Annotated in this window: 60 protein-coding genes and 4 tRNA genes; 33 read left to right on the top strand and 31 right to left on the bottom strand. The window is 53.3% G+C overall.

The features are described from left to right. The first annotated feature begins 14 nt into the window (after positions 1-14). Positions 15-90 (top strand) — tRNA-Arg (locus MVK60_RS09700). Positions 91-486: 396 nt separating this feature from the next. On the opposite strand, the gene MVK60_RS11255 is transcribed toward MVK60_RS09700, so the two are convergent. Beyond that, entirely contained in the window at positions 487-678 is a 192-nt protein-coding gene (locus tag MVK60_RS11255; protein WP_367270886.1) for a hypothetical protein, read from the bottom strand. 54 nt (positions 679-732) lie between these two features. On the opposite strand from MVK60_RS11255, the gene MVK60_RS11250 reads away from it, so the two are divergent. Further along, entirely contained in the window at positions 733-828 is a 96-nt protein-coding gene (locus MVK60_RS11250) for a hypothetical protein (protein ID WP_367270888.1), read from the top strand. Positions 829-917: 89 nt separating this feature from the next. On the opposite strand, the gene rpl12p is transcribed toward MVK60_RS11250, so the two are convergent. From rpl12p to MVK60_RS09650, 9 genes are all read right to left on the bottom strand, one after another. After that, the gene (rpl12p, locus tag MVK60_RS09690) at positions 918-1,223 is read right to left on the bottom strand and encodes a 50S ribosomal protein P1 (RefSeq protein WP_297438840.1); all 306 of its coding nucleotides are present in this window, start codon (positions 1,221-1,223) and stop codon (positions 918-920) included. 77 nt (positions 1,224-1,300) lie between these two features. After that, positions 1,301-2,320, bottom strand: coding sequence for a 50S ribosomal protein L10 (locus MVK60_RS09685; protein ID WP_297438921.1), 1,020 nt, complete (start codon positions 2,318-2,320; stop codon positions 1,301-1,303). A 5-nt stretch (positions 2,321-2,325) separates the two neighbouring features. Then, the gene (locus MVK60_RS09680) at positions 2,326-2,976 is read right to left on the bottom strand and encodes a 50S ribosomal protein L1 (RefSeq protein ID WP_297438839.1); all 651 of its coding nucleotides are present in this window, start codon (positions 2,974-2,976) and stop codon (positions 2,326-2,328) included. Between the two features lie 80 nt (positions 2,977-3,056). Beyond that, positions 3,057-3,548 (bottom strand): 50S ribosomal protein L11, encoded by a 492-nt coding sequence (locus MVK60_RS09675; RefSeq protein WP_297438837.1) that lies wholly within the window; start codon positions 3,546-3,548, stop codon positions 3,057-3,059. Positions 3,549-3,577: 29 nt separating this feature from the next. Next, entirely contained in the window at positions 3,578-4,036 is a 459-nt protein-coding gene (locus MVK60_RS09670; RefSeq protein ID WP_297438835.1) for a transcription elongation factor Spt5, read from the bottom strand. Between the two features lie 19 nt (positions 4,037-4,055). After that, the gene (locus MVK60_RS09665) at positions 4,056-4,229 is read right to left on the bottom strand and encodes a protein translocase SEC61 complex subunit gamma (RefSeq protein ID WP_297438919.1); all 174 of its coding nucleotides are present in this window, start codon (positions 4,227-4,229) and stop codon (positions 4,056-4,058) included. 51 nt (positions 4,230-4,280) lie between these two features. After that, entirely contained in the window at positions 4,281-5,405 is a 1,125-nt protein-coding gene (ftsZ, locus tag MVK60_RS09660) for a cell division protein FtsZ (RefSeq protein ID WP_297438833.1), read from the bottom strand. 118 nt (positions 5,406-5,523) lie between these two features. After that, positions 5,524-6,342, bottom strand: a complete 819-nt coding sequence (locus MVK60_RS09655) for a D-aminoacyl-tRNA deacylase (RefSeq protein ID WP_297438831.1) — start codon at positions 6,340-6,342, stop codon at positions 5,524-5,526. A gap of 370 nt (positions 6,343-6,712) precedes the next feature. After that, positions 6,713-7,921, bottom strand: a complete 1,209-nt coding sequence (locus MVK60_RS09650; protein ID WP_297438829.1) for a hypothetical protein — start codon at positions 7,919-7,921, stop codon at positions 6,713-6,715. A gap of 52 nt (positions 7,922-7,973) precedes the next feature. Between MVK60_RS09650 and MVK60_RS09645 the strand changes: the two genes are divergently transcribed. Then, positions 7,974-8,573, top strand: a complete 600-nt coding sequence (locus MVK60_RS09645; RefSeq protein WP_297438917.1) for an RNA ligase partner protein — start codon at positions 7,974-7,976, stop codon at positions 8,571-8,573. A 26-nt stretch (positions 8,574-8,599) separates the two neighbouring features. Next, positions 8,600-8,676, top strand: a tRNA-Thr gene (locus MVK60_RS09640). Positions 8,677-8,932: 256 nt separating this feature from the next. Here the strand turns inward: MVK60_RS09640 and MVK60_RS09635 are convergent. Continuing rightward, positions 8,933-9,010 (bottom strand) — tRNA-Pro (locus MVK60_RS09635). A 158-nt stretch (positions 9,011-9,168) separates the two neighbouring features. Here MVK60_RS09635 and MVK60_RS09630 point away from each other — a divergent pair. The 3 genes from MVK60_RS09630 to pyrG all read left to right on the top strand — a co-directional run bounded on the left by MVK60_RS09630 (position 9,169) and on the right by pyrG (position 11,628). Further along, the gene (locus MVK60_RS09630) at positions 9,169-9,456 is read left to right on the top strand and encodes a DUF357 domain-containing protein (RefSeq protein WP_297438827.1); all 288 of its coding nucleotides are present in this window, start codon (positions 9,169-9,171) and stop codon (positions 9,454-9,456) included. 12 nt (positions 9,457-9,468) lie between these two features. Beyond that, the gene (locus tag MVK60_RS09625) at positions 9,469-9,849 is read left to right on the top strand and encodes a DUF555 domain-containing protein (RefSeq protein ID WP_297438825.1); all 381 of its coding nucleotides are present in this window, start codon (positions 9,469-9,471) and stop codon (positions 9,847-9,849) included. A 174-nt stretch (positions 9,850-10,023) separates the two neighbouring features. Beyond that, a complete protein-coding gene (gene pyrG / locus MVK60_RS09620; RefSeq protein ID WP_297438823.1) occupies positions 10,024-11,628 on the top strand; it encodes a glutamine hydrolyzing CTP synthase in 1,605 nt (534 codons plus the stop codon). Here the strand turns inward: pyrG and MVK60_RS09615 are convergent. Next, complete coding sequence (locus tag MVK60_RS09615) at positions 11,625-12,518, bottom strand: hypothetical protein (RefSeq protein WP_297438821.1); 894 nt, start codon at positions 12,516-12,518, stop codon at positions 11,625-11,627. The two genes, pyrG and MVK60_RS09615, sit on opposite strands and share 4 nt — an antisense overlap. A 125-nt stretch (positions 12,519-12,643) precedes the next feature. Here MVK60_RS09615 and MVK60_RS09610 point away from each other — a divergent pair, with 125 nt between their 5' ends. Continuing rightward, positions 12,644-13,036: a 30S ribosomal protein S8e gene (locus tag MVK60_RS09610; protein WP_297438819.1), complete on the top strand. Its 393-nt coding sequence runs from the start codon at positions 12,644-12,646 to the stop codon at positions 13,034-13,036. A gap of 111 nt (positions 13,037-13,147) precedes the next feature. Here the strand turns inward: MVK60_RS09610 and MVK60_RS09605 are convergent, their stop codons facing one another. After that, the gene (locus tag MVK60_RS09605; protein WP_297438817.1) at positions 13,148-14,227 is read right to left on the bottom strand and encodes an NOG1 family protein; all 1,080 of its coding nucleotides are present in this window, start codon (positions 14,225-14,227) and stop codon (positions 13,148-13,150) included. Between the two features lie 116 nt (positions 14,228-14,343). Here MVK60_RS09605 and MVK60_RS09600 point away from each other — a divergent pair, with 116 nt between their 5' ends. From MVK60_RS09600 to MVK60_RS09590, 3 genes are read left to right on the top strand one after another with little or no spacing between them, the layout of a single operon-like run. Beyond that, positions 14,344-15,126, top strand: coding sequence for an undecaprenyl-diphosphate phosphatase (locus MVK60_RS09600; protein WP_297438915.1), 783 nt, complete (start codon positions 14,344-14,346; stop codon positions 15,124-15,126). Continuing rightward, positions 15,123-16,388 carry a bifunctional sugar-1-phosphate nucleotidylyltransferase/acetyltransferase gene (gene glmU / locus MVK60_RS09595; RefSeq protein ID WP_297438815.1) on the top strand — a complete coding sequence of 422 codons (1,266 nt, stop codon included), beginning with the start codon at positions 15,123-15,125 and terminating at the stop codon, positions 16,386-16,388. Before MVK60_RS09600 ends, glmU begins: the two co-directional genes overlap by 4 nt. Further along, positions 16,385-17,488 (top strand): DUF835 domain-containing protein, encoded by a 1,104-nt coding sequence (locus MVK60_RS09590; protein WP_297438812.1) that lies wholly within the window; start codon positions 16,385-16,387, stop codon positions 17,486-17,488. Before glmU ends, MVK60_RS09590 begins: the two co-directional genes overlap by 4 nt. Positions 17,489-17,494: 6 nt before the next feature. Here MVK60_RS09590 and MVK60_RS09585 read toward each other — a convergent pair whose 3' ends face one another. After that, complete coding sequence (locus MVK60_RS09585) at positions 17,495-18,670, bottom strand: CBS domain-containing protein (protein ID WP_297438810.1); 1,176 nt, start codon at positions 18,668-18,670, stop codon at positions 17,495-17,497. Between the two features lie 185 nt (positions 18,671-18,855). On the opposite strand from MVK60_RS09585, the gene MVK60_RS09580 reads away from it, so the two are divergent. Further along, positions 18,856-18,941: transfer RNA gene (locus tag MVK60_RS09580), tRNA-Ser, on the top strand. Between the two features lie 114 nt (positions 18,942-19,055). Here MVK60_RS09580 and map read toward each other — a convergent pair. Further along, positions 19,056-19,943, bottom strand: coding sequence for a type II methionyl aminopeptidase (gene map, locus MVK60_RS09575; RefSeq protein ID WP_297438809.1), 888 nt, complete (start codon positions 19,941-19,943; stop codon positions 19,056-19,058). A 97-nt stretch (positions 19,944-20,040) separates the two neighbouring features. On the opposite strand from map, the gene MVK60_RS09570 reads away from it, so the two are divergent. Then, a complete protein-coding gene (locus MVK60_RS09570; RefSeq protein ID WP_297438807.1) occupies positions 20,041-21,522 on the top strand; it encodes a TrkH family potassium uptake protein in 1,482 nt (493 codons plus the stop codon). Then, on the top strand, positions 21,519-22,370 hold the full coding sequence (locus MVK60_RS09565) for an energy-coupling factor ABC transporter ATP-binding protein (protein WP_297438805.1): 852 nt from the start codon (positions 21,519-21,521) through the stop codon (positions 22,368-22,370). Before MVK60_RS09570 ends, MVK60_RS09565 begins: the two co-directional genes overlap by 4 nt. On the opposite strand, the gene MVK60_RS09560 is transcribed toward MVK60_RS09565, so the two are convergent. The 5 genes from MVK60_RS09560 to hjc all read right to left on the bottom strand — a co-directional run bounded on the left by MVK60_RS09560 (position 22,330) and on the right by hjc (position 27,127). After that, positions 22,330-23,142 carry a hypothetical protein gene (locus MVK60_RS09560; protein WP_297438803.1) on the bottom strand — a complete coding sequence of 271 codons (813 nt, stop codon included), beginning with the start codon at positions 23,140-23,142 and terminating at the stop codon, positions 22,330-22,332. The genes MVK60_RS09565 and MVK60_RS09560 overlap by 41 nt on opposite strands. Next, entirely contained in the window at positions 23,126-23,680 is a 555-nt protein-coding gene (gene cyaB / locus MVK60_RS09555) for a class IV adenylate cyclase (protein WP_297438801.1), read from the bottom strand. The genes MVK60_RS09560 and cyaB overlap by 17 nt, the downstream gene beginning before the upstream one ends. A 320-nt stretch (positions 23,681-24,000) precedes the next feature. Continuing rightward, positions 24,001-25,038 (bottom strand): lysyl aminopeptidase, encoded by a 1,038-nt coding sequence (locus MVK60_RS09550; RefSeq protein WP_297438799.1) that lies wholly within the window; start codon positions 25,036-25,038, stop codon positions 24,001-24,003. 126 nt (positions 25,039-25,164) lie between these two features. Beyond that, positions 25,165-26,736, bottom strand: a complete 1,572-nt coding sequence (locus tag MVK60_RS09545; protein WP_297438797.1) for a hypothetical protein — start codon at positions 26,734-26,736, stop codon at positions 25,165-25,167. Continuing rightward, a complete protein-coding gene (hjc, locus tag MVK60_RS09540) occupies positions 26,726-27,127 on the bottom strand; it encodes a Holliday junction resolvase Hjc (RefSeq protein ID WP_297438795.1) in 402 nt (133 codons plus the stop codon). The genes MVK60_RS09545 and hjc overlap by 11 nt, the downstream gene beginning before the upstream one ends. 71 nt (positions 27,128-27,198) lie before the next feature. On the opposite strand from hjc, the gene MVK60_RS09535 reads away from it, so the two are divergent. The 4 genes from MVK60_RS09535 (at position 27,199) to MVK60_RS09520 (ending at position 30,030) form a co-directional block, all read left to right on the top strand. Beyond that, positions 27,199-27,720 carry a gamma carbonic anhydrase family protein gene (locus MVK60_RS09535; RefSeq protein WP_297438913.1) on the top strand — a complete coding sequence of 174 codons (522 nt, stop codon included), beginning with the start codon at positions 27,199-27,201 and terminating at the stop codon, positions 27,718-27,720. Between the two features lie 10 nt (positions 27,721-27,730). After that, entirely contained in the window at positions 27,731-28,525 is a 795-nt protein-coding gene (gene uppS, locus MVK60_RS09530) for a polyprenyl diphosphate synthase (RefSeq protein WP_297438911.1), read from the top strand. Positions 28,526-28,600: 75 nt separating this feature from the next. Continuing rightward, positions 28,601-29,269: a TBP-interacting protein gene (locus MVK60_RS09525; RefSeq protein ID WP_297438793.1), complete on the top strand. Its 669-nt coding sequence runs from the start codon at positions 28,601-28,603 to the stop codon at positions 29,267-29,269. Between the two features lie 29 nt (positions 29,270-29,298). Then, the gene (locus MVK60_RS09520) at positions 29,299-30,030 is read left to right on the top strand and encodes a hypothetical protein (RefSeq protein WP_297438791.1); all 732 of its coding nucleotides are present in this window, start codon (positions 29,299-29,301) and stop codon (positions 30,028-30,030) included. Here the strand turns inward: MVK60_RS09520 and MVK60_RS09515 are convergent. From MVK60_RS09515 to MVK60_RS09505, 3 genes are all read right to left on the bottom strand, one after another. Then, positions 30,020-31,900: a threonine--tRNA ligase gene (locus MVK60_RS09515; protein WP_297438789.1), complete on the bottom strand. Its 1,881-nt coding sequence runs from the start codon at positions 31,898-31,900 to the stop codon at positions 30,020-30,022. The genes MVK60_RS09520 and MVK60_RS09515 overlap by 11 nt on opposite strands. 91 nt (positions 31,901-31,991) lie before the next feature. Beyond that, positions 31,992-33,089 (bottom strand): mechanosensitive ion channel family protein, encoded by a 1,098-nt coding sequence (locus MVK60_RS09510; protein ID WP_297438787.1) that lies wholly within the window; start codon positions 33,087-33,089, stop codon positions 31,992-31,994. Continuing rightward, positions 33,086-33,733 carry a DUF432 domain-containing protein gene (locus tag MVK60_RS09505; protein WP_297438785.1) on the bottom strand — a complete coding sequence of 216 codons (648 nt, stop codon included), beginning with the start codon at positions 33,731-33,733 and terminating at the stop codon, positions 33,086-33,088. Before MVK60_RS09505 ends, MVK60_RS09510 begins: the two co-directional genes overlap by 4 nt. Positions 33,734-33,838: 105 nt before the next feature. On the opposite strand from MVK60_RS09505, the gene MVK60_RS09500 reads away from it, so the two are divergent. Genes MVK60_RS09500 through MVK60_RS09485 form a run of 4 tightly spaced genes read left to right on the top strand, consistent with a single transcriptional unit; the run spans position 33,839 to position 35,783 of the window. Then, positions 33,839-34,429, top strand: coding sequence for an exosome complex RNA-binding protein Csl4 (locus MVK60_RS09500; protein WP_297438783.1), 591 nt, complete (start codon positions 33,839-33,841; stop codon positions 34,427-34,429). A gap of 2 nt (positions 34,430-34,431) precedes the next feature. Then, a complete protein-coding gene (locus MVK60_RS09495; protein WP_297438781.1) occupies positions 34,432-35,073 on the top strand; it encodes a DUF2067 family protein in 642 nt (213 codons plus the stop codon). Further along, positions 35,063-35,350 carry a DNA-directed RNA polymerase subunit L gene (locus tag MVK60_RS09490; RefSeq protein ID WP_297438779.1) on the top strand — a complete coding sequence of 96 codons (288 nt, stop codon included), beginning with the start codon at positions 35,063-35,065 and terminating at the stop codon, positions 35,348-35,350. The genes MVK60_RS09495 and MVK60_RS09490 overlap by 11 nt, the downstream gene beginning before the upstream one ends. 46 nt (positions 35,351-35,396) lie before the next feature. Then, on the top strand, positions 35,397-35,783 hold the full coding sequence (locus MVK60_RS09485; RefSeq protein ID WP_297438909.1) for a ribonuclease III family protein: 387 nt from the start codon (positions 35,397-35,399) through the stop codon (positions 35,781-35,783). Between the two features lie 23 nt (positions 35,784-35,806). Here the strand turns inward: MVK60_RS09485 and MVK60_RS09480 are convergent, their stop codons facing one another. Continuing rightward, entirely contained in the window at positions 35,807-36,613 is an 807-nt protein-coding gene (locus tag MVK60_RS09480) for a sugar phosphate isomerase/epimerase (RefSeq protein WP_297438907.1), read from the bottom strand. Between the two features lie 94 nt (positions 36,614-36,707). On the opposite strand from MVK60_RS09480, the gene sppA reads away from it, so the two are divergent. From sppA to MVK60_RS09465, 3 genes are read left to right on the top strand one after another with little or no spacing between them, the layout of a single operon-like run. Further along, positions 36,708-37,703, top strand: coding sequence for a signal peptide peptidase SppA (gene sppA, locus MVK60_RS09475; RefSeq protein ID WP_297438777.1), 996 nt, complete (start codon positions 36,708-36,710; stop codon positions 37,701-37,703). Positions 37,704-37,707: 4 nt separating this feature from the next. Next, on the top strand, positions 37,708-38,187 hold the full coding sequence (locus MVK60_RS09470) for a PH1570 family protein (protein WP_297438776.1): 480 nt from the start codon (positions 37,708-37,710) through the stop codon (positions 38,185-38,187). After that, positions 38,177-39,184, top strand: coding sequence for an AI-2E family transporter (locus tag MVK60_RS09465; protein ID WP_297438773.1), 1,008 nt, complete (start codon positions 38,177-38,179; stop codon positions 39,182-39,184). The genes MVK60_RS09470 and MVK60_RS09465 overlap by 11 nt, the downstream gene beginning before the upstream one ends. On the opposite strand, the gene folP is transcribed toward MVK60_RS09465, so the two are convergent. Continuing rightward, positions 39,162-39,980 carry a dihydropteroate synthase gene (gene folP / locus MVK60_RS09460; RefSeq protein WP_297438772.1) on the bottom strand — a complete coding sequence of 273 codons (819 nt, stop codon included), beginning with the start codon at positions 39,978-39,980 and terminating at the stop codon, positions 39,162-39,164. The two genes, MVK60_RS09465 and folP, sit on opposite strands and share 23 nt — an antisense overlap. Before the next feature lie 86 nt (positions 39,981-40,066). Between folP and MVK60_RS09455 the strand changes: the two genes are divergently transcribed. The 4 genes from MVK60_RS09455 to MVK60_RS09440 all read left to right on the top strand — a co-directional run bounded on the left by MVK60_RS09455 (position 40,067) and on the right by MVK60_RS09440 (position 43,742). Further along, positions 40,067-41,035: a beta-ribofuranosylaminobenzene 5'-phosphate synthase family protein gene (locus MVK60_RS09455; protein WP_297438770.1), complete on the top strand. Its 969-nt coding sequence runs from the start codon at positions 40,067-40,069 to the stop codon at positions 41,033-41,035. Beyond that, positions 41,032-41,823, top strand: a complete 792-nt coding sequence (locus tag MVK60_RS09450; RefSeq protein ID WP_297438768.1) for an N-glycosylase/DNA lyase — start codon at positions 41,032-41,034, stop codon at positions 41,821-41,823. The genes MVK60_RS09455 and MVK60_RS09450 overlap by 4 nt, the downstream gene beginning before the upstream one ends. Positions 41,824-41,946: 123 nt before the next feature. Continuing rightward, the gene (locus MVK60_RS09445) at positions 41,947-42,792 is read left to right on the top strand and encodes an ABC transporter permease subunit (RefSeq protein WP_297438766.1); all 846 of its coding nucleotides are present in this window, start codon (positions 41,947-41,949) and stop codon (positions 42,790-42,792) included. 8 nt (positions 42,793-42,800) lie between these two features. Then, positions 42,801-43,742, top strand: a complete 942-nt coding sequence (locus tag MVK60_RS09440) for an ABC transporter ATP-binding protein (protein ID WP_297438905.1) — start codon at positions 42,801-42,803, stop codon at positions 43,740-43,742. Here the strand turns inward: MVK60_RS09440 and MVK60_RS09435 are convergent. Beyond that, positions 43,736-45,004: a UbiD family decarboxylase gene (locus tag MVK60_RS09435; RefSeq protein WP_297438903.1), complete on the bottom strand. Its 1,269-nt coding sequence runs from the start codon at positions 45,002-45,004 to the stop codon at positions 43,736-43,738. The two genes, MVK60_RS09440 and MVK60_RS09435, sit on opposite strands and share 7 nt — an antisense overlap. A gap of 75 nt (positions 45,005-45,079) precedes the next feature. Between MVK60_RS09435 and MVK60_RS09430 the strand changes: the two genes are divergently transcribed. Continuing rightward, positions 45,080-46,474 carry a DEAD/DEAH box helicase gene (locus MVK60_RS09430; RefSeq protein ID WP_297438901.1) on the top strand — a complete coding sequence of 465 codons (1,395 nt, stop codon included), beginning with the start codon at positions 45,080-45,082 and terminating at the stop codon, positions 46,472-46,474. On the opposite strand, the gene truA is transcribed toward MVK60_RS09430, so the two are convergent. The 4 genes from truA to tdh all read right to left on the bottom strand — a co-directional run bounded on the left by truA (position 46,421) and on the right by tdh (position 51,812). Beyond that, the gene (truA, locus tag MVK60_RS09425; protein ID WP_297438764.1) at positions 46,421-47,224 is read right to left on the bottom strand and encodes a tRNA pseudouridine(38-40) synthase TruA; all 804 of its coding nucleotides are present in this window, start codon (positions 47,222-47,224) and stop codon (positions 46,421-46,423) included. The two genes, MVK60_RS09430 and truA, sit on opposite strands and share 54 nt — an antisense overlap. A 241-nt stretch (positions 47,225-47,465) precedes the next feature. After that, positions 47,466-49,172 (bottom strand): phenylalanine--tRNA ligase subunit beta, encoded by a 1,707-nt coding sequence (pheT, locus tag MVK60_RS09420; protein ID WP_297438762.1) that lies wholly within the window; start codon positions 49,170-49,172, stop codon positions 47,466-47,468. A gap of 6 nt (positions 49,173-49,178) precedes the next feature. Then, a complete protein-coding gene (locus MVK60_RS09415) occupies positions 49,179-50,681 on the bottom strand; it encodes a phenylalanine--tRNA ligase subunit alpha (protein WP_297438760.1) in 1,503 nt (500 codons plus the stop codon). 78 nt (positions 50,682-50,759) lie between these two features. Then, the gene (gene tdh, locus MVK60_RS09410) at positions 50,760-51,812 is read right to left on the bottom strand and encodes an L-threonine 3-dehydrogenase (protein ID WP_297438899.1); all 1,053 of its coding nucleotides are present in this window, start codon (positions 51,810-51,812) and stop codon (positions 50,760-50,762) included. A gap of 229 nt (positions 51,813-52,041) precedes the next feature. Between tdh and MVK60_RS09405 the strand changes: the two genes are divergently transcribed. The 3 genes from MVK60_RS09405 (at position 52,042) to hmgA (ending at position 54,348) form a co-directional block, all read left to right on the top strand. Continuing rightward, a complete protein-coding gene (locus tag MVK60_RS09405; RefSeq protein ID WP_297438897.1) occupies positions 52,042-52,266 on the top strand; it encodes a TRAM domain-containing protein in 225 nt (74 codons plus the stop codon). Positions 52,267-52,355: 89 nt separating this feature from the next. Further along, positions 52,356-53,099 (top strand): MinD/ParA family protein, encoded by a 744-nt coding sequence (locus MVK60_RS09400; RefSeq protein WP_297438758.1) that lies wholly within the window; start codon positions 52,356-52,358, stop codon positions 53,097-53,099. Positions 53,100-53,115: 16 nt separating this feature from the next. Next, positions 53,116-54,348, top strand: a complete 1,233-nt coding sequence (hmgA, locus tag MVK60_RS09395; protein ID WP_297438756.1) for a hydroxymethylglutaryl-CoA reductase (NADPH) — start codon at positions 53,116-53,118, stop codon at positions 54,346-54,348. Here hmgA and MVK60_RS09390 read toward each other — a convergent pair. Further along, positions 54,345-54,687, bottom strand: a 343-nt coding sequence (locus tag MVK60_RS09390; RefSeq protein ID WP_297438754.1) for a hypothetical protein, incomplete at its 5' end; no start/stop codon positions are given. The two genes, hmgA and MVK60_RS09390, sit on opposite strands and share 4 nt — an antisense overlap.

The following is a 54,687-nucleotide window of genomic DNA, read 5'->3' as shown; positions in this document are numbered from 1 at the left end:
TAAAACATTTCCGAGGGCCCGTGGCCTAGGGGATATGGCGCCGGCCTTCGGAGCCGGTCTCCGCGGGTTCGAATCCCGCCGGGCCCGCCACATAAACTTTGCCTTCGCAAAGTTTCATCAAAGTTGGTAGCTCCTTAGTGAGGACTTAAATTTCGTGTGATTTCCCTATTCAAGGGCCGTTTGACTGTGGGAACTGTTCAAGTTGCTCCGTGAGTGAGGGTTTAACTTTAAATCGACGCCCGAAGGGCGTCAAGAGGAGAATAAATCCGTGTGGGGGTTGCTTAAGTTTACCTTTGTCTGAAAGATGAGGGATTATGAGTGAAATTCCTCCCTTAGACAGTTTAAGAAGAGCTACGAACTTTTGGTGAAGCTTTTCTCAAAAGCTTCAGTGCTGGCGGAAAGATGTGGGTAATCATAGAAGTGCCTCTTTCAGAGTATCCCCCCATGAAAATGAGGTTAAAAGAGGACCATTGGTACAAGGGAACTTTACTCCTGCGTTAGGCCGTGTATCAGGTCGTCCAGAACTTTGTAAGCTTCGCTGGTGGCGTATACCTTTTCCATTGTTTTCATGATCTTGTAATGGGCATCAACGCGGTATGCACTGATGTCTCCTTTAACTCCGTACGACCCCACGAGAACCTCGCTCACCATGCTTACCCATTCCGTGTAGATGGCCATCAGTTCTTCTAAGATTTGCACCTTTGTGGCGAGGGTCGCTCCCTCAAGGGCTTTATCCAGGGGTTTGCCCCCGATCTTCTCAAGGGTTATGGGCATGGTGACCACCGGATAAGTATGGTGGTCAAATTATTTAACCCTATTCTACTCTGAGGTTATGAATGCCTCATGCCCAGAAGATGTTTGAATTGTAAAGAAAATTAAGCGATGCCCGCCAGGGGGCGGACAGAGAGAAAGGGATTTCAGCCGAAGAGGGCGCCGAGACCTGCGAGGGCCTCCTCTTCCTTCTCTTCCTCTTCTTCCTCCTCAACCGGGGCCTCCTCTGAAGCCGGGGTCGGGGCTGCAGCAACGGCCACCGGGGCGGCGACCGGCATGGCGGCCTTCTCTATGACCTCGTCGATGTTGACACCCTCAAGCGCTGCAACGAGGGCCTTGATCCTTGCCTCATCGACGCTAACACCGGCAGCCTCAAGGACCGCCTTTATGTTCTCCTCGGTTATCTCCTTGCCAGCGGCGTGGAGCAGCAGAGCGGCATATACGTACTCCATTTTTCGCACCTCCAATCATCTTCATTTTTCATTCATTTCACACGGATCTGTTCAGGGATACGAGGGAAATGGAAAGTTCAGCCGAAGAGCGCACCCAGTCCTGAGAGTGCTTCCTCTTCGGAGGCTTCCTCTTCTTCCTCCTCTTCCTCAGCCTCCTCAACCTGTTCTTCCTGCTGAGGCTGAGCGGCAACGGCTATTTGTGCCCCTTGGTTTAAAAGCTCTTTGGTCCTCTCGTCGAGCAGCTCCTCAGGTAGCTCCCCTGCTATGAGCAGGACCGCACGCAGGGCCCTGCCAAAGACGTCCTCGATTGTCTCTGGGGTGATGTAACCAGCCTCTACAGCGACGTTCTTTGCTCCGAGGAAGGCTTTCTGGATGATTGCCTCGATGGTCTGGCTCGTCGGGTACGCCGTGTTGACCGACAGGTTGAACGCATGGGTATAGGCCCGCTGAAGCATGTTGATATACTCGCTCTCATCGATGGCAAGGACCTCTGGAGTGTAGACGAGTCCGTCCTCGTAGGCCGCGAGCAGGTTGAGACCGACCTCAAGGGGCTCGATACCGAGGGCGTTAAGTATCCTCGCGAGCTGGTCGGTGATGACCTCGCCGGCCTTAAGGGCGGTGTAGTCCTTCTGTATATTGACCTTGCCTTTCTCGATCCTCGCTGGAATCCCTAGGGACTGCATCTCACCAACAAGCGGACCCGGGGCCAGCGAAGTTGGGCCAGCAGGTATGATAACATCGTGTGGAACTACTGCACCGGCTTTGGCAGGGGCAGGGGTTTTGCTCTCCTCAAGCAATTTGTAGAGCTTAAATGGGTTCATATCAGTTGCCAGGATCCCAGCGCCTCCTTCTATGTGCTCGATGAGCTTTTCGAGTTCTGGTTTTCCGAGCTCCTGGGCAGCCCTCTTGAGGGCAAGCTCTATGAGAGTGTTCCTGGAAACTCTGAGGAGGGCCTTCCCCCTAAGCTTCTCCCTCATTCTGGAGAGTGGGTAGGCCGGAACGCCGGCAACATCCACGAGGGCTATCACTGGATACCCCTTGATGACGTTGGCGAGCTCTTCAACTTCCTTCTTCTTCCACTCAGCGACGTGGGCCATCTTCCTCACCTCTCCACCTTAACGGCTGGACCCATGGTGGTCTTGATGTACACTGACTTCACTTGGTTCTCTCCCCTCTCAAGCTTGCCCAGCACGGCGTTTAGAACCGTCTCAGCGTTCTCGGCGAGCTTCTCCTCGTCCATGTCTTCGGTGCCAACCGGTGCGTGAACTACCGGGTTGTTCTTGAGCTGGACCCTGATCGTCCTCTTGAGCCTGTTGAGTATCGGTTCAAGGTTGGTCATTGTCGGTGGGACTACTTGAGGCATCTTGTTCCTTGGACCTAGGTACCTACCCAAGTACTTACCTATCTTTGGCATCAGTGGTGCTGCGGCAATGAAAGAATCGTACCTCTTCGCAACTTTTCTGGCTTCCCTTGGGTTCTTAGCGAGCTCCTCAAGCTGCTCCCCACTAATCACATCAAGCCCGAGCTTCTTAGCCGCCTCGGCAACGGCACTATCAGCGATGACCGCGATTTTGGGCTCCTTCCCACGACCGTGGGGCAGCACAACCTCAAGCTTGAACCTGTTCTCAGGTTTCTTCAGGTCGATGTCCCTGAGGTTGACTGCCAGTTCGACGGTCTGTGTGAAGTGCCGCGGCTTGGCCCGGGCCTTCGCCTCCTTCACCGCTTCCAAGATTTTCTGCCTGTCAAAGGCCATTTACAGCCCCTCCTTTTCTTTTTTGATTTAAGCCTTAAAAAGTCAAAAATGCTAAAAAGAGAGATTTTTAAAATTTTCCCTCACTCTCCGGCGCCTGCAAAAACTTCGTCGTAGACGCCTTCGTCGATTTCGCGCTGAACCTCACGCGGATCCTTGCCCTCAACGGTTACGCCCATGCTGAGGGCCGTGCCCACGACTTCCTTTGCCGCAGCCTTAAGATCGGCAGAGAGCATCTGCTCGACCTTGGCCTTGGCGATCCTGATGACGCCTTCCATGCTCAGGTCCCCAACTGGGCTGTGTCCGGCCTCACTTGAACCCTTTGTGGCACCGATTTCCTTCTTGATGAGCTGGCTGACCGGGGGAACACCGACCTCAATCTCAAAGGTTTTCTTCTTGGGGTCGGTGACTATGATCTTAACGGGAACCTGCATCCCCTCAAAGTCCTTGGTGGCTTTGTTTATTTCGTCAACTACCTGTTTAACGTTAAGCCCAAGCGGGCCGATTGCCGGTCCGAGTGGAGGGCCTGGAGATGCCTTTCCTCCCTCAACGAGGACTTCAACGACCTGTGGCATTGTTCTCACCTCTCTTTATCTGGTTTCTTTCACTCCTTCTGGCGTTTGCTTATAAGCCTAACGTATTCTCCCCTCACCGTAACGGGGATTGGAACTATTGAGCCTATGAGCTCCACCACGATTTCGTCCTTGCCTTCGTCCACACGGACGACTTTTGCTTTTTCTCCCTTGAACGGGCCTGAAATGAGTTCAATTATATCACCCGGCTCGAAGCCACTGACCGCGGGCTTCTCTTCAAGGAAGTGTTCGATCTCCTCGAATTCAACCTCTCCGGGTAGCGTACCTTTGGCGTGGCGTATCCCTTTGATGGCTTCGTCCACGGCACTCTTGTTGGGTGCTTCTACGAATATGTACCCCTTGACTTTTGACGGTGCGAGCACGGCGTATATTGGCAGGTTGTACGTTTTGACTTTGCTGTATATCAGTTTTGCCGTGGTCTCTTCCTGGCCCACGGTGACCCTTACTGTGAATATTCTGCTATCGCTCATGTTCCTCACCACAGACAGTTCAGGAGCCGGTTGTTAGGTAGCCAATCATACGGATTATGAGCCCGATGGTTCCGATTAAAATCATTCCGATGCCGGTTATTTTGACCGCCATCTTGAATTCCTTCCACCCGGGCTTCTTGGTGACCATCAAAACCCTCCGCGACTCCGTGAAGAAGCTTTTAAGTTTTTCCATGTTTGTTACCACGCTCGTCACCTCGCGTAAATTTGTGGAAAATGAAAGCCTTTAAAGCTCCTCAAGGTCCAGCTTAATAACTTTTCTCTCGCCCTCCTCACCGAGGTATTCGGGAGTTTCCTCTTCGGTAACCGCGTAGGGGGAACTGACTCCTGTGACCACTATGAGGATTCTTATGGTCTTGCCGAGCTCTTCATCTATCTGTATTCCCCAGATTACCTGGGCCTCCGGGTCGAGTTTGCTCGTGACAACTTCAATTATCTGCTGAGCCTCCTCAAGCTTTACGTCGCTGCCGCTGATTGCTATCAGTGCCCCCCTAGCGCCGCTTATGTCCACGTCGAGGAGCGGACTGTTGAGGGCCTGCTGGGCAGCCTCTAAAGCCCTCTTCTCGCTGTCGCTCTCGCCGATGCCTATCATTGCAACGCCGCCGTCCTTCATGACTGCTCTAACGTCGTTGAAGTCAAGGTTAATGAGGCCCGGCCGGGTGATGAGCTCGGTTATACCCTTGACCGCCTGGACGAGTATCTCATCGGCGACCTTGAAGGCCATGTGAATCGGCAGGTTCGGAGCCACTTCCATAAGCTTGTCGTTCGGGATTACTATAACGGTGTCACTGTTCTTCCTGAGCCTTTCCAGGCCGTATTCGGCGTTCTTTATCCTCCTAATGCCTTCAACTGTGAATGGGAGGGTCACCACTGAGACTGTCAGAGCTCCCATCTTCTTGGCCATCTCAGCAACGACCGGAGCGGCACCGGTTCCGGTTCCCCCACCGAGACCACAGGTTATGAAGACCATGTCCGCTCCCTCAAGGGCCTCTCTTATATCTCTCTCATTCTCCTTAGCCGCTTCTTCCCCCATCTTGGGGTTGTTTCCGGCCCCAAGACCCCGCGTAAGCTCCTTACCAATGAGTATCTTCTTGTGAGACCTCACCTTGAGGAGGTCCTGAGCATCAGTGTTCACGGCGATTATCTTAGCACCCTGAATACCAACCTGCATCATCCTGTTAATCGTGTTACAGCCGGCACCACCAACACCAACCACGTATATCTTGGCCTGTATCTGTTCGAGGATCTTCTTAAGTTCCTCATCTACATCGGTTTGGGGAGCCTGAGCCTCCGGGACCTTTTCTATGTCGGAGGAAGTTCTTTCGATGGCATCTTCAATCAGCTTCAGCATTTTCCACCCTCCAGGCAATTTAACATCTGTTTCACTTTGTACTCAAGTGGTATATAAATTTAGCTAAACCGAGTGCTGATTTTAAAATGCCGCTTAACACCTTTAAAGATTTCGATTATCAGTCTTTAATGAACTCCAAGCCCAGCTCATCCGCTACCAGCTTGGCCGTCTCCCGGGTCTCCCTCTTGGTGCCCTTCCAATCAACATAAATGGCCTCAACTTCGCCTTCCGTCCTGTCCAGGGCATGTATTATGATCTCCCTACTGAGGGGATGGGTGTACTTCGGCGCTATGTGACCGAAAGCCAAATCCCATTCAAGGGCCCTCTTGGTCTCTTTGGGGGCGTAGTGCCCTCCGCCTATTCCAAGTGCCGTTTTGAATTTTTTCTTCCCGTAGTTCTTGAGGGTATGGATTATGATTTCTGCGATTATCTCACCCGCCCTCTCGTTCGTCCATTCTTCCCTGCTTGATCCGATCTCTATGAAAAAACTTGGAACGCTTAAAACACTTGGGCCATGGTGCGTGGCCTCGTAGCACACAGTCCACCCGAGGTCGTTCAGCTCGTACATCTTTAGAAGGGCAAGTTTCATTGCGTTTGGCTGAGCTACCGCCAGATCTTCGTCCCTTCCCCCGTACACCGCCTTGCCCCAGTTGCCCGTGACGTGAGTGGTTAGGGCGGGAAGGTTCTGTTTGCTTGAATGGCGCGAGGCAAATGCTATTATCTCTGGCTTTGTTCCAAGTGTCTTCGCGATGGCCTTGTCAAGCCCGTCGTAGTATATCATCTCGTCGTTGGTGGTCAGTATGAGGGTATCCCCACTCTTGAAGACGGGGTTGCCGTCGAAGTGAATTTCAACCTCCCTGAAGCCGAAGTATTCCACGAGCTTGTCCAAAATGTTCATCGATGCCGGGTCAACCTTTGTTGTCATTATTACCTTCATCTCGATCCCCCATGTTACATAAACCCGTCTATTAAAAGAGTTTTCTAGGTTCGAAATATGTATGTTTATCAAGTATGTTCCGATTAAGATCCGGTAAAATGGGCTCTTTCAAAGAAAGTTTTACGAAAAAGTAACGCAAATTATATACACCTAGAGATGTGCAGCAATATCTTAATATGGCAATTTGATTATATTTGAACATTCATATTTGGAGGTGTCTTTGGATGAAAGGGTTTGCTACCGCGGCCCTCGTGGTCGTTATGTTGATCGCCATTATCGCGGCGGGCTGTACAGGTGGCGGGGGATGAATCACCACCCCACCGGTGGTAGAAGCGGCATCAAACTAAAGATGATAGAGAAGTGTGTGGTTTCAGTACAGCATCACCTCAAACCCGAGTTCGCTGAGAAGGTCTGCCAGCTCCTCAGCATCCACGTAGGCGAGCAGGTGATGGTTTCCCATGGTACCGTCGATGAAGTCCATAGCGTCCTCAACGCGGAGCTTTAACTGGGTTCTGCACCGGTTCTCGCTGTGTTCACGTCCTACAACCTCAACGTCCGCCACAACAGCCTTTCTACCCCTTATCTTTAGGAGGGACGCCCTGCCCTTCGGAAGCTTTACCTCAACCCCCACCCCCATACCACTCTCAAAGTGGGTTCTCAGCGTGTAAGGGGCCGTAATCGGGGCCGTACAGTGGGCCAGGATCAGGTAATCCTCACCGTAATCGGCTATGTTGCCCATGAAGGAGGGTTTGTTAAAGAAGCGTCTCACCACCATCATGGCGAGAAGGGAGTTCAGTTCACCCTCACACGCCGCTGGAATGCCCTGGGCGTTGAACATAGCAAGTGCAAGGCACGGCGTCCCCTTGATCTTACCTATCAGGTCAAAGCAGCCTATCGTAAAACCATCCAGGTGGTAGTCCTCAAGGATATGCTTTATAGCCAGGTATATCCTCCCCGCTTTGAGGAGGTCTTCTTTGTCAGGTTCTTTTATGACTTCTGCTTTCTCCACGACCTCCGCAACGGCTTCCCAACCCTCCCCTTCATCAACCTGCTCGTAGTACTCGTAGAACCTCTTCAGGCTTATGTGGGTGTATGGGAGGTCAAACTTCTCGTTTATCAGCCAGGGGGAAACACGTCCTATAAGGCCGATCCTCATACGTAGGAACTTCTCAAGGTTATCCCGCATGTCTTCGTACCCAAGTAGTGCCGCCTTTAACTCGGCGGGATTTTTAACGAGGGTCGCCGGGAGCAACCTTTCCCTGAAGTACTCCCTGAGTTCGATCCCGGCAGCCAGCGAATTGTTGAACTCATCGCCGTACACTATTATGGGTTTCCTGTACATCGCAAACTCCTTAAGCGCACTTTCTGTGCCACCGGTTAGAGGATAGATTACTATTACGTCCACTCTGTTAAAATCAACCTCCCCCTTTGCCCTCTTAAAATCTGCCTTCGTTGATATGAGGAACCCTCCGGAGACCTCAAACTCCCGCACGAGGTTCGTCAGGAACTTTGACGCTTTCTTCTCGAATCCCTTAGGATCTGCAAGTTCACTTACACCAAAAGCCACTCCGACTTTCATGGTTCCACCTAACCGTTTTAAACGGAGAAGCCTAAATAAAGTTGTGGTGGTCATGAGGTTTGTCCTCGATACTAGTATCTTCGTAAACCCAGATATCAGGGATAAATTCGGTGAGAACCCTACCGAGGCAATGAAAACGTTTTTGAAGCATGCGGAAACCCTGTTTGGTCGGGTGGAGTTTTATATGCCGCCGGGTATATACCGGGAAGTGGTGCACTTCGTTGACGTCGAGGAGGTTCTCCCTGACCTTGAGCTTTATATAATCAAGAAGCCCCCCAACGTCCATGATATAAAGATACCTGCGTTCGTCGTCTATGAGCTGGTGGAGGACATAAGACGGCGTATAGATAAGGGGCTGGGGGTGGCGGAGAAGGCCGTTAGGGAGGGGGTAATCGAGACCGACAACATAGACAGGATAATCCAGAAGCTCAGAAGGAACTACCGGAAAGCCCTTCGGGAGGGCATAGTGGATAGCAAAGAGGATTTCGAGCTGATTCTCCTTGCCAAGGAACTGGACGCCACCATAGTATCGGCCGACGTGGGCATACTGACGTGGGCCCAGAAGATGGGGATAAAATGGATCGACGCCGCGAACTTTCGTGAGGTTTTGGAGGGGCTCACCGTCAAACTGGGTGGGGGGAAAAATTTATAAATGCCGACCGGCATGCTATCATCGACGCCCCGGTGGCTCAGCCTGGTGGAGCGGCCGCTTGGTAAGCGGCAGGCCGCGGGTTCAAACCCCGCCCGGGGCTCCACAACAAACTTTTCGCCAGAAAAGTTTGATCAAATCGTTTTTGAATTGCGGCTTAAGCAGGCACTAAATATTGCATGCCTCCTTTTTACTTTCCTTTCAGAGCCTGAAGGGCGTCTCTCTGGAGGCAAAACCCTTCCATTCCAATCATTGAGAAGTGCTCTTCTATATACTCCTATTTGGAATAAAACAACTTATGTGCAGGTGCCTTAGAACAGTTTATCACTTTCCGCCAGCGCTTTCATCAGAAAGGGCTGTTATGGTGGGGCCGCCGAGATTCGAACTCGGGTCACGGGCTCCCAAAGCCCGCAGGATAGGCCAAGCTACCCCACGGCCCCGTCCTGCGGTAGTGCAATGACACCTTCCTTATTAAGCTTTTCGCTTTGAGCAAACAGCCGGCGGCTCATTGGATATCGCATCCCCGTTGAGGATCCTCCCTTCCGAACGGGGCAAGTTTTATAAAAGAAAGGCACAAGCTTAGGCCGAGGCGAGACCGGTGGAGCGAGAGATAACCGAGGAAAAGCTCCAGAGATATTTTAAAATAACTGAAGAAGCTCTTAAGACTCTGGAAATTGCCGTTCATGAGAAGAGCCTCCTAAAGGCGGTCGCCGACGATTTTCTAACAATGGCCAGGAGCTATTTTGAGGATGCAAGGTACTACTATTCCAAGGGGGACTACGTTACTGCGTTTGCTGCGCTCAACTACGCCCACGGTTTCATTGATGCGGGAGTGAGGCTGGGAGTGTTTAACGGAGAAGACGACAGACTGTTTGCCTTCGGATGAGGGGTGAGAACTATGGGTGACTACGTTGTTGTTTTGGAAGCGCCGATAATCGTTAGGGATGTTGAAACCTCTGATGATGCGATAAACGTTGCTGTTTCAAAGGTTGCCAAGGCTCTTAACAAGGAGAAGCTCGACTTCGTGAGGGTTGAGATAGGATATTCTCAGTGTCCTGTTTGCGGTGCTCACTTTGAGAGTGCCTTCGTTATAGGCAACGTGGGTCTCGTCGGAATGTACCTTACAATCAAGGTCTACAACGCTCAGACCGTTGAGCACGCCGAGAGGATAGCCAAGGCAGTCGTGGGTAAGGCCCTTAAGAAAGTGCCATTGAAGATATACGAGATAAGGGAGCTCAGCGAAGAGGAGGAAGGGGACGGAGTGGAGCTGGAGGGTTGATGACGCTTTCCGCCCTCCCCCCAGCCTGTTCTCCTGTCCCCGGACGCGTGATCTCGCTCTGGTTTGCACTTTGGGGTACCGCTAAATTGAGCATTTCGAGCTTTTCATTCCGTACCAACAAAGCTTTTAAGCATCTCCCAATCAACCAACGACATAACATGAGGAGGTTTTATCATGGCAAAGTTCATATTTGTCACCGGTGGTGTTGTCAGTGGTCTTGGAAAGGGCATAACCAGCGCTTCCCTCGGAATGCTCATGAAGGCGCGCGGTTTCAGAACCACCACCATTAAGATAGACCCCTACCTCAACTACGACGCCGGAACCATGAACCCCTACCAGCACGGAGAGGTCTTCGTCCTCGACGACGGCGGTGAGGTTGACCTCGACCTCGGCAACTACGAGCGCTTTCTCGACACCAGCTTAACCTTCGATCACAACATAACCACTGGGAAGGTCTATTCCGCGGTTATAGAGCGGGAGAGGCGAGGCGATTACCTGGGGGCAACCGTCCAGGTCATACCCCACATCACGGATGAGATAAAGTCCCGCATACGGGAAATCGCAAGGGGGCATGATGTCGTTGTCGTGGAGGTCGGTGGAACCGTCGGCGACATAGAGAGCATGCCTTTCCTCGAAGCGGCCCGGCAGATGCAGCTCGAGGAGGGAAGGGAGAACGTCGCCTTCGTTCACGTCACCTACGTGCCGAAGCTTAAGGTCGTTGGCGAGCAGAAGACGAAACCCACCCAGCACAGCGTTAAGGAGCTCCGCTCTCTTGGAATACAGCCTGACGCGATAGTCGCGCGTTCGGAGGAACCACTTGAGGAAGAGGCCAGAAGAAAGATAAGCCTCTTCACAAACGTTCCTGGAGAGGCCGTCATAAGCGCCTACGACGTTGAGGACACCTATGAGGTCCCACTCATGCTCGAAAAGGAAGGCCTGGCCAGGTACATCACCAAGAGGCTCGGCCTCCCCGAGAAAGAGCCAAAACTGGACGCCTGGAAAGGTATGGTCGAAAAGTACAAGTCCCTGAAGGATACCGTTGAGATTGCCGTGGTCGGCAAGTACACAAAGCTCGCGGATTCCTACCTGAGCATAAAGGAGGCCCTCAAACATTCAAGTGTTGCAAACGACGTGAAGGTAAGGATTCGCTGGATTGAGGCTGAGGATGTCGAGAAGCACGGTGTAAAGCTCCTTGAAGGTGTTGACGGCATAATAGTCCCCGGCGGCTTTGGAGCTCGCGGAACAGAGGGCAAGATGCTCGCGGCCCGCTACGCGAGGGAGAACGATGTTCCCTTCCTAGGTATCTGCTTTGGATTTCAGCTTACCGTCGTTGAGTTTGCGCGCAACGTCTTGGGACTGACGGGTGCGCACTCCACCGAGATCGACCCGCAGACACCGTATCCAGTCGTTGACCTTATGCCGGAACAGAGGGGCCTCGACAAGCTCGGCGGAACGATGCGACTTGGTGCCTATCCAGTCAAGATAAAGCCTGGAACCCTAGCTAGGGAACTCTACGGAAGGGAGCTGATTTACGAGCGCCACAGGCACCGCTGGGAGGTCAATCCGGAGTACATAGAGAAGTTTGAGGAGGCCGGCCTGGTATTCAGCGGCATAGCCGGTGACGACGAGAGGAGGATGGAGATACTCGAGCTCCCGGAGAAGAGGTACTTCATAGCCACCCAGTTCCACCCCGAGTTCAAGTCAAGGCCAATGAACCCTGCACCGGTGTTCAAGGGGCTGGTAAGGGCCGCTAAAGAGAGAAAGTTTGGGAGCGGTTAAAACTCCAGACCGAGCTCATCAAGCTCCATGTCCACCTTTTTTAGGTCCTCAAGGCGCCGGAGTTCCCGGTACAACGCCACACCGGCGCTCCACACGAAAAAGTACAGCAGTGCGTCCAGGGGGGCCTGGGCTAGCGCCGATACATACATCGAGACTTCTTTTGAGGCCGTTATCTGGGTTATCATCGATATCGGGGCGGCCGCAACCTCAATCGCCATGAGGATCATGAAGATCAAGAGGCCGAACACCATGGCCGTTTTCATGTTGGAGTATATAAAACCGAGGGCCTCGAAAGCCGGGCCCAGACTCCCTTTCTCAGCGTAGATGGGAACCGGAAGGACTGTGAGGCTCAGGCTCAAGGTTGCTACCAGTATAAGGAGCAGCAAACCTAGTATTACTAGAATCAAGCCCGCTCCACCCAGTATTACCCCAATCCCCACCAGGAGGAGAGGGAGCGCGACGAGCAGGAGGGATATGAGCGTGAATATGAGATTCAAAATGAGCACCCCAGGGAAGTGCTTAATCCCGTCAACTGCCAGCTCAAATAGCGAGTATTCGGAGTCCGTCGAAGACTTCAGAAGGCCTTTGATGACGGAGTACTGAAAAATTGAGGATAGAACCAGAGCAATGACTCCGTATATTGCCAGAATTTTAAGAAACTCGCTCATGTGGGTGGTTTCACCTGCCAGGCTCCCGTGTTCTTCTATTATCACATCCCCGGAGTGAGTTTGGTTGCTCTGAAGGGGGTTGTTTTGAAGGAATGGACTGTTGCCCACCATATACGCCGATAACGGGGCCAGTATCAGGCTCATAACAAGGGGTAAGAGGTATAGCTTTTTATTTTGGATTACGAGGGTGAACGTCCTTGAAAATGCATCCATAGCTCCCATGGAACCACCTAAGAGGGTAAACCCCGGAGAATTTAAAAACTATTCCAGAAAAGCTTATAAACGGCTAGCCGGAAGGGGCGATAGGTTAAGAATTGGTAATACATCGGTGTCATGAGGTGAGATAAATGGCTATCTGGCAGGGAAGGTCACTTAGGAAGCCTTCAGGCGGAAGGATAATCTTCGCGAGGAAAAAGAGGAAGTACGAGCTCGGCAGAGAGCCGGCCTTCACCAAGGTTGGCGAGGAGAGGGAAAAGAAGAAGATCATCAGGACCTACGGTGGAAACAGAAAAGTCCGTCTCATCGAGGCCCTCTACGCCAACGTTTTCGAGGACGGAAAGGGCAAGAAGGTCAAGATCCTCAACGTCCTTAAGAACCCGGCCAACAGGCAGTACGTCAGGAGAAACATCGTCACCAGGGGCGCCATCATCGAGACTGAGGCCGGCAAGGCCATCGTCACCAGCAGGCCCGGCCAGGACGGCATCGTCAATGCGGTCCTAATCAGGGGAGAGAACGCCTGAATTCTTTATCTCCTTTTAAATGTCATCGTTAAGTACAGTTCACCCTAAAAACTTTACGCTACCGTTAACTTCTCTGACTTTACGGGGGTTAACGATATAAAAGAAGAGCTGTCAGAGCTCCAGCTCGTCCCTATACTTCCGCAGCTCTTTCTCCATTATTTTCCTTGCCTGCTCCTCAACCATCGGTTTGACCAGCTCAATGACATGTCTCTTCAGCTCATCCAGACCCTCACCGTTCAGAGCCGAGATTCTGAGGGGTTCGAGCCCCTTGGAGCGGACGAATTCTTCAACGGCCTTAATGTGCCCCTCGTCCGCTATGTCCACCTTGTTGAGGACAACGATGAAGGGGAACTCGCCGAACTCGGCGTAGATTTCCTCGAACAGGTGGGTCTGCTCACTCACGGGGTACCCGCAGTACTCGCTGGGGTCGAAGATGTAGACGATGACCCTGCCGAGGTGTTTCAGGGCAAGAACGGCCTGCCTCTCGACCTCGTTCCTCTCGCTCAGCGGCCTGTCGAGCAAACCCGGTGTGTCTATGACCTGGTATTTCAGGTAGTGCTCCTCGAACTGGCCGACGTTTATGCCTTTGGTGGTGAAGGGATACGTGGCGATCTCCGGCTTAGCGTTCGTTAAGGCACGCAGGAGGGTGCTCTTGCCCACGTTCGGATGGCCCGCTATGACGACCGTAGGAAGTTCCAGGTCAATGACGGGTAGGTTTTTGAGTGCGTTCCTCGCCTGATTGAGGTACTCAAGGTCATCTGCTATGTCCTTGATAATGCTGGCTATCCTCCCGTAGTACGCCCGCCTCAGCTTGGATATCTCCATCGGATCCCTCGAGTACCGGATTTTCTCCACGTACCTCTGTTCAAGGGTTCGGATTGTTTTTATGGCCCAGTTGACCCTTCCCAGCGAGCGGTGAAACTGGCCCCTATTGACGAGGGTATCAACCAACTCACGGTAGAACTCCGGAAGCTCAGAGACGCCTGGTGTCCGGTCTAAGAGCTTTTTCAGGTTGTCGCGCAGCACGTTTGAGACCGTTCTAACCCTTAACTCTTCCCTCCCCCTTGCCTTGGCCTTGGGTCCTCCCTTAGGTGTGAAAGCTGAGGCCGCCTTCTCAGCCCTTCGAAACGCCTTGTCGATGAGCTCATCAGCGGTAAGCACCGTCGGCATCTTCTCGAATGGATTCTTCATCTCTCTCACCTCTTGTTTTCTCGCGGTGATTAGCTTTTCGGGCGAGTATTTAAAGGTTCGCCAGCACCTTCGAAAACTTTATCTTTTCTGGTGTTGAGGTGTCTTTCGTGGTTACTATGGGGTACGGTGCCGCACTGATAGCTGGAATTCTCTGGGGCCTGACACCATGGCTTCCCGTAAGCGACTCTGGTAATTTTGCAACCTCATTACTCTCCGGCTTCACTGGATACGGGGGATATTTTATCCCAGCGTACCTCGGCGCCCTGATGGCTGCCCTGTACCATTTTAGAAACGAGATCTCAGAGGGCTTGCGGAGGCTTCTTTTCAGGGACGTCCGGGTGGAGATGAAGTTCCTGTTCTATTCCTCGATGTTCACCATTCTCGTGGGCTTCGTTCTCTACGCCGGTCTGAAGGCACGGTTATCCCCCGTGATGGCTGACGCCGTTAACGCGGTTGTAGGTCTCCTTATAATGCTCTGTGCCTTCGCTGGTCCCTTGGCGGGCAATATCAACGTTGAAATGAAGGGGCATCCCGATGATCCGTCCCTTATGGACGCCATTGTGTCGGGGATTGCCCAGGGCTTTGCTGCGGTGGGCGGTCTATCAAGGCCTGTCCTGACAGTGGGTTCGCTGTTAGCCGGTGGCCTTCGTGCCAAGAGGGCATTGGAGCTAAGCTTTATGATGGCCCCAGTTTTCATGACTCTCCGCCTTCTGTTCACTGGGAGTCCACCCACTCCTCCCATGCCGGTCGCCTTTTCCGCCTTCCTTACCGCCTTTGTGGTGAGCCTGCTGCTGATGAACGGTCTTCTTATGCTGGCGGAGAAGCTTGGAAATAGGAGGTTTTCCCTGCTGTTTGGTGGAACCGCCGTTTTAGTGTGCGTAGTGGGGGTGATAATTTGAAGGGAGTGATCCTCGCAGCTGGAAGGGGGGAAAGACTTAGACCCCTTACCGATGACAGGCCTAAGGTGGTTTTGAAGGTCGCCAACAGGCCCGTAGTGGAGTACGTCCTTGAGAATCTTGACCCCTTTGTAGATGAATTTGTGATGGTAGTCAGGTACGAGAAGGAAAAGCTTGTGGAAACCCTTGGGGACGAATTCAACGGAAAACCGATAACGTACGTTGAACAGCTCCCGGGTAACGGGACGGCAAAGGCTATAGAATCCGCGGAGGGCCACGTTGGAGATGAAAACTTTATCGTGGTTAACGGGGATATCTACTTTGAGATCGAAGCAATTAAAGAGCTGATATCCGTTTTCAGGAGGGAGAATGCCGATGTGGCCCTCGTTCTGAAGCACTTTGATGATCTCAGCCATTTCGGGGAGGTCAATGTTGAGGGGGATCTCGTTAAAGGTGTCAAGGAGAAACCTGGAAAAGTACCCGGCTACGCCAACCTAGGGATATACGCGTTCAGACCCGCTGTTTTTGAGTTCATTAAAAGAACTGGCTTGAGCGAGCGGGGGGAGTACGAGATAACGGACACCCTTAACCTCATGATAGGGGCGGGTAGAAAGGTTGTCCACGCCCTGTACGGAGGATACTGGAACGACATAGGACGGCCGTGGGACCTCCTGGGGCTTAACGAGTACCTTCTGAAGAACAAACTGGAACACAGAGTCATGGGCACCGTGGAGGAGGGAGTCACAATAGTCCCGCCGGTTGAGATCGGGGAGGGCACGGTTGTCAGGAGCGGAGCATACATCGTGGGTCCTGTTAAGATAGGAAGGAACTCCAAGATTGGACCCAACTGCTTTATCCGCCCGTACACGAGCATCGGGGACAACTGCCACGTGGGCAACGCGGTGGAGGTCAAGAATTCCATCATAATGGACGGTAGCAATGCACCGCACCTGAACTACGTCGGCGACTCAATAGTAGGGGAGAACACCAACCTGGGAGCTGGAACTATAACCGCCAACCTCAGGCACGACAGGGGCAACATTCGGGTTGAGGTGAAGGGCAGACTTGAGGATAGTGGCAGGCACAAGCTGGGGGCAATAATAGGGCATGGCGTCAAAGTTGGGATAAACGTTACGATTTACCCCGGCAGGAAGATAGGGAGCGGCTCCTTTATCGGGCCGGGTGTGATCGTTGATGAGAACGTGCCCTCAGGCACGCTCGTCGTTGTGAAACAGGAAAAGATCTTGAGGGGGATGAAGGGTTGAATCCAATTTCCCTCCTTAACCTGGTCTCCAGATGGATTCTCTTCATGGCCGTTGCATACAAGGCCGCAAAAACCCACGAGAAGAGCTGGGCTCTCCTCTCAATGGCGTTCTTTATTGACGGTCTGAACATTGAAAGCTACATCCTTAACCCTCTGGGGATCCATATCGTGAAGGGGGCCTACGATGTGGCCTCCAAGATACCAAACTTCGCCATAGCCCTCCTCCTGTCATGGGGTGCGCTTCACCTGAAGTACAAGAAGAGTGAGTTTCGGCACGTGGTGCTGTTTGGGGTTCTTGCGGTTGCCTCTTACGTATGGCTGTTCCTCCTTGCTGCCAACGCCTTTGGTGAGGACAACTTTGCCATTAAGTCCTCCTTCCCGTCTCTGGCCCTGGGGCTCTCGCTCATATATCTTGGGTTTGTCCTCCGCGACTATGTGGTGCCCAGGCACCATATCGAGGAGCTGTTCCCCTGGGGTTTGATGCTCCTGGGTGCACTCAACCTCACCTACCCTGTGGGCCGTTCAGTACAGTGGTACTCCACCATGGCGTTCTTCGCGGCGGCTCTCTTCAGGCTGGCGGCGGCCCTTGGAGCTTTAAAGTTCATATTCTATCCCATCGGGGAACCGGAGAGCGCACGTATCGTGGACATAACACCCGGTGCGTACATGTTTCCGAGCAGGGAGGGGATCAGAAAGCGCCTTGGAAGCCTGATGGTGGACCCTGCCCTTGTGATGGTAACCAGGGAGGATCCAGAGGTTTTGAAAGCCCAGCTCCACCCTGATGCTCTCGTTTTCTGGGTTACGAGGGCTAGAGAGGGGCTTATAAACGAGAAACCGGCTATTTATGCCGTGAGCCCGACGAACATCGGGATACTGCTTGATCTGGTCGCCAAGGCAGTAAACAAGGGGTACAGGATACTGTGCGTTGATGCATTCGAGTACATGGCGGTGGAAAACGGGTTTGACTCCGCCTTTAAATTTCTGACCACCCTGAAGGATTTGCTCATGGCGCGGGGTGGAAGTGTGATACTGACGATAAACCCGGATTCACTGGATCCCAGGCAGGAAAAACTCCTAGAAAGGGAGTTCATAAGGGGCTGAGCCCCCTCACCCGAGCTCCATCCTCTCAAGGAACCGCTTGTAGTACCTTTTGTCCTTTTCCAGCTCCACCTTCTGGAGTATCTGCCTCTCTATTGCCCGTAGACCGTCATGAACAGCCTGTATGGCCCCCCACGTTTCTCCCGTGGCTATGTAGATTCCCTTATCTGTAACCACGCGCATCCTTGCTTGGTACAGGTGCACGCCACGGAACTTTTCGTTGAAGCGCCGTATGTAAAGGTAGATGATCCCCTCGTTTCCCAGCATGTCCTCGTACCCCTTCACGAAACGTTTAACATCCTCTATAATCCGCTCCCGCGTGAAATCGCTCAGGATCGCCGCATCTCCTCCGAGCTGCAGGTAGAACTTCGCCTCCTTCTCGACCATCCTTGATATCGGGAGCAGGAGGTCCTTAACGGTTAGCACACCCTTAACGCGGTCACTCTCATCTACCACCACTAAGCCGTCTATGTCGTTATCCCTCATTACCTCTATGGCTTCCCTAACCGTGGAGTCCGGGCGGGCGGTTATTACCCCCCGTATCATGACGTCCCTCAGGGGCGTGCTGAAGGGGGGAACCTTTTCCCCGACGACTTCTCCGAGCTGGGCTTTGAAGCGTGGCCTGATGAACCGTATTATGAGGTCGTGTAGCGTAACGAGTCCTTCAAGCCGTCCCTCCCCGTTGACCACTGGTATCCTGGATATTGCGTGGTCCCTCATCGTTGCAAATGCCTTCGCCACTGTGTCGCCGGGTCCGAGGGTTATGACGTCCTGCGTCATGTACTCGGATATGCTCTTCTTTCCAAACTCCTTCTCGGCCGCTTTTGCCAGGAGGGCCACATCGCTTATAACTCCCCTTATTTTATTCCTGTCCGGGCCAACCGGCAGGGATCTGAGGTCAACCTCCATCATCAGTTTGGCCGCCTTGCTAACGTCTTCTTCCGGCCCGATAACGGGGGCTGGCTTGTAAACGTCTTTAACCTTGGCTTTGGTCGGGTCCCACTTCAGGTGGGAGCGAATTATGAGGTCCTGGGTCAGGACACCTTTGTAGTTTTTCCCTTCAAACACAAGAATCAGGTCAGGGTCTTCCTTCTCGAAGATTCCTATCGCCTCAGAAAGCGGTGCCTCGATGTCCACTTTTCTGTAGCCTTCGGTCATAACCTCCTGCACCGGAATACCGACCATTCCTGCCACCTCCTTCGTTAGTATACTACGGCACTGGTGGATTTAAACCTTTGCAGTGGTCTTTATAATGTGGTTGTTGGACACTTGGGCTGTACGCGGGTTCTATGTAGCCTGTATACTCGACATGTTAAATATAAATGCTTAACAAAAAGGATATAAAGCCCGCGAGGTACTGCCCTTGACGTGCCGGGGTAGCCTAGCTTGGGAAGGCGCTGGACTCGAGATCCAGTGGGCTCTGCCCACCAGGGTTCAAATCCCTGCCCCGGCGCCACTCAAAGTTTGCGTCTTCCCTGCAACCTGCCGAGCCCGGAAGGGTTGTCCAATTCCCTCCCTTCCACCCCACGTTTACGCGCCCTTCAGAGGGATATCAATAGAAGAAGAGGGGTTATGTGGTGATGTACGCTCCTTCCTTCTCCACGATGACCGTGTGCTCGAACTGTGCGACCATTCCGCCGCGGACCTCCCGGAGGATTGGATAGCTGTATATCGCGCCGGCCCTGTCGAGCTGGGCGAGGGCGAGCTTGAGCTGATTGTCGCCCATGAATCCCTGCAGCCAACGGTACGCGAAGGGTAACGTCTTGTACTCCCTCTTAATGTGCATCAGGAGCCTTCTTGCGTGGATATTCCTGAGCGGTCTGTCTTTTACATACATGAAGATGAGTGCGGGCGGAACCTCGGCCACATGCCCGGCGCCCGTCGTTGCGAAGGGTTCTATCGCTATCACGTCACCCTCCTTGAGTTCGTACGTGTCCCCCTCCCTGTACACGTTGGGGATGCTTATTCCCGCGTGGAGTTTGTAGCGTTCTATCTTGTGTCCGCTGAGGTTCACTATCGGATTGAAACCCTTTCCCCTTATCGTCTCTTCTACGGCCTTGCCTATCTCCCTTATCTTGACCCCGGCCCTCACTGTTGCTATCGCGTTCTCCAGGGCTTCCCTTGAGGCTTCCATGAGCTCATCCTCTTCCCGCCCCACCCTGATCGTTATCGCAGTGTCCGCGATATATCCGTCTACATGAACCCCCAGGTCAATCTTTAGGTAATCTCCCTCATGAAGGACACTCTCGTCTCCCCTGTAGGGGGTGTAATGGGCCGCCTGCTCATTTATCGAAAGGTTGCACGGAAAGGCTGGCTTTCCCCCAAACTCCGCTATGCGTCTCTCGACGAACTCCGCGATCTCGTAGAGCTTTGCACCTGGGGTTATCATATTGAGTACTTCCTTTTTTATCTGCCTCGTTATTTCGCCAGCTTTTATGAGAGATTCCCTTTCGTCCACGTCCTATCACCAAAGGGGGATTTTCCAGAACCCCTTAAACCTTTCCATGGGAGAAAACCTTTATATTACGGTGAGACCCTTAACCTACGGTGGGTCCATGCGGGAGCTTGGAAAGTACATCAACATAGCGGACGACCTGTTTGTCGTGAAGAACCTGATAGGTGTCATACTTCAAGGTGTTGGCATCGCTTACCTGTTCCCGGTGCTCCTCACGTGGTTCTACCCCGATGAAATCAGGTACTCCGTTTACTTTGCGGTACCCGGTGTCCTAAGCATACTCTTCGGGGCGTGGCTCTCAAGACACATGGGCAAGGTGGAGGACGTCAACCTCCGACAGGCGATGATATCCGCGGCCTTCGTATGGCTCACCGCATCCGCCGTAAGCGTCGTTCCCTTCATGAAGATAGCCAAGATGTCATTTATAGACTCGTATTTTGAGAGCATGAGTGCATGGACCGGAACCGGTTTGACAATGATGAGCCATCTTGAGAGCTATCCCCATATCCTGCTGTTTTGGAGGGCGTGGATGCAGTGGCTTGGTGGGGTCGGCATCGTGCTTGTGGCACTCACGATACTCATCCGGCCAGGGGTGGCGGCCGCCAGACTTTACAAGGCAGAGGCGAGAACCGAGCGGATCCTCCCGAACCTTGTGAACACCGCCAAGGCCATATTTGCGATATACGCCGTCCTCACGGTGCTTGGTGTGTACCTCTACTACATAAACGGTATGAACCTCTTCGATGCCGTGGTCCACTCAATGACGGGTCTTGGGACCGGTGGTATGAGCAGTCACGACCAGAGTATCGGCTATTTCCACAGCACCGCCATTGAGGCCGTGACAATATTCCTTATGATAATGGGCGCCGTCAACTTCACGGTTCACTACCGTGTTTTCAGGGACAAACACCTGAAGCCTTTCTTCGATGACATCCAGGTCAGGTACATGTTCCTCTTCCTGATCCCGACCATTGCTATAATCTCCTTCTCCCTCTTTCAGTCCGGTGATACGGTGTCCCAGGCGCTGAGACAGGCGGTGTTCCATTCGGTATCGGCTATAACGTGTACCGGTTTTGGAATCGCGAACCTCTCCCACTACCCGGAGCTCGCGAAGTTCATGCTGGGTATCCTGATGGTCATAGGAGGGGGTGCTGGAAGCACCGCAGGCGGTATAAAGCTCATCCGCATCACCCTTATGTATGAGAGTCTTAAATGGACCTTGGAGCAGGCGATACTTCCCAAGGGTGCGGTCATCAAAAGAAAGGTCGGCAACTACGTCTTCACGGAGTCGGACGTCCAGGAGGTCATGGGCTTTACGATGACGTACCTCGCGATCCTCCTCCTTGGAACCGTTTACACGATGCTCCGTCTGCACGTTAAACTGGTGGATGCCTTCTTTGAGATCGCCTCCGCTCAAGGCAACGTTGGATTGAGCGTTGGAATCACTTCTCCTTCCCTTCCTCTGGACATGAAGCTGCTCCTGATAATGCACATGTGGGTCGGGAGGCTTGAGGTATTCTCTACACTGGTTTTCATACTCAGCGTCTTCTTCCTGGCCCCACGGGTGGTGAAGAGGAGATGAACGTTATCTCCGTGGAGAACCTGAGCTTCAAATACCGGCGAGCCAGCGATTACGCCCTCAGAGACGTGAGCTTTAATGTTAAGAAGGGCGAGTTTCTGGGTGTGATCGGTCCAAGCGGTAGCGGTAAATCGACCCTCTGTCTGACCCTCAACGGTATTATCCCGAACTCCATAAAAGGAGAATTCGAGGGACGCGTGGTCGTTAGGGGCATCAATGGGGAAGAGCTGGACACCAGGGAGGCCCCCGTTTCAAGAATCTCCTCACTAGTGGGGCTTGTACTCCAAAACCCGGACAGTCAGCTGTTCAACATGACCGTTGAGGAGGAGGTTGCTTTCGGCCTAGAGAACCTGGGTCTTGATCCCAATGAAATATGGCGACGGGTCAGGTGGGCACTGAAGGTCTCGGGGCTTGAAGGGCTTGAAAATGAATTCCCTCCGAACCTGAGTGGGGGCCAGAAACAGAGGCTTGCAATAGCCGCGGCCTTCGCCATGAGGCCGCAGGTACTTGTTCTGGATGAACCAACCTCACAACTTGACCCTCTGGGCAAGAATGAAGTGCTGGGCCTTCTCTCGCTTTTGAGGAGGGAGCACGGGATAACCATCGTCCTTGTGGAGCACCACACCGATTACATCCTTAGACACGCCGACCGGGTTCTTGTGATGGACGCGGGCAGGGTGGTCCTTGAAGGAACCCCCGCTGAAGTCATGGAGGAGGTCGAACTCTTGGAGAGGCTCGGTGTCAGGATTCCAGCAAGCCTGGAGGTGTCCCATGAGCTCAGGAAAAGGGGAAAGCTCAGAAGGCTTTTCATCAATCCGGAGGAGCTCCTTTCCGAGCTAAGATCCTCCTGAGACTGAAACCGCTCCCCTCTACCTCCTGTCGGAGTGAGTACAGCTTCATCCCAAGCTCAACACGGGTTTCATCATCATCGATGCCCTCGGCCAGTTTCATGGCTGCATCCAGGAGTTCAAGTGCCTTTTCCCTGTTACGACTGGCTTCAAGCTCGGCTATGTTTGCCAGTGCCATCGCCCTGTGGAACGGGCTTGATATGTGTTTGATTATCGTCGTGGCCCTCCTAACATCGCCCGCCCTGTAGAACATCTCCGCCAGCTCCGAGAGAATGACATCGAGCTTGCGCCCCTCTCTCACCATCTTCATGGCGTAGCCCGCCTTGTCCAGCAGGCCGCTGTGTATCAACCCCCTGAGGATGTCCCTCAGAAGGTCACCTTCCTCTCCGGCGAGGTTGATCGCCGTGCGCAGTGCTATGTCAGCGTTGAGTTCGTCGTCTAGTGAGTAGAGTATTATCGCCAGGTCGGCCAGTAAAATGGCCTTAAACCTGCCGTTGAATATGCCGTTTATAAGTGGTATCACTTCCTTGACGATCGCCTGGAGATCCTTGGCTTCTTCCGGGGATAGCCCCGTATTTAACCTCTTTCTGATCGCCCCAAGCACCATCCTCAGTGCGAGGTACACGTTGGCTTCCTTTTCCAGGTCGTTGATAGCATCAATGGCGGAGGTGATGTCCCCTGAACGCAGGTATCCCTCTATGTCCTCAAGTACCTCTATCTCCGATTTTTCCCTTTCACGTTTCAGTGGTTTGAAGAACTCATCCAGTTTTCCCATGGTTCCCATCCTTTTCGAGCAGGAGTTCCAGGTACGACCTCCTCTCAAACTGCTTGACCCCTAGATCACTCAGCACCTCCTTGAGGAACGATACCTTCCGGGGCACTTCTTCCTCCCTCTCGGTGAACGTCTCGATCTCCACGAACTTCCCGATGCCGGAGACCTCGTCGAGCGCTATCACAACACCTTTGTCGACGTAGTACTTCTCTCTGACTTTGTCGAGGGTCAGGACTTCGCTGAACCCCAGGTTCCTGAGTATCTCAGCGTGCTTATCCGGGTCGTTTACTGGGACCTCTATCTCCACACGGCTCTTGGAATGCTGATCGATCTTCGGTCCCTTGTAAGTGAGGAATGCTTCGAAATGGCCGTCGAAACGTCGGATTCTTATCCTAAGGGCCTCGTCCGTGCTTGAGAAGTCCCTGCAGGGGTGGGAGTAGTACGTGTCCTCATGATACTCTTTTCTTATCAGCTGGAAATTCTTTCTGACCTTTTCAAACACCTCATCATCTGCGTACCCTTTTATCTCCACTTCGATCACATGAGCACACCTCCATATTTCGTTTTAACCTTCTAAAACAACTCTCGCGGTAGTGAAGGCCCTTTCATGCCGGTATTGAGGACTGAGTTTGAGAAGTGCATCACGCAACGAGCGTTCGAACAATATGGCAACCCAAATCTGTGGAAGATCCCCTCAGAACGTAGTGTTGCTATATCCCGGAGTTTGGTACTTTCGTTGATGTACCCAGCGTCCACGGCCTGCACCGAACATAAGCTGGGAGCAAAACAAAATAAAGTTTTCGCGAAAAAGGGGAAAGTAGGGACGTGTTGTGTGGATTGAACCTATGGTTGGGACGTGACTCACGGGGTGAGATCCATCGGGCGGAGCTCTTCGAGGAAGCGTCTGGCGAACTCAATGGTCTTCTCGACGTCCCTAAGGTCTGCCGTCTCGACTTGGCTGTGCATGTAGCGTATCGGGACGCTCAGGACGGCGGTCGCGACTCCCTCGCGGTTTATCTGCATGATATTGGCGTCGGTTCCAGTCGGTCTCGGACTGGCCTCGACCTGAAGCTCTATGCCGTACTTCCCAGCAACTTCGTCGGCGAAGGAGCGAACCTTAGGGTTGATGTTCGGGCCGACGTCCATGACTGGTCCGCCGCCGAGCTTCGGAACTATCTTGCCCTTGTCGCCGACCTGCTTGGCGAAGGTGACGTCCATGGCTATCCCTATCTCCGGTTCTATAGCGTAGCTCGCGACCCTCGCACCGCGGAGGCCCACTTCCTCCTGAACGCTCGCGACAAAGTATATGTCCGCTTCATGGTCTTCAACGCGCCTGGCGGCCTCTATCAGGGTGTAAAGGCAGATACGGTCGTCCAGATATGGGCTGGCAATGCGGTTCTCGTTGAGCTGGACAAAGGCCGGGGCGAACTCTCCGACGGTTCCAACGCGGAAGCCCATTCCTTCGGCTTCCTCCTTGCTGTCGGCGCCAACGTCAACGACTATAGTATCCCAGTCCGCGGCCTTCTTCCTGTCCTCTGGCTTCTGAATGTGTGGGGGTATATGGCCAACGACACCGTAGCGCTCGCCCTTCTCCGTGAAAAACCGCACTTTCTGGGCTACGAGGGTTCTTGGGTCAACACCGCCGATGGGGACGAGGTGGAGGTAACCCTCCTTGTCTATGTGGTTTACCATGACACCTATTTTGTCCATGTGGGCGGCTATCATTATCTTCGGTCCGTTGCCCTTTTTGTGGGCTATGACGTTGCCGAGCTTGTCAACATAAACCTCGTCCACGTAGTCCTTTAAGGCCTCGATAACGACGTCCCGTATTCCAAGGAACTCGTACCCAGAAACGCCTGGGGCTTCAACGACTTTTTTGAGCAGTTCTATATCCACCATGGCTCTCGCCTCCTTTAGATTTCAGTCTCAATGTACAGTCACACCCTTAAAAGGTTTGCTGGGTCACAGCCTTCATCGAAACGGCCTAAAAAGTTGAACGAGGACGTTCTGTTGAAAAAAGAAAGGTCATCCAAGCCGTATCTGCAGGTAGGCTTCCTCACCGGGCTCCAGGTTCTTGATCTCCCACACAACCCTTCCGTCGTTGATGGAGACTTTGCCCTTGGTGGCCTTGGCCTCCACGGCGCTTATTCCCCTCTCGTACCTGAAGTTCTTAAGACCTCTAAGGTGAGGGGAGCGCACCTTTACAAAATAATGACGATCGAGCTCCTCTTCGTGAACCGTGGGCATGAAGAACGCCACGTAGGATGTCCCGGCCAGTATTACTGCTGAGATTATCAATAGAAGACCCAGGTGCCCCACGCCGCTTTGTCCGCTTTTTCGGGGGCTCGCTGGGGATAGGGTGATGTTGGGTTTTGGCTGTGGGGTGCTGCTGGTTGGGGTGGGCGATGGAGTGGACGTGACCGGGGGTATAGCGTTGAACGTCGTGTGAGTGCTCAGGTACTGGGTGCTCTCCGCCGATATAAGCAGACTGCCGTAACCAACGCTTGTGAGGTCTATAACGGCTTCACCACTGGAGTTTGTTACAGCGTAGTTTTTTCCAAGCGGACCGGACACGGTGACTGTTATGTTAGGAACAGGTTTTTCGGGTCCCCTAACTCTAACCCAGAGTTCTTTCCCGTTCTGACTGACGTCCAGGGCCAGCTGACGGACGGTGATCACGTCCACGACCACCTTCCCATCGAGGTTGATGGTCAGCTGGTAAAGTCCTGCCGTCTCCACCGGGTACGTAGCGGTTCCGTCCGGGGCCGTGACGAGGATTGAGGATTTTCCACTGCCGGCACGGGCCACTTTGACGGTTATCCCCCCAACGCCGTTGCCGTTTTTGTCAGTTACCACCACATGGATGGCGCCGTTTTCAAAGTACGCCAGATAGTTTAGCCGTCTCTGGTACACGAGGAAATCGGCGGTGGTGCTTTTGGAGTGACCGCCGAAGTTTGCCCACAGACGCAGGGTGTAGTGCCCAACGGCCGGCTTCCTCAAATTGAGGGTCTTGTACCAGCTCTCTCCAGGACGGAGGAATATCACGGTTTCAACGCTCTGAAGAACCGTATCGTTCAGGTACAGGGTGTAGCCTATGCGCCCTATCACCACGCCGTTTGACCTTGAGGTTATCTTCAGGAGGGCGGTGACGTTGTTGCCGTATATGTACCGTTTTCCAACGTCTATCGAAAGATCAAAGTTCACGTACGTCCCCACGTGGAGCGTGACCTCCGTTTCCGAGTAGCTGGTGTTGCTCTGGGCGACCAGCTTCAGTGTGTAGTCGCCCGGGCTCACGGGATTTAAGTTGGATATCTGGACTGTGATGATGCCCGTTACACTCTCGTTGGGTTTTATTGGTCCGGGGATTACCTTTGTCTCGTAGAGAAACCCCACTGAGGGCCCAGTAACGTACACGGTTATGTTGGAGACGTTTGTGTTGCCGAGGTTTACGAGCTGGAAGGGAATCTTCACAACGTCCCCTGGATTTCCGGAGACTTTATCGGCAAGGGCCTTTATTACGATCGGTGACTGAGCCGCCGCTCCGGGCAGGAAAAGCGGGATCAGCAGGAGGATTATTATCACGGCCTTAACCTTCACGGTTTATCACCCCATCGAGGGAGGCCTGGAGGCCTATCACCTCCTCGAACCTCCGGTATTTCTTTTCTCTGACGTCGAGCTTATAGTTTTTGCCTCCGTTGGAGAGGTCCTCGGGATAGAAAAACCTCCACCCTCTACCTACGAACTTGACCGCTATAACCGCCTTTCCACCGAAGAGTCCTGCGAAGGAGGTCAGCTTTTCGTAGTCCTCCCTTGAGAAGTAGAGCCGGTCTTCGTGAGTGCTCTTGACCTCTATACAGAGGTACCGTCCCCTCCTCCCCGCGATTATGTCCACCTTTTTACTGCCGGCGGATCTGATCACGGCAAACCCCTTTTTTTCCAGCATTTTAATCAGTTCCCGTTCAGCACTGGCGCCCCTTCTGTACCTCATTCACTTCCCTCACACTATCTTGTCCGGTTAGGTTTATAAGTTCTGTCGGAAAGTTACCCCCGGTGATACGCATGGCGGTATACGCGCTTGATGATAAAAAACCCGAGATTCACGAGAGTGCTTACGTTGATGAACTGGCTTCAATAATAGGCGACGTCGTCCTTGAGGAGAAGACGAGCGTCTGGCCAAGCGCCGTTCTCAGAGGGGACATAGAGCGGATCTACATTGGCCCCTGCTCTAACGTCCAGGACAACGTCAGTATACACACATCACATGGCCAACCCACCATAGTTGGTAGGTACGTTACCATCGGGCACAACGCGGTCGTTCACGGCGCCCAAATCGGTGACTACACCATAATAGGAATGGGGGCGATAATTCTCGACGGGGCCAGGATAGGGAGGCACGTCGTTATAGGTGCTGGGGCCCTTGTTCCACCGGGCAAAGAGATACCCGACTACAGCCTCGTTGTCGGCGTTCCAGGCAAAGTCATTAGACAGCTCAACGAGGAGGAGATTGAGTGGACGAAGAGGAACGCCGAGATTTACATGGAGCTCGCCGAGAAGCACCTTGCGGCGAGGAGAAAACTCTGAGTGATGGATGATGTTTTACAGGATCGTCTCCAAAATCCCCCATATCCTATTTAAGCCCCTATATGATGTTTACGAGGACTATCTCCTGGGCAAGGTGAAATCCGGAAACCTTCCCCGTCACGTTGCCATAATAATGGACGGCAACAGGAGGTGGGCCAAAAAACTTGAGAAGCCTCCGTGGTACGGTCACCTGTTCGGGTCCAACAAGCTGGAGGAGATAATGGAGTGGTGCCGTGAGCTAGGGATAGGAACCCTCACCGTGTACGCTTTCTCCACAGAGAACTTTAAGCGCTCCCCTGAAGAAGTTAACGCCTTGATGAACCTCTTTGAGCAGAAGTTCAGGGAACTGGTGGATGACGAGAGGATCCACAAATACGGGGTGCGGGTGAACGTACTCGGGAGGAAGGAGCTTCTGCCGGATAGGGTTAGAAAAGCTGCGGAGGATGCGGAGAGGGCCACCAGGGGGTACTCCAACTACACTCTTAACATAGCACTGGCGTACGGTGGCAGGAGCGAGATAACGGACGCCATCAGGGACATCGTTCAAGACGTTCTGGGCGGCAGGCTGAGACCGGAGGACGTGGACGAGGATCTCGTCAAGAGGTACCTGTACTACCCCGGCATGCCCGACCCTGATATAGTGATACGAACTGGCGGCGAGATCCGTATAAGCAATTTTCTTCTGTATCAGATCGCGTACAGTGAGCTTTTCTTTGTAGATGTCTACTTCCCTGAGTTCAGAAAAATAGATTTCTTGAGGATAATCCGGGAGTACCAGAGAAGGCAGCGCCGTTTTGGACGTTAGGGGCTTGGGGGCCCTTTTAAACTTTTCCGCTAAGATTTATTAAGTTCGTCGTTAACCCTTCAGTGGTGGTGTTCAATGAGATACGAGGAGCTTGCCCCGCGGATAAAGAGGGTGTACGCTCAGGTAAGGTACCTGGACGATTATCACTGGGAGCTCAGGGATGACCGCATACTCGGGATTCATAAGAAGAGCAACGTAAACGTTGTTATAGACGTCGCCGACAACAAGGAGCATGCCGAGAAGCTGGCCGGTAACGACGTGGGCGGTATTCACATCATAGCGGTTCCGGATAAGAGCGTATTTTACGTCCACAACGGCGCCTTCATACTCACATATCGCTATATCAAGGCCACCCTTGCCGATATAAACGACCACGTCGTGTGGAGCGGGTTTAAGGTCGTTGAGAGGGACGGGAAGCTCGTGCAGGAGGACTTCTACGAGTACCTCGGGGGCGCGCTCATAAACCACATAAAGAGCAACATGCTCGCGGGCAGGGACTACATCCTGTGGCAGTTCTACAAATGCGAGGAGTGCGGGAAGTACGTGGATATCGATTCCCTCGAGAGGCACCTCAAAGACCACGGGATCAAGCACCACGAAAAGAGCGAGGAACGCTATGAGGTCTTTGAGATCAACTTCCGGGACGGTAAGATTTACGACAGTGTCGGGGATGAGGTTCCAAAGAGTCGGTTCAGTGGGGAGGGCCTGGAATTCCTGAACGAAGTTTTTTCGGGTTCTAGCTGAACGCTTTACGCCTCGGGGGTGAGGGTTAGATGAGGGCAGTCGACATATTTGAGGAAGCCCTCCTCCCGGGTTCGGTGGTCAGCGTCATCTACGATTCTTACTCGTCGGCCTGGCAGATTCCCTTTATGCTTCTGAATAGGGAGCTGGATAGGGGATGTTTTGGTGTTATCTCCAATTATAACCTCCCGTTTTCCGGCTTGGTACGGCACGTTGGTGTGACTGGTTTTAACGTGAGGGAGGCACTGGAGGAGAACAGACTCGCCATCATCGATACTTTCGATTCCAGGTACCAGACGGCACGGGAGAACATCCACAACGTTTTTTACCTGGACAAGGTGGAACCCGAGACCCTCAATCCAAAAATTGACCGCATATACTACGGCCCCCTGCGGGAGCTGCTCACTGGGCACTGCGTCGTGCGTTTGATACACACCCTGGACGGGGCGGCACTTCTTCTTGGTGAGGACAGCACTCTGAGACTGCTCAACCACACACTGGCTTTAAGGAGCCTCCAACTGCCTGGTTCTATCCTCATTCTAGGACTCAACATGGACGTTGTCTCCACCAAATTCCGGGCTTGGGTTGTTGGGATAAGTGACTATGTGCTCTTATCTGACTCGAAACTTGAGGATAACGGCATTAGGGAAAGGGTTTACCTTTTGAGGGCACCTTACAAGGATTTTGAGCCAGCGATGTACTCCCTCCACACAACCAAAAGCGAGGGAATAGAAAAGCTGAAGGTGAAAAAGCTCAGCCCCTGAACCTGGGTCTTCTGCTGAGGAGCAGCGGCAGAGGCCTCGGTCTGTACGGGAAGCCCTCGATCTGACCCTTTATCTCTTTGATGAGATCCTCGAGCTGCATCTCTACTTGCCTTCCGCCGCTCCTTCTCCTGACGGTGACGGTGTTCTGCTCCTTCTCGTTCCTGCCAACGACGACGATGTAGGGAATCCACTCCTTCTCGGCCTTCCTTATCTTCTTGTTGAGCCTGTCGTTGGTGTCGTCAACGTCAACGCGAATCTTTGCACCTTCAAGCTTTCCCGCAACGTAGAGTGCGTAGTCCATGACGTCCTCGCCCACCGGAATGACGCGGACCTGTATCGGGCTGAGCCAGAGCGGGAAGCTCGGTTTTACGCCCTTCGCCTGGAGCTTGGCCTGCTTCTCTAGGATGGCGTACATAACGCGCTCGATTGCTCCGCTCGGTGAGCAGTGGAGTATGAGAGGGTACTCCTCCTTACCCTCCTCGTTGTAGTAGGTTATGCCGAAGCGCTCCGCGTTCTCGACGTCGATCTGGACGGTGCTCAGCGCAGCCGCCTTGTCGAGGTTGTCAACGAAGTTGAACTCGAACTTGAGGATGAAGTAGAAGAACCTCTGGTCCCACATCTCGATGAGCACCGGCTTGCCTATTATGTTCGTCAGTCCGATCACGAAGTCCCTGTTCTCCTCCCAGAAATCGCGTGTGAACCTTATTGCTACTTCATAGTCCTCCGGTGTTAGCCCAACGCCCCTAAGAACCTCCATGCTGAGTTTGTACTGCTTCTTGAACTCGTCCATGGCCTGCTTGAGGTCTTTGGCGACGGTGTGCATATCTGGCATCGTGAAAGCCCTGAGCCTCCTGAGGCCGGAAAGCTCACCGCTCTTCTCGCGCCTGAAGGAGTAACGGGTAAGCTCGTACATCCTGAGCGGCAGGTTGCGGTAGCTTATCGTGGCGTCCTTCTTTATGAGGAACTGGCCGAAGCAGGCAGCGAAGCGGAGGAAGAACTTCTTGTCGCCGCTCTTGACGACGTACTGCCTCGCCGGGAAGCGGTTGAGGTACTTCTCGAGCGCCGGATGCTCGAAGTCGTACATAATCGGCGTCTCGACCTCCATGGCGCCGTACTCTATGACCTTTTCGGTGACGTACTGCTCGAGGAGACCCTTGATGAGCCTTCCCTTGGGGTAATACCGGAGGTTGCCTCCGTCGCTTCCCGGTTCGTAATCAACCAGCTCGTGCTCGAGCATGAACCTGACGTGCGGCGGCTCCCTGTCGGCTATCCTGTTCTTACTTATCTCGTAATTGGCGAACTTCCTGAGGTTCTCGTGCCCGGTGAAGTCGAACTTCTCGACCTCGACCAGCTCACCCTCCGGCGTGAGCACGTACCAGTAGCTCTTCAGCTCCTCCTCCTTCTCAAGGGCGATGTTGCGCTCCTCCTTTAAAACCGCCTCGCCGTTCGGGACTATCGTCCTGCTGAGCTCGGCCAGCGGGTGGCCCTTACAGGAGAGCTTGAAGGCCTTGTAGTAGCCGAAGGGCGCGCGCTTTACCTCAAAGCTCTCCTCCCTGAGTCTTTCCTCGATCCTCTGGAGAACCTTGAGTGCGACATCTGGCTTCGCCAGCTCGCTGCTCAGGTGGGCGAAGGGGTAAACGAATATCCTGTCGGCCTTTACCTGTGAAGCAACGTCCTTGATCTCAATAACTGCCTTCTCGACGATCTCGTCGGGGTTGGTCTCGTCGGCCTTCTCAACGCTCATGAAAACCGCCAGGACCTCCTCGAGTCTACCTTTCTTCTGTTCCTCGCCTATCGGCTCCGGGTTCTTCAGGGCTTTATCCTTGACCTCGTACTCAAGGTAGTCCGAGTGTATCAGAAGCATTCTCATCCTTAACCACCACCTCTAGCTGAACGGGAATTACTAAAAGTTTTTCCTTCAGCTTATAAAGTTGCCCCGGAGGTTCAAAGGGAATGGAGACTCAGCTCTCCTGTTCGTCATCCGTAAACTTTATCCTGAGGGGCTCGGCGAACCAGTTGACGCGCTGCGGGAACGGGATTTCAATGCCTTCCCGTTTGAGAGCGTCCCTGATCTTCTGGAGGAGGCCGTACTCCGCCCTTAAGAGGTTCTGACCCCTCCAGAGTGAACTCGGCACCCAGGCCCATACCCTGATGTTGACCGCGCTATCCCCCAGCTCCTCAACGTAGGCCCTTGGCTCGGGTACTGCAAGGACGTACGGTTCTTCGTCGAGAACCTTCATTATGATATCTATGGCCCTTTGGGCGTCCTCCCTGTAGGCTATCCCCAGTGTTAGCTCGGCCCTTCTAGCAGGGTACTTCTGGAGGTTCACTATCTCACTGTTGAATAGCTTCTCATTGGGGACACGGACTAGGGTGCCGTCCCAGGCCCTTATCCTGGTTGACAGGATCCTTATGTCATGGACTATCCCCTCAACGTTGCCTATCCTGACCGCGTCCCCTATCCTGAGCGGTTTGTCAAAGTACATGGCAATACCGGCGAGGAAGTTGGCCACGACAGCCTGGGATGCTATACCCAGGACGACACCGGTTATCCCCGCGGCTGCCATGATTGTTGAGAGCCTGCCACTGAGTCCAGCTATGTTGAGCGCGAGAAAGAACGCTATAGTAACTACGGTGTAGTAGAAGAGTTTTGCTTTGACCTGCATCTCGTTAAGCTTCTCCTTCGGGGCCCTCATCACCATGTAATCTTTGGATTTCTTGGCGAGTAGGTACGAGAAGTAGAAGACCGTCAGCGCCGTGAAGATATCGCTGAGGGAGGTTCCGCTCACTTTGTAGGACAGGACGCCGAGTACGTGAAGGGCGTAGAATGCGGAGATGATAACGATCATGTTGTAAAACGTCCTTGCGGTGTCTTCGTTGAGCACCCACACGTATTTGGTGCTCTTGGAGAGCGTCAGGATGTAGTGCTTCACTACCTTTGCGATCAGGAATCCCACGATGAAAACAGCGATAGCCGTTATTATGTTCCCCACGCTCATGGTGACGTTCGTTGGACCGAAGCCGATCGTTACGTTCCCCGACGCGTTTATGTCGATCATCCCTCCCACCTCATCCTGAAGTTGGGCAGGGGCTCCCCGCTTCCGACCCTAACCGCCCCCTCAACAGGGGCCTTCCCCGTGTTGTTGACCTCTGGAAAATGATCCTTCAACGTGATTAAGATGAGTGGATAATACGCCCTGTTCCCCTTGTAGTACATCGTGCTTCCCCTTATGGGGAAAATGATCCTGTCCAGGCCCTTCCATTCCTTCGTTGGGTTAGAGAGGATGACCTTTGCAATGCCCATTGCCTCGGGTTCATCCACGTAAAATGGTCCCACGTGGTATCGGGCTATCTTCCCGTTCTCTATAGTTCCATAGAGTGCGTATTTTTCCCTGCCGACGATAAAATGGTCTATGGATAGGTTCCCTATCTCGACGTCTATCTCCACCGGCACATCTAGAAAACCCTGGAAGGAGCCCTTCGGCGGAACCACTATTCTCTCCCTCAGCTTTACCATAAGCAGGGACACACCGTAGCCCACAGCAGGGGCGGGGAGCAGTTTGAGTACCTCTCCATCCCCTTTTATGAGCCGTTCGATGTTGCCCCTCCTGTATCGGACGAGGCCCTTCCTGTCCTCAACCAGGTGAATTTTTTGGTCGGCGATTTTTATGAACTGGGTTTTCAGCCGGTGTTCACCGAACATGTTCCAATGTATTACCGGAGGGGGATATAAGACTTACCTTAGACCCGCTTCTGAGATAGCAAAGACTTAAAAAATCTTCCCCAAAACTCCCGTAGAGGTGGGAGGATGAATGAGAGGAAAAGAATACATGATGGAGACCTCGTTCTTCCAGGCGATTACCTCGGTGTTATCGAAGAGTACTTCCCAGGAGAGGGTGTAAAGGAAGAAAACGGCGAGCTTTATGCAATAAGGGCGGGCAGGGTCAGCATCGACCCGAATCGGATGGAGATAAGCGTTGAAGCCGTAACCGACACCCCGCCTCTTCCGGAGGTTGGGGACATAGTTGTTGGCAGGGTGATAGAGGTAAAACCCCAGGCTGCGATAGTGCAGCTGGTCAGAATAGAGGGGCGTGAAAATGAGAGGGAGATAGCCACTTCAAAGCTCGCGGGCATTCACGTTTCTCAGGTTAAGGGCGGTTACGTCGAGAGTCTGCTCAACGAGTTCCGTATTGGGGATATAGTAAGGGCGAGGGTCGTCTCAAATGAGAAGAGCCCCATTCAACTTTCGACCAAGGGAGCGGATCTGGGGGTTGTCTATGCTCTTTGCACTCGGTGCAGGTCCCCGCTGATCCGAAGGGGCGATAAACTTATATGTCCCAAGTGCGGGCACGTGGAGACAAGGAAGCTCTCGTCCTTCTACAGGAAGCTGAAGGTGTGAGAATGGCGAGGGCCAAGAAAGTAGTGGTTATCCACGTTCGGGATGAGCGGGAGAAGGAGGAGTTTTTCAGGGAGCTACAGAAGCTTCGTCTGCCCGCCTTCATCTACGTCCATGGAAGGCTTAACGACCTGAAGATCAACGTTCAGGGAACCAAGAACGAGATACGGGAGGCGACCTACAGGATAAAGGAGATCCACAAGCGGATCAGGGCGAAGCTGTACCCGGACAGACGGGGTTTTTACCGGTACAACGTTGATGATCTGTTCAGAGAATGTGGGACCAGTGTTTCCCTCCCGGTCCTGCTAAAGACCCTGGAACTGCTCGGGGAACATGCCGAGGTGAGGGAGGGTGAGCTGGTGACGTCTCTGCCTTTTGATGGGCTTAAGGAGGTCGTTGGCAAACTCGGCGAATACCTTGCGGACCTGTCCTACCGGACAACCAAACAGATACGTGAGGTCATCCTTCCTGTCTCCGTGGCCAAGGGGATGGAGCCGGAAGAGGTCCTCGACATGCTGGTTGGGCTGACACTGGCCGAGTGGAAGGAGGATAAGTTTAAATATGAACTTATCAAGAACAAGGAGCAGGCAATGGAGCTGCTGCTGAACCGTTTAAAGAGCGGAAAGGGTGAGGAACATGAAGATTGATGTTGTCAGGCGTGAAAAGAACGAGCTTGAGTTTTACCTTGAAGGAGAGGATCACACCTTCGCGAACATTCTTAATGAGGTTCTCCACGAGAACAAACACGTTACCTTCGCCGGCTACACCATCGAGCACCCGGTCCTCATGGCGAGAAGGCCGAAGTTCCGGGTCGTCACCGACGGCAAGGTGACCCCTGAGGCTGCGCTGGAGGAGGCTGCTCAGAGGATATTCGACCGTGCAAGGGCTGCCCTTGAGGCCTGGAGGGCGGTAACTGAATCTTGATCCCCTGTTCTCTTTTTACGATTCTACAGGAGAACGGGAAATGACGATTGAATACAGACGGGACTTCAGGGACAAAGGGCTCTCAAAACTGGGGGATTCCCTCGTGAACCTTATGTACTCACTGGCCTTGAGCGAGTACCTCGGTAGACCAACGGGGGAACGCGTCCCAAACGCGTCGCTGGCAATTGCGCTTGAGCTCTCCGGGTTGAGGGGGCTCGTACCACCCAGAACAGACAAACACGGCAGGGGAGATATCGCTGAGGCCGTGATTGCATACGCATGGCTTGAGGGAAAGATAACGATTGAAGAGGCCGTTGAGATAATCCTCGAGAACCTGAACGACGATGTCACTCACTTCACGAGGAATAAGGAGGTTATCGGAAGGGCACTGGCGGTTCTCTACAGTGAGATAAAGAGGAGGATAGAGATCTAGATATCCTCGACGCCATTCATCAATCACAGACTCGTCAAAAGCTCAATGAGTCCGTGTTTGTTCGGTATCTTGGCGAATTTGCTGCTGTGTTTTACCTTTAAAAGCAGTGGGACGTCTCCAAAGAGCTTTAAGACCTTGCCAAATGGTATGCTTCCTTCCCCCGGCATTAGGTGGAGGTCTCCAACTCCGTAGGCCAGTGCGTCCTCCGGTTCCACCTGTGGGAAGAGCTTTCCAAAGTTGTCGTGTATCATCAGAATGACCGTCTTGTCCGTTCCGAGCTTAACGTCCTCCAGAAGCTTATCTGCATCTCCCTGAGCGCTCAGGAAAGCGTGGGCGACGTCCAGTGCAAAGCCAACGTTCTGACTGGCGACGCTGTCCACGACGTATAACGTGTCCTTAACGCTGTACGTGTTTTCTAGGGCTATATTCACTCCAAAGGGCTTGACCATATCGGCAAGTTGCTGTATAGCCTCTATTTCTAGATCAAGCCTCCCGGTCTTACCACTCTGCATGACGATTACCTTTGCGCCGAGTTTTATGGCGACGTCCGCCACCGCCCGTGCCACCCGGAAGTGCCTCGTGTAATAAATGTGATCACGCAGGTTTACAGAGGTAGGCATCCGAACGATGTAATCAATTCCCACACCGCGGAGGGTCGTCTCAAGCGTGCGGAGCTTTTTCTCTATGACCCTCCCGTTCATGATGACGCCGAGGGTATGAGGGAATATCGAGACAAAATCATAATTCTTTATCTTGACATCGGCGAGGGTCGATGCGAGGGTCTTGTCCTTCGTTACGAAATGCGGATAAATAGTTACCCCGATCTCCATGTTACCACCCATGAAAGAGTGGGATGGATAATATAAAAGCTTAGCGAGGGGCAGATTTAAAAGTTCCATCCAAAAATATATGGCGGGTGAGGGAATGAGGGAGAACCTTTGGAAGTACGTCTCACTGATACTGGTCCTTCTGCTTGCCATGATGAGTGTTTCGGCGGTTCTGCTCTACATGCAGAACTCCAGTCTTAGGGGATATACGCCCGCCAACGTGACGAGTGTGTCCCAGGTACAGGTTGAGAACGTGAGCTGCAACAACACCGAGCTCCTTAGCGAGATAAGCGAGCTGAAGGGTCAGATTGATTTTCTCAAAAGGTTCACCACCAATGGCACCCCATCAAATACTACGATAGCGGTTGTTCCCCTGTTCGGTTTGATCGATGATTACACCGCCCTTTACTTGGTTCCGGTTCTCAGGAGGATAGCGGATAACAGCTCCATCGGTGGTGTGATCCTCTGGATAGAGAGCCCCGGTGGAGAGGTCGGTGCCGTGAGGGATATATACACCGCGGTCAGAAAACTTGATCTGATTAAACCCGTAGTTGCCTACACAGGGGGCATGGCGGCTTCCGGAGGATATTATGTAGCAGTGGCCTCAGACAGGATAATAGCGGACCCACTGGCGGAAGTTGGGAGCATAGGGGTTATCTACGTTCACTATGACATGGAGAAGAACTACGCGCAGAACGGTATCAAGGTCGATGTATTCAAAACAGGTAAATATAAGGATATGGGGGCGGAGTGGCGTGCCCTCACACCTGAAGAGCGCAGAATGATAACCAATATGGTCGATACATATTTCGAAGCCTTCCTGACCGCAGTGAGCACGGGGAGGAACATGACGATTAACGAGACCCGGAAATACGCGACCGGACGGACGTGGTTTGCCGTCAACGTAACCGGAACGCTTGTGGACAGTACAGGGGACATGGACACCGCCATAAGGACCCTGGAGGGTATGCTAAACGTCACGAACGCCAGGGTGGTGGTCTACAGCGGCCCGAAGCCGGAAAACTTTGGGGTGTACGGTAGCGAAGTCCTTTTCCTCGATCCTAGGTATCTGAACACTTACATCAGGAGGTGAGAGGTTGCTCTGTGAGGAGAAGCTTGAAATCTTTGAGAACGGCTTTGAAGACGGCAAGCTCCACCTCCGAATAGAGTTCTATGGTAAAGACACGCGGAGGGTCCTGCTGGCTGTACTCCGGGAGCTGTACCTGCCAGAATATGGTAAGGGGTACGTTTACCCTTTTGAGTGTGCAAAGGAGTTCTGGGGAATCTACATGGAGCCCCGGGAGATAAAGGCTGAGAAGTTCCGTCCGAATCCCGTAAAGTTCATGAACCCCTCCATCATGAAAAGGCTTGAGAACGCCGTTCTTGAGAGCCACGCTCCCGAAGATGTGAGGTCCCTAGTCAGGATAGATGGGGCCGAGGTTCACAGGACTAAAAGGGGTCTGCTCGCCCTTGGTAGGAACTTCATTCTCAGGGAGGACGGGTTGTTCATCACCTTTAACAAGCCCTCGGCACGCAGTCTGATACTTAAGTACTTGGGGATGGCAGATGAAGATTGAAGCCATAGTCTGGCTCGCGGTTTCGGTGGTTATACTGTACCTGGTCTGGAAAACCCTCAGTCCAGTTCTATCCCCAATAATCATAGCTGCGACGCTGGTCTATATCCTGTACCCCCTTCATAGGAGGCTCTCCACTCGTATAGGGATCAGGGCTTCTGCATTCATTCTAACCGCTGTGGTCACCTTGATGACTTTCCTCTTCATAATCGGTTTTGCTGTCTGGATGAGCGATGTCAAGCAGTCCCTTGTTTACTACCTGAACGCGGTCTTCAACTGGCTTATCTCACTTAACTTGCCCCCTGCCCTATCTGAGCTGATCAACAAGCTCAGTGAAAGCATATCACAGCGTTTTGAGGGTTACATACTGGGGTACACCTATTCCCTGCCCAAACTCTCCTTCCAGGCTTTGGTTATGATATTCGTTTTTTACGGGATCCTTGTAAACGCGAGGTCCATACAGGACGAGATCTATTCCCTGCTCCCTTCAGAGAACAGAGAACTGGCCGTTAAACTCATGGAGAAAACCGAAAAAACGCTGAACGACCTCCTTCGGAGCTGGCTGACGATCAGTGTCCTGAAGGGGGTGGCCGTCACCCTCGGATTCTTTGCCCTTCACATCGTCACGATAGGGGAGGCTATAGCCCTCGGTATTTTCACCGTTCTCCTTGAGTTGCTCCCGGTGGTGGGAGGATGGATAACGTGGCTGGGCGGTGTTGTGTACCTCCTAAACGGAGGAGGAATCGTAAAGGCTCTCCTCTTAACCCTCTACGGGCTCGTCTTCGTTTCCCCCGTTCCGGACATGGTCTTGCGTCCAAAGGTCAGCATGAGGGAGCGAGGGATAAGTGCCATGATATCCTTCATAGGTATACTAGGGGGGTTGATGGCCTTTGGAATAGTGGGGATCATAATAGGGCCCGTCGTCTTGGGTCTTATGGCGACTCTGCTGGAGGAGTGGAAGGAGACCAGGAAGGGGGCTAGGGTCGGAAGCCGCGTATGAATGAAGCCACCCTGATGGCATCGATGGTTTCCCTCACGTCATGGGTGCGCACTATACTCGCTCCGTTGATAACGGCTATCGCCGTGGCCGCGAGACTTCCGGGCAACCGCTCCGTTGGATTCCCTCTGCCCGTTATTGCTCCTATGAAGGATTTTCTGGAAACACCCACGAGTATCGGTCTGCCGAGGACTTTCAGTAGGTTCAGGTTCGCTATTATGCTGGAATCCCACTCGTACCACGGCGGCCACTCCGGCCTCAGGAACCCTACTGCGGGGTCAACCACGACCTCTTCCACTCCGTGCCTCTCGGCTATGGCGATGCTCTCTTTGAGCAGGTCAGTGACCGTGTGCAGGGGGTTACTGAGGTTGCTGACATCACCATGGGCGCAGACAATTATGGGGGTCCCGTACTCCCCTGCTATCTCTCCCATTCTACGGTCTCCTTTGAGGCCCGTTACATCGTTTATGATGTCCGCACCGGCTTTTATGGCCTCTTCAGCCACCTCCGCGCTGGTTGTATCTATGCTTATCGGCACATCAACGTGCTCGCGAATGGTTCTGACGGCCCAGAGAGCCCTCCTTTTTTCCTCCTCAACTGGAATCTGCGTTTCCAGGTACGGGGCCGTCGATTTCGCCCCCACATCTATGAAGGCTGCCCCATCTGCCACCATTTTCGTGGCCATCCCTATAAGCGCTTCCTCGTCCCCAGCAACGCTGTCCTTATAAAAACTCTCCGGAGAGACGTTGATGACCCCCATTATCCTGGGCCTTTCAAGACCAACGCCCGCGAACTTCATCGTTACCACCTCCGTACTGCCCTCCTTGTTTCAGGTGGCTTTGCCAAGGGTTAAAAATACTTTTGAGGATTGGGGATGGTGAGGATATGAGGGTGATAACTCCTAGACGGCTGCACCTGGGACTTATAGATCCATCGGGAACGCTCGGCAGGCGTTTTGGCAGCATTGGGGTTGGTCTGGAGGGTGGATACGAGATAAGGGTAACCGCGGGGAATTCTCTTAGGATAAGTGCCAGCGGGGAGGATTACGAGACCATAAAACGAACCATTGGACGGATGAACGGCGCCTTCGAGACGGGAGTTGGATACTCCATAGATGTTCTCCGAACCATTCCGCGGCACGTGGGCTTCGGCTCCACAACTCAGCTGAGTCTGGCCGTGGCCTCGGCTATCTCCAAACTGAACAACCTAGGTGTTTCAACGGAGAGACTGGCGGAGGTTCTTGGCAGGGGAAGAAACGGCGGGGCGGGGATCTACACGTTTATCCATGGAGGATTCGTTGTAGACGGCGGCTCAAAGGCGGGGATACCCCCTCTGATCTTCAGGGAAGAGATTCCTGAGGACTGGGCTTTTTTACTCGTAACCCCTGAAACCGGGAGGGGCTTTGATGAGGAGGAGGAGAAACCGATAATGGAGAAGGTTAGAGGCAGGGTGGATGTGGCAATGGAGATATCTTACAGGGTACTCCTGGGGTTACTGCCGGCACTGAGGGAGCGTGACATCCGTGGATTCGGAAAGCATCTCTCAATCATTCAGCGTCTGGTGGGGAAGCACTTTGAGGCGTATCAGGGGGGAGAGTTCAGGGAGGACGTGGAAGTTGCACTGGAATTCCTCAGGACCAACACGTATGGTTGCGGTCAGAGCTCCTGGGGACCTACCGTCTACGGGCTGATACGGAAGTCAGACTACCCACGCCTCCGCACCGAGATTGGGGATTACCTTGAGGAACATGGCGTGGGGGCGAAGGTTGAACTCGGTCTCCCCCGCAATTCCGGTGCTGAGATCATAACCGAGAACGTTTTCCTTGAGAAACTCATCGGGGAGGTGGTGGGATGAGCCTGGAACGGTTCCTTGGACTGCCAGGAAAGGCCAACGACGAAAAGGTGCTTCGGTTGAAAGACATCCTGGGCAAACTGAGCATAGGGTGTGCGAGGATCATAGAGGAGCGGGTTGACCTGCAGTTTGATGCCCTCCGCACTCTCCACGAAAACCTCAAGGACAAAGGGCTCTTCATGAAACTCGTCATGGCGAACGCCGTAGTCAGCTATCAGCTCAGCGGAAGGGGGGAGGATTGGTGGTGGGAGTTTTCACGTTACTTCTCAGACAACCCGCCGGACGATGGTATTGTCGAGGCTTACTCCAGCTTTCTTCCCAGGTCGAGAACCAACAGGCGGCTAGTCACTCCAAAGGTCTCCAGACTTGAGAGGTTTGAGCCCTTCCTTGACTCTCTCTCCTTCCGTGACCTCAGGGACTACTACTTCGGTGGCATGACCCATTTGAGGAATGAAATCGCTCGGGTCCTGAACTCGAAGGAAAATGCCAAGACGATCGTTTTTGCTGTCAAGATGTTCGGGTACGCTGGCAGGATAGTCTTCGGTGAATTCGTGCCTTACCCCATGGAGATAGAGATACCTGAGGACAGCAGGATAACCGCCTATACAAAGCGTTTCACCGACGAGAAGCCTGCTGGATTCTGGAGCAGAATCGGGCGGGAGACGGGTATCCCTCCCCTTCACATAGACTCCATACTGTGGCCCCTGCTTGGGGGCAACGAGCGGGTCATGGAGCGGCTCCGTCTGCACTGCCGGGAGTACGAGCTGGCTTTGAAACTTCTTTCGCTTTGATACCCTTAAACAAACCCTTCACCCGTGAGGGCTCGGCTTTCCATCAATCCCACTGTAATGGCAAAACTTTTATACTCCCGTGGTTAGTTTTTCCTGAGCATTGTGCTATTGGAGGTGTTTTCCATGATGTGGGGATTTCAGCTTGAGCTTAAAAAAGGCCTGCGAACCAAGAAGATATGGGCCGTTATCATAATCCTTTCTCTGATATACGTGCCCTTCTTCTACCTGCTGAAGAGAACCTCTGAGGAATTAACGGTCACCTCTGTGATGGGGCTGACGATAAGCTTCGTCAGTGGGATGGCGATGTTTTTCCTCGGTATAGTTGCCATAGTGGTGGGCGCAACCGCCATAAACGGTGAGATTGAGAAGGGAACGCTTAGAGTGGCGCTGAGCAAAAAGATAACGAGAAGCGGATACATAATAGGTAAGTTCCTTGCCCAGATAGCGGTCTTTGGAATTGCAATCCTCCTGGCGACCATTGTTGAGTTCGCCGGGATGCTGTACATCGGCGTTAACTTGACCGCGGCCCTCGTTAGGGACCTCGTTCTGATAAACCTGTTGCTGCTCGTTGTTATGGTGGAGTTCGTTGCCATGGGCTACCTTCTCTCGGCTTTCCTCAAATCATCGGGGACAGCGCTTGGAGTGGGGATAGCGGTGTTTTTCATCCTGTTGATATTTGTGCCTTTGGTCATAAGCTATCAGGTTTACACTCACTCCGACACGACGAGCCTAAACGACGTCCAAAAACTCTCGGACGAGTACAACACCAGGTACGCTTTTTACTCCCCCATGGCCCAGTTCAACGTAATAACTGCCCATTTAAGCAAGCACGGTACGTACAGCGGGACGTATCGGGGGGTGGCGTACGCCATCAAGGAGAGATGGGTGAACACACTGCTGCTGTTCATGATGACGGCCGTTTACTTTGGGGCCGCCATGCTGCGCTTCCTCAGGATGGATTTGAGGTGATGATAATGGTGCTTAGGATAGAGAACCTTGTTAAGAGGTACGGCAGTTTAACGGCCCTCAACGGGCTTAACCTTGAGGTTAAGCAGGGAAAGGTGTACGGTTTCCTTGGACCCAACGGTGCGGGCAAATCCACAACGATTCTAAGCACCCTGGGCTTGATATACCCTCAGGATGGCAGGATTGAAGTGTTTGGGAAAGAGGTGTTCCGGGGGGGACGCTACGACGAGGGCAAACTGGTCAATGTGAAGGGCAGAATAGGGTACATGCCAGAGCACGCAACCCTCTGGGATTTCCTGACTCCTCTCCAGACTCTGGACATACTCGGCCAGTCCTTTGGAATACCAAAGGGCGAACGGCTCAAACGGGCCAGGGAACTCCTTGAGACTGTTAACCTGTGGAACGTTAGGGACAGGAAGGTCGGCAAGCTCTCAAAGGGAATGCGCCAGAGGCTTCTGCTGGCACAGGCGCTCATCAACGATCCCGAACTCCTGATACTTGATGAACCGATGACCGGCCTAGACCCCCGTGGGATAGCGGAGTTCAAGGACATAATCAGGAAGCAAAAAAAGGACGGGAAAACGGTCTTCTTTTCGTCTCATATCCTTGCCCACGTTGAGGAGGTCTGCGATACCGTCGGTGTCATCGTCCGGGGCAAACTCCGTGTTGAGGACAGCATAGACAACATAAAGTCGGACTTCCTGAAGAAGGGAGGGTACCTGATACTCCTTGAGACCAGCAAACCGGTCAACTTTGATGATGTCGAGTGGAAAGTTGAACGGGTCAGCGAAACCAAGTACAAGATAAAGGCCGCTGCGGACGTACGGGAGCAGGTCAACGACCTCGTATGGGAGCAGGGAGCGAAGATCCTCCAGCTTATGGTCAGGGTCCCAAGCCTTGAGGAGATCTTCCTTAAGATGGTGAACGAGGGAGATGAGGGGCGCGGTCACTGAAGCTTTGCCCTCTCGAACTCTCCTTTTCTTTCAAGTGGCTTGGTGGCGTCCACGCCCCACTTGGCCACGAGGCTCTTCTCGGCCGAGGGGTCGAGGGAGCTACCGCGGGCGTTGGGAACTATAATGAGGTCTTTATCCGCCTGGAAGCGGGTGGCTATCGCCCACTCCACCTCCCTGTCGTCGTAGATATCCACGTCTTCATCCACAACTACCACGTGCTTGAGGCTTGGATGCCCCGTAAAGGCCGCCAGTATCGCGTTTTTCCCATCCCCCTCGTGCTGTTTGGTTATGGAAACAACGGCGTGGAGCCACATAGCCCCGCCTTCGGTTAAGCGAACGCCGTGAACTTTCGGGACGACGCGCTTGACGCTCGCGTATATCTGAGGTTCCTTCGGAAGGCCCATCAGCATGAAGTGCTCGTAACCCCCGGGGAGAAGTGCATGGAAGATTGGCTCATCAACGTGGTACATCCTCTCGAAGACAACTAACGGTTGTTTCCTCACGTGGTCGTAGGTTCCGGTTATGTCCACAAAAGGACCCTCATCGACCAGTTCCGGTGTAATCCTCGCCTCGAAGACGAATTCGGTCTCGACCGGAACTGGGATTCCACCCAGCTCGACGACCTCCAGGGGTCTGCCGAAGGCCAGCTCGCTCATCTTCGAGGCTATCTCCAGTTCGCTGATTCCATAGGCCACGCTAGTAGCACCTGCGAGCAGAAGATGAATCGGGTTTCCGACGATGATTCTGACGTCCAGCTCTTCCCCGTGCTCGGCTTTGTCCTTCCACATGGAGTAAAGATGCCTTGGAACTAGCCTTATCGCGGCCGTCCTTCCGTCGCGCACCATTATCCTGTGGAATGAGGTGTTAATGAAGCCTTTTTCATCTTTGGCTATGACCATCGCCGAGGTGAAGTATTGACCGCCATCCAGGGGGTAGTACTTTGGCACCGGCAGCTCTTTAAGTGAGAAGTCCTTTGTGGAATTCTTGAGAAACGGGGCTCTTTCCACGGTTCTGTACGGGGACGGGTTCTCCATGGCATCGGCGATAAAGGCTGTCAATCCCTCCTTTTCGATGCCCAGGTATTCCGCTATCCTCCCACGCGTGCTCCATATGTTACCGGCAACCTTCCATCCGTCCACGTCCTCGAAGAGTACCGGTCGGGTCCTGTGTCTCAGAAGATATCGGGTCACCCCCAGCTCCTTTTTTGTGGGTTCACTGATCGTGACCACGTCATCAAAATTCTTGAGTATCTCCCGTATCATTTCCCTCACCTTTGGTTAATGTTCCAAAAGGTCTATAAAGCCTTTTTCCAGAACCCCTAGTTGATTGCCATGTCCATGGTGACCTTCCGTATCCCAGACGGCTCCGCCCTGGTCTACATCGAGAAAGCGGACCCCCAGATATATTTTAAAATATACGACCTTCTGACGTACAGAAGGGACTTTGGTAGATGGGAGAAATCAGAAAGCCTTTACAATCCCTACGAGCGCAGTTTTCCAGTCGGTCTCCTCCCCAGGGTTAAGAGATACCTAAACAGCAAGGGCTACAGGGTCCGTATCAAGGACGAGAGGCGGGTCAGGGGTTTCAAGATAAACTCCAGCTGGAACGGGAAGTACACCCTGAGGCGGTATCAGGGACGGGCCGTTAAAAGGGCCCTCCGGGAAAAGGTGGGTGTGCTGTCTCTGCCCGTTGGGAGCGGGAAGACAGTCGTTGGCCTCAGGATGGTCCACGAACTTGATCTCTCTGCCCTTATCGTCGTCCACACGAAGGAACTGCTGTACCAGTGGGCGGATAAGGTGAGGGATGTTCTTGGGATAGAAGCGGGAATAGTGGGGGACAACAAGTGGGACGAGCGGGGGGTTACGATAGCCATGATCCAGACCCTCCTCTCAAGGGGTCCCGAACAGCTCCAGAATGAGTATGCGATCCTCATGTTCGATGAGTGTCATAGAACCTCGGCCGCAGAGAAGTTCTATCAGCTTGGACTGAAACTTCCCCAAGTCTATCGCTTTGGTCTCTCGGCAACACCTTGGAGGCGGGTTAGGGGAGAGGAGATAAAGATAGAGGCCGTCGTTGGCCCCACGCTGTTTGAGGTCAGGGCCGACGACCTGATACGGGAGAAGTTCCTTGCAAAGCCTCGCTTTGAGATACTGACCTATGAGTCCAAGATGCCCTCGTTCAGCGAACGCTACAAGGAGCTCTATGAGGAGGTTATAATGAACAACGTGGACAGGAACCGCGTCATAGTGGCGAAGGCTGTGGAGCTTGCAAAGGCCGGACATCGTGTTCTCATAGATGTGAAACGGATAGAGCATGGAAAGACGCTCAAGGAGATGCTGGAGGAGGAGGGGGTGCGGTCGGAGTTCCTAAGCTCTCAGAGCCCGGACAGATGGGAGGTTCTTGAGGAGTTTAAAGATGGAAAACTTCCTGTTCTGATATCCACACTCCTGAAGGAGGGAGTTGACATCCCTGAGATCTCCGCGATAATCCTTGCCGGCGGTGGAAAGAGCGATATAATGACGATACAGACCATAGGCCGTGCTCTAAGGCCAAAGAAGGGCATGAAGGCGGTCATAGTTGACGTTCAGGATGACGACCCACTGCTCTTCACGCACTTCATCGAGCGTCAGAAGGCCCTAAAGCAGTACTACGGTAAATACTACGATCGAGAGATGGATTCAAAACCTAAGAAGGATGTCTCCAAGAAGCGCCGCCCTAGTAAGCGCCCGTGAGTAGCGATCGAACAGGTCGCGTTTCGCCTTCTTAAGGCCCCTCTCGTCCGCTTGAAACTCCAAGTCGGGGTACCTCATGTGCCACAGAACGAGTCCCTCGGGGGGAGCCGGTGGGACCTTTCCGGCGTACTGGCCCTTGAGCCTCTTTTCTACCTCCACGGGCTTCATAAGCCCAAGCCCGCAGAAGCGGATCGCGTTCACCATCCTCCTTGCCATCTCCCAGAGGAAGCTCTCTCCCTCGATCTCGATGATATAGTAGCCGGTTCTTTCCATCAGTCTGATCCCGGTTATCACCCGTGTGGGCTCTTTTCCCGGTTCAAGCCTCGCAAATGCCGAGAAGTCGTGCTTCCCTATGAACACTCGGGCACATTCTTCCATTTTCTCCCGATCGAAGCCCTCGTCCACAAGATAGTAGCGATACGTCTTGGACCTCGCCTGGAAGCGCGGATGGAAGTCCCCCGGAACCTCAGCTATACCAAGAACCCAGACATCCCTTAGATGATGGTTCAGAACCTCCATCCTTACCAGGTCCGGTCTTTCCTGAGCGTTGAAGGCGATGACGTTGAAGAACGCGGAGACACCCCTGTCCGTCCTTGAGGCCCCCCTGAAGTTTGAGCCCTCCGCGTCGCTAATGATTCCCAGCCTCGTGAGAACCCGGAGCAGTTCTCCTTCAACCGTCCTCAAGTCTGGCTGGCGCTGGAATCCGTAGAATGCAGTCCCGTCGTAGGCTATTCGGAGAGCGAACCTCATATTGATGAATCCGGTGGAGGATATAAATGCCTTTTCCCGACGAAACGACCGGTTATTTTACAAAGATAAAGCATGATTTTGGATAAAATTCAACAATCTTCTGGAAAGATTGATAAATAGCCCCTTCTATGTCTGCTTGGTGGGTGTTATGACGGAGATGGTTGACACGGAGATACTGATGAGCGTTGTGAACTTTGAGATAATGTGTGCATTGCTTCAGAGGGGATTAAAAAAAGAAAAGTCAAAGGTAAGGCCCTCTGTAGAGTGGCATGAGGGAAAGTTCAAATACCACAACGGGCATCTCAATTCCCCACTTTTCCAAGACTGAAGGGTGCACCTCGCCGATGACGCCGATCGGCGTTCCGTTCACGATTATCCTTCCCACCCTACCGGGGATGAAACTTGAGTGTTCCATATCTTCAAGTTCGTAGTGGAAGCCGAGGTGGCGCATAACACTGTCAAGGATTTCCTTCGCGTCGGTGAAGGTTACCCTCGGTTGGGCCAGAACGACCGCCAGCTTGCTCTCGCTAACCGTTTTCGTTTCCCTGCCCTCGTCTATCAGAGTTGCCTTCCCGACCTCGAAGAGCCTCTGCGGGTACTCCTCGTGGGTGTTCTGGCTCAGAAAGTCGAGCAAACTGGGTAGGAGCCAGTTCCTCAGCGCTGACCACTTTGGACTTATCGGGTTCTCTATCTCAACCAGCTCCGCCGGTGGGTTGCTGAAGTAGTCCCTCCCGTATTCCAGGTTCATCTTTTCATACTGGGCCTCCCTGTTGGTCAGGTTGAATGTCATAACCTCCTGCAGGCCGAAGCCGACCATCAGCTCTCTTACCGCGTCCTCAAACTCGACGAACTTATCGCCCCGTCCTTGGACGGCCAGCTCCGGCTCCTCCGGTTCAATCTCGTTGTAACCGTAGGCTATGAGGACGTCCTCAAGAACGTCCCTCGCGTGCATTATGTCGTCGCGGAAGGCCGGGTAGAGGAGCTTTATTCTGCCGTCTTTAAGCTCCACCGAGTACATCATCCGCTCAAGGAGCTCTTTGATTTCCCCGTCGCTCAGCTCAAGGCCCGCCAGTTTTCTTATGTAGTCGAGCTCGACCTCAAACTCTTTGGGTGTCAAATTAGGGGTCTCTACCTCGAAATCCGGATAGACCACCTTGACGCTCTTTATCCTTCCACCGCGTTCGGCCAAAGCCGTTACGACAACGTTCAGGGCCAGCATAACCTTGTTAAGGTCCCAGCCGGTTACATCGACGAAGACGTTTCTCGTCTCGGTCGTCACCCTTCCCGTCGTTTCCGAGTTAATAATCGGAGGCATCGAGAGAACCTTGCCCTCGCTGTCAACAAGGAGCGGGTAGTAGGGTTTGTCCTTAATCAGGTGGCCGTACTCCCTGCCCTTCTCGTGCTTTTCAAGGATTCCCTCCAGAGTAAGCTCCTCGTCAAAGCCCAGCGGGACGAACTTCTCGCTCTTCTCGGCGGCGCGGTAGTAGATGGGCGGTTTGACCTTGTCGAAGTCGAAGATGCCTATGGCGACCTCTCTTCTCCTCCTCCCGAAGGTTAGGGCAACTTTTTCCTGGAGGTTAATCATCTGCTTGAGAGCTTCTTCATCGAGGCTCAACCTCTCAACTATCGCGTAGACGCCGTAGGGGCGGATATCTTTCAGCTTCTCATCAACGTAAACGGTAACGTCGCTCTTCTCGACCTCATACCTAGGCAGGCCCTTCTGGAGGCCAAGTGCGAATCTTACGGCCCTTGCTATGCCCTCCGCGCTCCACAGGTCGGGCCTGTTGGTGTCCTTTGAGTCGGCCTTGAAGTAGATTTCACCGTTCTCCTCCCAGACGTCGTCGAGCTCACATTTCGCGTAGAGGAATAGGCCCTCCCACTCCTCAACGGTGAAGGTCTTCCCGACGAGCCTCTCCAAATCCCGCTTTGATACGTCGAACTTTGGCATCTCCCATCACCACACCAGCTTCGCTTCCCTCAGCCAGCGGAGGTCGTAGCTGAAGAGGTACCTTATGTCGTCTATGCCAAGCTTGAACATCGCCAGCCTGTCTATCCCAATCCCCCACGCTATGACCGGGACGTCAATGCCGAGCGCTTTGGTCATCTCCTCGCGGAAGATTCCAGCTCCACCAAACTCCACCCAGCCAAGCTCTGGATGGTAGGCGCTCATCTGGACGCTCGGTTCTGTGAATGGGTAGTAATCCGGCAAGAACTTGACCTTCTTCGCCCCTGCGATTTCCACGGCGAAGCGCTTGAGTATACCCAGGAGGTTTTTGAAGTTCAAATCCTCGCCGACGACGAAGCCATCGACCTGGTTGAACTCTATAAGGTGCGTTCTGTCGAGGACGTCCGGGCGGAAGACGCGCTGAATAGTGAAGTATTTTCCGGGTATTTCAACGCCTTTGGCCAGCTGTCTCGCATCTAGAGCTGTGCCGTGCGCCCTCGGCATGAGAAGCATGGCTCTATCGGGGCTCCAAACATAGCCCCAGCCGCGCGACCCGGCAAGACCGCGCTCGTGGGCGGTTTGGACCCTCTCCACCAGGTTTTCACTGGGAAGGCCTCCGCTCTTTGGATACCTGAGCCTGTAGGTGTCCGTCCACTCCCTAGCCGGGTGGTTCTGGGGCTGGAAGAGTGCGTCGAAGTTCCAGAACTGGGTCTCAATCATGCTCTCGACCGTCATCTCGATGAAGCCCATCTCGATAAGTCTCCTCCTTATCTTGTCGAGGAAAGCACGGTATGGCTGTTTCTTGCCAGGGTAGATTCTCCTGACGGGGGCCTTTATGTCGAAGCGTCTGAACTCGACTTCACGCCACTTTCCGGACCTTATGAGTTCCGGCGTTAGGATTGAGACATCCTCCTTCAGCTCGATGCCCTTTCTTACAAGTTCCTCGCCCGCTGGCGCAATCTCGACTTTCCTCTCCGTCACCGTTTCTTCTTCCCCGATCTTCCTCCTCTTCAGCTCCTTAACCGGAACGAGCTTTTCTATCTCCTTAACCGGAACCGTCCCCCTCTCGGCGAGCAGCTTTAATGCCCTATCAATTGGTCTCTCAGTAGCGTTGAGGCCCTTCTCGGTGATCTCAAGGACGAGCTTTCCGTTCTCTTTCCTAACGCTCGCCCAGCCCTCCTTCCTGAGGAGGCCAATGATGGGCTTGAGCTCCTCGTCGCTGAGAACCTCTTTCAGATCGTCGAGCGTGGCCTTCTCCCTCTCGTGAAGAAGACGTAACGCCCTCCATTCTGGGAGCCCTACCTCTGCGTAGCTCCTTCCGGTCTCCGTGATAACCACAACCTTCTCGCTTTTCTCGTGGAGGTCTGCAAGCCCCCTGCTCTTGAGTCCAAGAACGGCCCTCATTACCGCGACCTGATCGAGGCCGGTTTTTTGAACTAGCTCCTCGAATTTGAGCCTTTTAGCATCTCCCAGCTTTATGAGCGTGAGCTTCTCACCATAGCTCAGTTCCATAACAACATCCCCCGCTAGGTGTTGAAGGTCTCGCTTAAGAGAATTGCGGTAGAAAGGAGGATAAAAACAGAAAAATTCTCACTTCTCATGGGGCAGAAAGACGACTTTGCCCGTCTTCCCCGCGCGCATAAGCTCAAAGGCTTCCTCAAATTTATCGAATCCTTTATACTTGTGGGTTATGACGGAATCTAGGTTGAGCTTGCCGCTCTGAATGAGGCCCGAGACAGTATACCAGGTCTCCCAGAGATGCCTCCCTGTAATGCCGTGTACCTCCAGTGCCTTGAAGATCACCAGGTTGTTGAAGTCCACCGTGACTTCGCGCGGGTACAATCCTAGGAGGGAAACTCTCCCGCCGGGCGTCGTAGCACTCAGTCCCTGCTCAAGGGCCTTCGGGGCGCCGCTGAATTCGAGGAAAACTTCCACACCTGCTCCGTCAGTTATATCCATAACGGCTTTGACTGGGTCCTCCTCGAACGGGTTGATCACGTAATCGGCTCCGACTTTCTTGGCGAGCCCCCTCCTGAATTCACTAGGCTCGGAAACTATGACGGGGTAAGCACCGCTGGCCTTTGCAACGGCTATTCCAAGGAGTCCAAGAGGGCCAGCTCCCGTTATAAGGGTGCTCCTTCCGGCAATTGGGCCGGCGAGGACCGTATCTACGGCATTGCCAAGGGGCTCCTGAAGTGCGGCATGCTCCGGTTTCATGCCCTTTGGATTTTTCCATGCGTTTTGAGCGGGAACGAGGGCGTATTCCGCGAAGACACCGTCCATATCAACGCCAAAGATTCTCGTGTTCTGGCAGACGTGGTAGCGGTTGTGCCTGCAGGCGTAGCACTTTCCACAGACGATGTGGGTCTCCGCGCTTATGTAGTCACCCTCTTGGAGGTTTTCAACACCGGGTCCAACCTCAATCACCTCTCCGGCGACTTCGTGGCCCATAATCTGAGGTGGCTTGATCCTGCTCTGGGCCCATTCATTCCATTCGTAGATGTGGAGGTCGGTACCGCATATACTAGTGGCGAGAACTTTGATAAGTACCTCTCCCGGGCCGGGCTTGGGTATGTCGACTTCGACGAGTTCGGCACCATATGCCGGCTTAGTCTTCATAATGGCTGGCATCTTGCCTTCCATCATTACCATCTCCGTTGCGTTTACATCTCTGTCTAAACGCTCGTTGATATAAACCTTTTGTGGAGCTGATGCCATGATCCTTCTGACGTTTTAGTTCGAATTTCACCATATGATTTTTAAATTAGGTTCTAATAACGATACAACGCTTGAATTTGACGAAACACCTTGAACGGAAGAATTAAAAACATTCCCACGTTTTTCCAGGCGATTAACTCTGGTGGTGGCCAGGTTGGAGGATAGAAGGTTTGAGTCGCGTCCGGGAAAGGTTGCACCCGTTAAGAGGGGTGAAAGGTACCACGTGAAAATTGAAAGCATCGGTAGGGGTGGGGATGGAATAGCCAGGATAAAGGGCTTCGTCATATTCGTCCCGAACACCCAGGTAGGTGACGAGGTGGACATCGAGATAAAGAACGTTAAAGAGCGCTTCGCCTTTGCGGACGTGGTCGCGAAATAATCTCAGGTTCTCTTCTTTCTTCCTTCACATTAATCGGAAACCTTATAATCTCCTACGAGTATTCTTCTGGGGGTGAAGGGGGTCTTGATATGGCAGTGATCGTTGTTACAGGACGTGGCGGTGCGGGAAAGACCACCACCACGGCCAACTTAAGCGCGTTTCTGGCCATGGGAGAGTACAGAGTACTTGCAATCGACGGTGATCTGTATCTTCCCAACCTCGGGTTCCACTTTTCACTGGATAACGTCAGGTACACCCTCCACTCCCTCCTTAAAAACCCGGACATAGACCCGGAATGGGCCATTTACAAACATCCTCAAACAGGTGTGCACGTGATGCCCGGTAGCAGCAACCTTCAGGACGTTCTGGGTATTTCTCCGAAAAAGCTGGTTGATCTGCTTGACAGGGTGAAGCCCAAATTCGGCGTCGTGTTCGTCGATTCCCCGACCGGGATTCCCTTCGACACCCTCCCAACTTTTGAGCTGGCCAATTACCAGCTCATCGTTGTTGAAATAGAGCGTTCACCGATTTACTCCTTTGAGGTTATGGTGAAGAACGAGATAGAGAAGTTAAAGGCGCTTGGGGACCGTTACAACCTTAACATTGGGGTTATCCTTAATAAGGTTCGTGAATCTGAGGATGTCGTGGATAAGATCATCGATGCAATTGAGAACGACCTTGAGGTTCCGGTTATTGGGTGGGTACCGTTTGACAACAACGTTCCCGAGTCCATCAATGTAGGTGTCCCAATAATCAAATACCTTCCCAACAGCGACGCCGCCGTTGCGTTTAAGGAAACCGGGAAGATCCTTGAAGGATGGATATTCGGCTGATTTTGGAGGTGTTGTTATGAAGGTCAGCTTTGAAGAACTCGTGAAGAAGGTAGCGGATGGAGAGATAAAGCTCCACCAGGTTGAAAAGTACACAAACGGAGATAAGAAACTCGCCACTGAAATAAGGAGAAGGGCACTTGAAAAGAAGCTTGGAGTCAGCCTTGAGAACATAGGGCACTACTCCATCGATCCAGATAGGGTAATAGGCAAGAACATCGAGAACATGATAGGTGTTGTCCAGATACCGATGGGCGTCGCCGGACCCCTCAGGATTAACGGCGAGTACGCGAAGGGCAAATTCTACATTCCGCTCGCGACCACTGAGGGAGCGCTTGTTGCGTCAGTAAACAGGGGCTGTTCGGCTCTAACGGCAGCAGGGGGCGTTAAGACCACCATCATAGACGACAAGATGACCCGCGCCCCGCTCCTCAAGTGCCCCGACGCGAGGAGAGCGAGGGAAGTGGCCGAGTGGGTCAAGACCAACATCGACTACCTCCAGAAGAAAGCAGTCAGCAAGGTCACTAAGCATGGGAAGCTAAGGGACGTTAAACCCTACATCGTTGGCAACAACCTCTATCTGCGCTTTGAGTTCGAGACCGGCGATGCCATGGGCATGAACATGGTTACCATCTCAAGCGAGGAGATAATGAAGGTAATCGAAGAGGAGTTCCCGGACGTGAGATACCTCGCGCTCTCGGGCAACCTCTGCGTCGACAAGAAGCCCAGCGCAATGAACTTCATCAACGGCCGGGGAAAGACGGTCATTGCCGAGGCGGTAATTCCGAGGGAGATCGTTGAGAGAAAGCTGAAGACGACGCCGGAGCTCATAGCCGAGGTCAACTACAGGAAGAACCTCGTCGGCTCGGCCCAGGCAGGTTCTTACGGCTTCAACGCCCACTTTGCCAACATAGTCGGTGCCATATTCCTGGCAACCGGTCAGGACGAGGCCCAGATTACCGAAGGCTCGCACGGCATAACCCTCGCCGAGGTAACGCCGGAGGGTGATCTCTACATCAGCGTCACCATGCCGAGCCTTGAGATTGGAACGGTCGGTGGAGGAACGCGCGTCCCGACCCAGAGGGAAGCGTTAAGCATAATGGGCGTCGCCGGCGGCGGAGAACCAGCAGGAACCAACGCCAGGAAGTTCGCGGAGATAACAGCCGGTGCCGTTCTTGCAGGAGAACTCTCGCTCCTCGCGGCGATAGCAGCAAAGCACCTGGCGAAGGCCCACAAGGAGCTCGGACGCTAAAGGGAAACCCTTAGGACCTCCCCTCTCCTTTCCAGAACTTCATACATCCTTCTGACAGATTTCTCGCTGAGTTCAGTTGCCATGGTACGGAATTTCGTTTTCCTGGGGCCGAACAGGTATTCCACGGTGGTGAAAACGACACCCAGAATCAGAACGCCCAAGAACCCAATGTGGAGCTGGTTCTCAATTGAGACGACGATGAAAGTCGCTACAAAGTCTATTATGAAGCGCCATTTCCTGCCCTTCCTCCTGAGACCTTCCCCGGTTAGCCGCTCAAGGTCGTTCCCGGCAAGGGCCTCAAAGAACTCCTCAATCCCCTTTCTCAGAATAACGAAGACC

The organism is Thermococcus sp. (genome assembly GCF_026988555.1).
GTDB lineage: Archaea > Methanobacteriota_B > Thermococci > Thermococcales > Thermococcaceae > Thermococcus.
Note: the sequence above shows the minus strand (reverse complement) of the source record. Positions and strands in the feature narration are given on the sequence as shown.

Bases quoted from the DNA above. Each gene is read 5' to 3' on its own strand.
- MVK60_RS11255 (WP_367270886.1), bottom strand. From the start codon at position 678: ATGGCCATCTACACGGAATGGGTAAGCATGGTGAGCGAGGTTCTCGTG.
- rpl12p (WP_297438840.1), bottom strand. From the start codon at position 1,223: ATGGAGTACGTATATGCCGCTCTGCTGCTCCACGCCGCTGGCAAGGAG.
- MVK60_RS09685 (WP_297438921.1), bottom strand. From the start codon at position 2,320: ATGGCCCACGTCGCTGAGTGGAAGAAGAAGGAAGTTGAAGAGCTCGCC.
- MVK60_RS09680 (WP_297438839.1), bottom strand. From the start codon at position 2,976: ATGGCCTTTGACAGGCAGAAAATCTTGGAAGCGGTGAAGGAGGCGAAG.
- MVK60_RS09675 (WP_297438837.1), bottom strand. From the start codon at position 3,548: ATGCCACAGGTCGTTGAAGTCCTCGTTGAGGGAGGAAAGGCATCTCCA.
- MVK60_RS09670 (WP_297438835.1), bottom strand. From the start codon at position 4,036: ATGAGCGATAGCAGAATATTCACAGTAAGGGTCACCGTGGGCCAGGAA.
- MVK60_RS09665 (WP_297438919.1), bottom strand. From the start codon at position 4,229: ATGGAAAAACTTAAAAGCTTCTTCACGGAGTCGCGGAGGGTTTTGATG.
- ftsZ (WP_297438833.1), bottom strand. From the start codon at position 5,405: ATGCTGAAGCTGATTGAAGATGCCATCGAAAGAACTTCCTCCGACATA.
- MVK60_RS09655 (WP_297438831.1), bottom strand. From the start codon at position 6,342: ATGAAGGTAATAATGACAACAAAGGTTGACCCGGCATCGATGAACATT.
- MVK60_RS09650 (WP_297438829.1), bottom strand. From the start codon at position 7,921: ATGAAAGTCGGAGTGGCTTTTGGTGTAAGTGAACTTGCAGATCCTAAG.
- MVK60_RS09645 (WP_297438917.1), top strand. From the start codon at position 7,974: ATGAGGTTTGTCCTCGATACTAGTATCTTCGTAAACCCAGATATCAGG.
- MVK60_RS09625 (WP_297438825.1), top strand. From the start codon at position 9,469: ATGGGTGACTACGTTGTTGTTTTGGAAGCGCCGATAATCGTTAGGGAT.
- pyrG (WP_297438823.1), top strand. From the start codon at position 10,024: ATGGCAAAGTTCATATTTGTCACCGGTGGTGTTGTCAGTGGTCTTGGA.
- MVK60_RS09615 (WP_297438821.1), bottom strand. From the start codon at position 12,518: ATGGGAGCTATGGATGCATTTTCAAGGACGTTCACCCTCGTAATCCAA.
- MVK60_RS09610 (WP_297438819.1), top strand. From the start codon at position 12,644: ATGGCTATCTGGCAGGGAAGGTCACTTAGGAAGCCTTCAGGCGGAAGG.
- MVK60_RS09605 (WP_297438817.1), bottom strand. From the start codon at position 14,227: ATGAAGAATCCATTCGAGAAGATGCCGACGGTGCTTACCGCTGATGAG.
- MVK60_RS09600 (WP_297438915.1), top strand. From the start codon at position 14,344: ATGGGGTACGGTGCCGCACTGATAGCTGGAATTCTCTGGGGCCTGACA.
- MVK60_RS09585 (WP_297438810.1), bottom strand. From the start codon at position 18,670: ATGGTCGGTATTCCGGTGCAGGAGGTTATGACCGAAGGCTACAGAAAA.
- MVK60_RS09570 (WP_297438807.1), top strand. From the start codon at position 20,041: ATGCGGGAGCTTGGAAAGTACATCAACATAGCGGACGACCTGTTTGTC.
- MVK60_RS09565 (WP_297438805.1), top strand. From the start codon at position 21,519: ATGAACGTTATCTCCGTGGAGAACCTGAGCTTCAAATACCGGCGAGCC.
- MVK60_RS09560 (WP_297438803.1), bottom strand. From the start codon at position 23,142: ATGGGAAAACTGGATGAGTTCTTCAAACCACTGAAACGTGAAAGGGAA.
- MVK60_RS09550 (WP_297438799.1), bottom strand. From the start codon at position 25,038: ATGGTGGATATAGAACTGCTCAAAAAAGTCGTTGAAGCCCCAGGCGTT.
- hjc (WP_297438795.1), bottom strand. From the start codon at position 27,127: ATGAGGTACAGAAGGGGCGCCAGTGCTGAACGGGAACTGATTAAAATG.
- MVK60_RS09535 (WP_297438913.1), top strand. From the start codon at position 27,199: ATGGCGGTATACGCGCTTGATGATAAAAAACCCGAGATTCACGAGAGT.
- uppS (WP_297438911.1), top strand. From the start codon at position 27,731: ATGTTTTACAGGATCGTCTCCAAAATCCCCCATATCCTATTTAAGCCC.
- MVK60_RS09525 (WP_297438793.1), top strand. From the start codon at position 28,601: ATGAGATACGAGGAGCTTGCCCCGCGGATAAAGAGGGTGTACGCTCAG.
- MVK60_RS09520 (WP_297438791.1), top strand. From the start codon at position 29,299: ATGAGGGCAGTCGACATATTTGAGGAAGCCCTCCTCCCGGGTTCGGTG.
- MVK60_RS09515 (WP_297438789.1), bottom strand. From the start codon at position 31,900: ATGAGAATGCTTCTGATACACTCGGACTACCTTGAGTACGAGGTCAAG.
- MVK60_RS09510 (WP_297438787.1), bottom strand. From the start codon at position 33,089: ATGATCGACATAAACGCGTCGGGGAACGTAACGATCGGCTTCGGTCCA.
- MVK60_RS09505 (WP_297438785.1), bottom strand. From the start codon at position 33,733: ATGTTCGGTGAACACCGGCTGAAAACCCAGTTCATAAAAATCGCCGAC.
- MVK60_RS09500 (WP_297438783.1), top strand. From the start codon at position 33,839: ATGAATGAGAGGAAAAGAATACATGATGGAGACCTCGTTCTTCCAGGC.
- MVK60_RS09495 (WP_297438781.1), top strand. From the start codon at position 34,432: ATGGCGAGGGCCAAGAAAGTAGTGGTTATCCACGTTCGGGATGAGCGG.
- MVK60_RS09490 (WP_297438779.1), top strand. From the start codon at position 35,063: ATGAAGATTGATGTTGTCAGGCGTGAAAAGAACGAGCTTGAGTTTTAC.
- MVK60_RS09480 (WP_297438907.1), bottom strand. From the start codon at position 36,613: ATGGAGATCGGGGTAACTATTTATCCGCATTTCGTAACGAAGGACAAG.
- sppA (WP_297438777.1), top strand. From the start codon at position 36,708: ATGAGGGAGAACCTTTGGAAGTACGTCTCACTGATACTGGTCCTTCTG.
- MVK60_RS09465 (WP_297438773.1), top strand. From the start codon at position 38,177: ATGAAGATTGAAGCCATAGTCTGGCTCGCGGTTTCGGTGGTTATACTG.
- folP (WP_297438772.1), bottom strand. From the start codon at position 39,980: ATGAAGTTCGCGGGCGTTGGTCTTGAAAGGCCCAGGATAATGGGGGTC.
- MVK60_RS09455 (WP_297438770.1), top strand. From the start codon at position 40,067: ATGAGGGTGATAACTCCTAGACGGCTGCACCTGGGACTTATAGATCCA.
- MVK60_RS09450 (WP_297438768.1), top strand. From the start codon at position 41,032: ATGAGCCTGGAACGGTTCCTTGGACTGCCAGGAAAGGCCAACGACGAA.
- MVK60_RS09445 (WP_297438766.1), top strand. From the start codon at position 41,947: ATGATGTGGGGATTTCAGCTTGAGCTTAAAAAAGGCCTGCGAACCAAG.
- MVK60_RS09435 (WP_297438903.1), bottom strand. From the start codon at position 45,004: ATGATACGGGAGATACTCAAGAATTTTGATGACGTGGTCACGATCAGT.
- MVK60_RS09430 (WP_297438901.1), top strand. From the start codon at position 45,080: ATGGTGACCTTCCGTATCCCAGACGGCTCCGCCCTGGTCTACATCGAG.
- truA (WP_297438764.1), bottom strand. From the start codon at position 47,224: ATGAGGTTCGCTCTCCGAATAGCCTACGACGGGACTGCATTCTACGGA.
- pheT (WP_297438762.1), bottom strand. From the start codon at position 49,172: ATGCCAAAGTTCGACGTATCAAAGCGGGATTTGGAGAGGCTCGTCGGG.
- MVK60_RS09415 (WP_297438760.1), bottom strand. From the start codon at position 50,681: ATGGAACTGAGCTATGGTGAGAAGCTCACGCTCATAAAGCTGGGAGAT.
- tdh (WP_297438899.1), bottom strand. From the start codon at position 51,812: ATGGAAGGCAAGATGCCAGCCATTATGAAGACTAAGCCGGCATATGGT.
- MVK60_RS09400 (WP_297438758.1), top strand. From the start codon at position 52,356: ATGGCAGTGATCGTTGTTACAGGACGTGGCGGTGCGGGAAAGACCACC.
- hmgA (WP_297438756.1), top strand. From the start codon at position 53,116: ATGAAGGTCAGCTTTGAAGAACTCGTGAAGAAGGTAGCGGATGGAGAG.